This window comes from Qaidamihabitans albus, from assembly GCF_016464705.1.
Lineage (GTDB): Bacteria > Actinomycetota > Actinomycetes > Mycobacteriales > Pseudonocardiaceae > Qaidamihabitans > Qaidamihabitans albus.
In genome coordinates this window covers 55,899-100,561 of the sequence record NZ_JAEHOB010000019.1, presented here as the reverse complement: position 1 = coordinate 100,561, position 44,663 = coordinate 55,899, and the positions used below count along the sequence as shown (strand labels likewise).

At 67.0% G+C, this 44,663-nt stretch carries 43 protein-coding genes (1 of these 43 only partly in view); 18 read left to right on the top strand and 25 right to left on the bottom strand.

Annotated elements, in window-relative coordinates; translation table 11 throughout:
- The first annotated feature begins 599 nt into the window (after nucleotides 1–599).
- Complete coding sequence (locus tag JAP66_RS27805; protein WP_199434815.1) at nucleotides 600–935, top strand: hypothetical protein; 336 nt, start codon at nucleotides 600–602, stop codon at nucleotides 933–935.
- A 43-nt stretch (nucleotides 936–978) separates the two neighbouring features.
- Complete coding sequence (locus tag JAP66_RS27800; RefSeq protein WP_199434814.1) at nucleotides 979–1,458, top strand: TIGR02391 family protein; 480 nt, start codon at nucleotides 979–981, stop codon at nucleotides 1,456–1,458.
- A 792-nt stretch (nucleotides 1,459–2,250) separates the two neighbouring features.
- On the opposite strand, the gene JAP66_RS27795 is transcribed toward JAP66_RS27800, so the two are convergent.
- From JAP66_RS27795 to JAP66_RS27785, 3 genes are all read right to left on the bottom strand, one after another.
- Nucleotides 2,251–2,439, bottom strand: coding sequence for a hypothetical protein (locus JAP66_RS27795; protein WP_199434813.1), 189 nt, complete (start codon nucleotides 2,437–2,439; stop codon nucleotides 2,251–2,253).
- Between the two features lie 116 nt (nucleotides 2,440–2,555).
- Nucleotides 2,556–3,137 (bottom strand): DUF4245 family protein, encoded by a 582-nt coding sequence (locus JAP66_RS27790; protein WP_199434812.1) that lies wholly within the window; start codon nucleotides 3,135–3,137, stop codon nucleotides 2,556–2,558.
- 15 nt (nucleotides 3,138–3,152) lie between these two features.
- The gene (locus JAP66_RS27785) at nucleotides 3,153–3,701 is read right to left on the bottom strand and encodes a hypothetical protein (RefSeq protein ID WP_199434811.1); all 549 of its coding nucleotides are present in this window, start codon (nucleotides 3,699–3,701) and stop codon (nucleotides 3,153–3,155) included.
- Between the two features lie 935 nt (nucleotides 3,702–4,636).
- Here JAP66_RS27785 and JAP66_RS27780 point away from each other — a divergent pair.
- The gene (locus JAP66_RS27780; protein ID WP_199434810.1) at nucleotides 4,637–5,341 is read left to right on the top strand and encodes a FadR/GntR family transcriptional regulator; all 705 of its coding nucleotides are present in this window, start codon (nucleotides 4,637–4,639) and stop codon (nucleotides 5,339–5,341) included.
- Between the two features lie 6 nt (nucleotides 5,342–5,347).
- Here the strand turns inward: JAP66_RS27780 and JAP66_RS27775 are convergent, their stop codons facing one another.
- The 14 genes from JAP66_RS27775 to JAP66_RS27710 form a co-directional block, all read right to left on the bottom strand.
- Nucleotides 5,348–6,190 (bottom strand): SDR family NAD(P)-dependent oxidoreductase, encoded by an 843-nt coding sequence (locus tag JAP66_RS27775; protein WP_199434809.1) that lies wholly within the window; start codon nucleotides 6,188–6,190, stop codon nucleotides 5,348–5,350.
- Nucleotides 6,187–6,384, bottom strand: coding sequence for a 2-hydroxymuconate tautomerase family protein (locus JAP66_RS27770; protein WP_199434808.1), 198 nt, complete (start codon nucleotides 6,382–6,384; stop codon nucleotides 6,187–6,189). Before JAP66_RS27770 ends, JAP66_RS27775 begins: the two co-directional genes overlap by 4 nt.
- A gap of 24 nt (nucleotides 6,385–6,408) precedes the next feature.
- A complete protein-coding gene (locus JAP66_RS27765) occupies nucleotides 6,409–7,620 on the bottom strand; it encodes an LLM class flavin-dependent oxidoreductase (protein WP_199434807.1) in 1,212 nt (403 codons plus the stop codon).
- A complete protein-coding gene (locus tag JAP66_RS27760; RefSeq protein ID WP_199434806.1) occupies nucleotides 7,617–8,375 on the bottom strand; it encodes an alpha/beta fold hydrolase in 759 nt (252 codons plus the stop codon). The genes JAP66_RS27765 and JAP66_RS27760 overlap by 4 nt, the downstream gene beginning before the upstream one ends.
- A 114-nt stretch (nucleotides 8,376–8,489) precedes the next feature.
- Nucleotides 8,490–9,332, bottom strand: coding sequence for an SDR family NAD(P)-dependent oxidoreductase (locus JAP66_RS27755; protein ID WP_199434805.1), 843 nt, complete (start codon nucleotides 9,330–9,332; stop codon nucleotides 8,490–8,492).
- Nucleotides 9,333–9,344: 12 nt separating this feature from the next.
- Nucleotides 9,345–9,932, bottom strand: a complete 588-nt coding sequence (locus JAP66_RS27750) for a carboxymuconolactone decarboxylase family protein (RefSeq protein ID WP_199434804.1) — start codon at nucleotides 9,930–9,932, stop codon at nucleotides 9,345–9,347.
- A 4-nt stretch (nucleotides 9,933–9,936) separates the two neighbouring features.
- Nucleotides 9,937–10,806: an alpha/beta fold hydrolase gene (locus JAP66_RS27745; protein ID WP_199434803.1), complete on the bottom strand. Its 870-nt coding sequence runs from the start codon at nucleotides 10,804–10,806 to the stop codon at nucleotides 9,937–9,939.
- A 34-nt stretch (nucleotides 10,807–10,840) separates the two neighbouring features.
- Complete coding sequence (locus JAP66_RS27740) at nucleotides 10,841–11,698, bottom strand: ABC transporter permease (RefSeq protein WP_199434802.1); 858 nt, start codon at nucleotides 11,696–11,698, stop codon at nucleotides 10,841–10,843.
- Complete coding sequence (locus tag JAP66_RS27735) at nucleotides 11,695–12,549, bottom strand: ABC transporter ATP-binding protein (RefSeq protein WP_199434801.1); 855 nt, start codon at nucleotides 12,547–12,549, stop codon at nucleotides 11,695–11,697. Before JAP66_RS27735 ends, JAP66_RS27740 begins: the two co-directional genes overlap by 4 nt.
- A 25-nt stretch (nucleotides 12,550–12,574) precedes the next feature.
- Nucleotides 12,575–13,627, bottom strand: coding sequence for an ABC transporter substrate-binding protein (locus tag JAP66_RS27730; protein ID WP_199434800.1), 1,053 nt, complete (start codon nucleotides 13,625–13,627; stop codon nucleotides 12,575–12,577).
- Entirely contained in the window at nucleotides 13,624–14,202 is a 579-nt protein-coding gene (locus JAP66_RS27725; RefSeq protein WP_199434799.1) for a flavin reductase family protein, read from the bottom strand. The genes JAP66_RS27730 and JAP66_RS27725 overlap by 4 nt, the downstream gene beginning before the upstream one ends.
- Nucleotides 14,199–15,092 carry an FAD:protein FMN transferase gene (locus JAP66_RS27720; protein WP_199434798.1) on the bottom strand — a complete coding sequence of 298 codons (894 nt, stop codon included), beginning with the start codon at nucleotides 15,090–15,092 and terminating at the stop codon, nucleotides 14,199–14,201. Before JAP66_RS27720 ends, JAP66_RS27725 begins: the two co-directional genes overlap by 4 nt.
- Nucleotides 15,093–15,154: 62 nt before the next feature.
- On the bottom strand, nucleotides 15,155–16,576 hold the full coding sequence (gene tcuA / locus JAP66_RS27715; protein WP_199434797.1) for an FAD-dependent tricarballylate dehydrogenase TcuA: 1,422 nt from the start codon (nucleotides 16,574–16,576) through the stop codon (nucleotides 15,155–15,157).
- A 46-nt stretch (nucleotides 16,577–16,622) separates the two neighbouring features.
- Nucleotides 16,623–18,119: an aldehyde dehydrogenase gene (locus JAP66_RS27710; RefSeq protein ID WP_235999614.1), complete on the bottom strand. Its 1,497-nt coding sequence runs from the start codon at nucleotides 18,117–18,119 to the stop codon at nucleotides 16,623–16,625.
- 139 nt (nucleotides 18,120–18,258) lie between these two features.
- Between JAP66_RS27710 and JAP66_RS27705 the strand changes: the two genes are divergently transcribed.
- Nucleotides 18,259–18,918 carry a GntR family transcriptional regulator gene (locus JAP66_RS27705; RefSeq protein ID WP_199434795.1) on the top strand — a complete coding sequence of 220 codons (660 nt, stop codon included), beginning with the start codon at nucleotides 18,259–18,261 and terminating at the stop codon, nucleotides 18,916–18,918.
- A 91-nt stretch (nucleotides 18,919–19,009) separates the two neighbouring features.
- Here the strand turns inward: JAP66_RS27705 and JAP66_RS27700 are convergent, their stop codons facing one another.
- Complete coding sequence (locus JAP66_RS27700) at nucleotides 19,010–19,714, bottom strand: IS5 family transposase (RefSeq protein ID WP_372449016.1); 705 nt, start codon at nucleotides 19,712–19,714, stop codon at nucleotides 19,010–19,012.
- A gap of 1,485 nt (nucleotides 19,715–21,199) precedes the next feature.
- Here JAP66_RS27700 and JAP66_RS27695 point away from each other — a divergent pair.
- Entirely contained in the window at nucleotides 21,200–21,505 is a 306-nt protein-coding gene (locus JAP66_RS27695) for an isocitrate/isopropylmalate family dehydrogenase (protein WP_199434794.1), read from the top strand.
- A gap of 6 nt (nucleotides 21,506–21,511) precedes the next feature.
- Here the strand turns inward: JAP66_RS27695 and JAP66_RS27690 are convergent, their stop codons facing one another.
- Genes JAP66_RS27690 through JAP66_RS27665 form a run of 6 tightly spaced genes read right to left on the bottom strand, consistent with a single transcriptional unit; the run spans nucleotide 21,512 to nucleotide 28,577 of the window.
- Nucleotides 21,512–22,867, bottom strand: coding sequence for an MmgE/PrpD family protein (locus JAP66_RS27690; RefSeq protein WP_199434793.1), 1,356 nt, complete (start codon nucleotides 22,865–22,867; stop codon nucleotides 21,512–21,514).
- A 31-nt stretch (nucleotides 22,868–22,898) separates the two neighbouring features.
- Nucleotides 22,899–23,639, bottom strand: coding sequence for an SDR family oxidoreductase (locus JAP66_RS27685; RefSeq protein ID WP_199434792.1), 741 nt, complete (start codon nucleotides 23,637–23,639; stop codon nucleotides 22,899–22,901).
- Nucleotides 23,636–25,180 carry a tripartite tricarboxylate transporter permease gene (locus tag JAP66_RS27680; RefSeq protein ID WP_199434791.1) on the bottom strand — a complete coding sequence of 515 codons (1,545 nt, stop codon included), beginning with the start codon at nucleotides 25,178–25,180 and terminating at the stop codon, nucleotides 23,636–23,638. Before JAP66_RS27680 ends, JAP66_RS27685 begins: the two co-directional genes overlap by 4 nt.
- A 15-nt stretch (nucleotides 25,181–25,195) precedes the next feature.
- Nucleotides 25,196–25,756 carry a tripartite tricarboxylate transporter TctB family protein gene (locus tag JAP66_RS27675; protein WP_199434790.1) on the bottom strand — a complete coding sequence of 187 codons (561 nt, stop codon included), beginning with the start codon at nucleotides 25,754–25,756 and terminating at the stop codon, nucleotides 25,196–25,198.
- 8 nt (nucleotides 25,757–25,764) lie between these two features.
- Nucleotides 25,765–26,781 (bottom strand): Bug family tripartite tricarboxylate transporter substrate binding protein, encoded by a 1,017-nt coding sequence (locus tag JAP66_RS27670; RefSeq protein WP_199434789.1) that lies wholly within the window; start codon nucleotides 26,779–26,781, stop codon nucleotides 25,765–25,767.
- 20 nt (nucleotides 26,782–26,801) lie between these two features.
- Nucleotides 26,802–28,577 (bottom strand): MmgE/PrpD family protein, encoded by a 1,776-nt coding sequence (locus tag JAP66_RS27665; protein ID WP_199434788.1) that lies wholly within the window; start codon nucleotides 28,575–28,577, stop codon nucleotides 26,802–26,804.
- A 650-nt stretch (nucleotides 28,578–29,227) separates the two neighbouring features.
- Between JAP66_RS27665 and JAP66_RS27660 the strand changes: the two genes are divergently transcribed.
- From JAP66_RS27660 to JAP66_RS27600, 13 genes are all read left to right on the top strand, one after another.
- Nucleotides 29,228–30,580, top strand: a complete 1,353-nt coding sequence (locus JAP66_RS27660) for a CaiB/BaiF CoA transferase family protein (protein WP_372449018.1) — start codon at nucleotides 29,228–29,230, stop codon at nucleotides 30,578–30,580.
- Nucleotides 30,581–30,652: 72 nt separating this feature from the next.
- Nucleotides 30,653–31,144, top strand: coding sequence for a MaoC family dehydratase (locus JAP66_RS27655; protein ID WP_199434787.1), 492 nt, complete (start codon nucleotides 30,653–30,655; stop codon nucleotides 31,142–31,144).
- The gene (locus JAP66_RS27650) at nucleotides 31,141–32,340 is read left to right on the top strand and encodes an acyl-CoA dehydrogenase family protein (RefSeq protein ID WP_199434786.1); all 1,200 of its coding nucleotides are present in this window, start codon (nucleotides 31,141–31,143) and stop codon (nucleotides 32,338–32,340) included. Before JAP66_RS27655 ends, JAP66_RS27650 begins: the two co-directional genes overlap by 4 nt.
- Nucleotides 32,337–32,861 (top strand): MaoC family dehydratase, encoded by a 525-nt coding sequence (locus JAP66_RS27645; RefSeq protein ID WP_199434785.1) that lies wholly within the window; start codon nucleotides 32,337–32,339, stop codon nucleotides 32,859–32,861. The genes JAP66_RS27650 and JAP66_RS27645 overlap by 4 nt, the downstream gene beginning before the upstream one ends.
- Nucleotides 32,858–33,847, top strand: coding sequence for an HpcH/HpaI aldolase/citrate lyase family protein (locus tag JAP66_RS27640; protein ID WP_199434784.1), 990 nt, complete (start codon nucleotides 32,858–32,860; stop codon nucleotides 33,845–33,847). Before JAP66_RS27645 ends, JAP66_RS27640 begins: the two co-directional genes overlap by 4 nt.
- 246 nt (nucleotides 33,848–34,093) lie before the next feature.
- The gene (locus JAP66_RS33365; protein ID WP_199434783.1) at nucleotides 34,094–34,324 is read left to right on the top strand and encodes a PaaI family thioesterase; all 231 of its coding nucleotides are present in this window, start codon (nucleotides 34,094–34,096) and stop codon (nucleotides 34,322–34,324) included.
- Nucleotides 34,325–35,167: 843 nt separating this feature from the next.
- Nucleotides 35,168–36,559, top strand: coding sequence for an MmgE/PrpD family protein (locus JAP66_RS27630; protein WP_199434782.1), 1,392 nt, complete (start codon nucleotides 35,168–35,170; stop codon nucleotides 36,557–36,559).
- A gap of 46 nt (nucleotides 36,560–36,605) precedes the next feature.
- The gene (locus JAP66_RS27625) at nucleotides 36,606–37,709 is read left to right on the top strand and encodes an ABC transporter ATP-binding protein (RefSeq protein ID WP_235999612.1); all 1,104 of its coding nucleotides are present in this window, start codon (nucleotides 36,606–36,608) and stop codon (nucleotides 37,707–37,709) included.
- A gap of 1 nt (nucleotide 37,710) precedes the next feature.
- A complete protein-coding gene (locus tag JAP66_RS27620; protein WP_199434781.1) occupies nucleotides 37,711–39,477 on the top strand; it encodes an ABC transporter permease in 1,767 nt (588 codons plus the stop codon).
- Nucleotides 39,478–39,559: 82 nt separating this feature from the next.
- Complete coding sequence (locus JAP66_RS27615; protein WP_199434780.1) at nucleotides 39,560–40,603, top strand: ABC transporter substrate-binding protein; 1,044 nt, start codon at nucleotides 39,560–39,562, stop codon at nucleotides 40,601–40,603.
- A gap of 1 nt (nucleotide 40,604) precedes the next feature.
- Nucleotides 40,605–42,287, top strand: coding sequence for a thiamine pyrophosphate-binding protein (locus tag JAP66_RS27610; protein WP_199434779.1), 1,683 nt, complete (start codon nucleotides 40,605–40,607; stop codon nucleotides 42,285–42,287).
- On the top strand, nucleotides 42,284–43,438 hold the full coding sequence (locus JAP66_RS27605) for an MFS transporter (RefSeq protein ID WP_199434778.1): 1,155 nt from the start codon (nucleotides 42,284–42,286) through the stop codon (nucleotides 43,436–43,438). Before JAP66_RS27610 ends, JAP66_RS27605 begins: the two co-directional genes overlap by 4 nt.
- A gap of 2 nt (nucleotides 43,439–43,440) precedes the next feature.
- Nucleotides 43,441–43,827: a DUF3870 domain-containing protein gene (locus JAP66_RS27600; RefSeq protein WP_199434777.1), complete on the top strand. Its 387-nt coding sequence runs from the start codon at nucleotides 43,441–43,443 to the stop codon at nucleotides 43,825–43,827.
- Between the two features lie 281 nt (nucleotides 43,828–44,108).
- On the opposite strand, the gene JAP66_RS27595 is transcribed toward JAP66_RS27600, so the two are convergent.
- Nucleotides 44,109–44,663 carry the 3' portion of an isocitrate lyase/PEP mutase family protein gene (locus JAP66_RS27595; protein WP_199434776.1) on the bottom strand. The gene runs 303 nt beyond the window's last position, so 555 of the gene's 858 nt are visible here — the last part of the coding sequence; its start codon lies off the right edge, out of view; its stop codon occupies nucleotides 44,109–44,111.

Below are 44,663 nucleotides of genomic sequence, written 5' to 3'. Positions count from 1 at the left end.
GCGCGGTTCAGCAGACATAGCCTGAGTGTACTACTCGTACACTATGTACGTTTGCGCGAAGGTGGAGTACTTGTCGGTGTCAGGTTGAGGACGCATCATGGGAGGTCGAGAAGAAGCTGGTGGAGGCGGATGCACCCGACCGCACAGCCGTGTCTTGTTTCGTTTCAACTGACGCCTGAGCTGCAACGATGCTGTATCACACCACTCCGGCGGGGCTGGGAATGCTCCTTTTGGAAGGTTGGTGTTCCCGGCGTTCGGCAAGCGGTCCCTGGTGCGGCGCTGCGCCGAACATGCGACGGCTCGCGTGGAGGGGCACACTCTCGGGCGACGATGCCATCTACGCAATTGCCGCGCGGCCGGGCGCGATGGGCCATGGCGGCGTGGCCGGGTGATGCCTTATCCGGCGATGCGGTGCACGTTGGCACCGTGTGCCGTTGATGATTGCCTTGGCATGTACTGGCCCAGTTCGCATGCAACGCGGTGTCAACGACCAGGAGCCGCACTCCGTACACACCGTGCCGCTCGGATCCAACGGTCACGAATTCGGGCACATGGCGCGGCATGGGCGCTGTCCTGCACCGTCGTGGAACGATTCGGCTATGGAAGCGCGGAAGAATCCTGATTACGTGAGGTCAGTTGCGGCGGCGGTGGCGGACTTTCGCGCAGCGCTGGTCGAGTTTCTCGAGCTGCATGTGGTCAATGCGGGCTTGGGGAGCTTGGCGCCGGGGGTTGCGCCAGCGGTGCTTCCGCGCGATGACGCGAATCCGGAGGAGCTCGCGCGGCGGCAGGCCAAGGTGTCTCGGCTGGCGGGCATGGCGGCGACCGCGGTTCCATTGACCGGCATCGCGATGGGTGTGCAGGGCGCCGGTATCGTGGACCCGATCACGAACTGGCAGACGATCACTCGGCCGAAGCCACTGCTGGGAGGCTTCTGATGTCCTTGGTGCGTGCGACCAGGCTCTCGGCCGGCTGGACGGCTTGATCCTGCAGGCCGAGGCGGAACGCCCGCCCAGCGTGGGCGCGGAGGCTATGCATCCGGCGGTCTGGGGCGCAGCCTCGCGCCTGTGGCGCGACGGTCACTTCCGCGAGGCCGTGGCCGGGGCTGCTGAAGCCGTGGTGCTGATGGTCAAGATTCGCACCAAACGCAACGACGTCTCCGAGACTTCCTTATGGCAGCAAACCTTCTCTGACAAGGAGCCCCAGCCGGGTCAACCTCGGCTGCGGTGGCCTGGCGATCCGCATGACCGGGACGTCAGCACCATGAACTCCGGTTTGCGGTCCTTCGCTCCCGGGGTGCAGATGACTATCCGCAACAGCGCGGCTCACGGTGTCGGGGAACTCGACGATCAATCCGCGCTCGAGCGGCTAGCGACACTGAGTCTGCTGGCCCGCTGGGTGGACGAGTGCGATCTTGTCGAAGCGCCTGAGCTGCCCAGCGCCGGCGGTCCCGGCGCGTAACTCGGAGCTCGTACTCGCTGCGGCGAGAGCCTGCGCGCACCTTTATGTAGGCGTCGGAAGCTCTCCGACCGAGTGACAATTCATCGTTCGGTGCCTATAGGTTCTCTAATTGGCATCAGTTGGACGGCTCGCGATCCGCCGGGTGGGCAGGCATTCACGGGAGGTAGACGACAGTTGATTGATGCTTCACTGTCCGTTCTGGACGACAACGCGCTCACGTACGAACCGGCTGACCCGGCCGCGCCGGACTGGTGGGACGAGTTGATCGACATCAGTGTCCGCTGGCTCGTCGGGGCGTATCGCTCGGACAACAAAGTCTTCGGCCGGCGTGGCGTGCAGGGCGTACTCGGCGGGAGCGCGCCACATCGGCGCGGCGGCGTGAGTCCACCGCCGATCACCGCGGCGGCCACCTCGTGTGGCTCGGCGAGCCGCCCGACCGCTAGGGCCTCGGCGTAGTCGCCCAGTGCGCTCTGACCGGCCGCCGGGCCGGTTGGTCGGAGTTGCCGTAGAGGGCGCGGTAGGCGGCGGTGTAGGACTCGCCGTTTCGGCCATGCGTGCCCGCACGGCCTTCTTCCTCGCGTGATCGGTGCCGGACATGATCAGTCTTTTTCGCGGCAGAGACCCCACGCATTCCCGCCGACGCTGATCAATAGGGCAAGACGGGGAAGTGCCGCACGAGTCGGTGACCCTTGTCCTCGGCGCACCCGCCGACGTGGTCGACAGAATGCTCAGAGAGCGGCCAGCGCGATGGCCAAGCACGAGCCCATCGCCGCCCACCGACAACTCGCGGGGCTACGCGCGCGTGTCGCCGAGCCCGGCCCGGATGCGTTGAGCGTCGGAGTCGGCGTTGCCGCGCCGAGTGAGCACCCAGCGCAGGTACTTCTCGGCACCCTGTGCGGCGCCGGCGGCCGGATGGGCCAGCACGATGCCGATCGTGGGCGTGTCCTCTCGGTGCGCGGGGCGGTCAGTCCTGGTCGCCATCGGACGAGTTGCATGAGCCAGGGCGGCGAGGTCGCCACCGAGGGTGGGCCTGTTGTTAGGACGGTGTCATGAGCCGCTATTCGGTCTGAGTGGGGCAGTTCAGGCCGTACGAGCCGTCACGCGATGTCAGTGGGGGACTTGGAGGGAGGGAGCGGAACCAAGCGGGACGCGATCTCGAAGAGGAGTTCAAGGGGTACGGCTCCGCCCAGGTGGACACCGGTACTGGGGTACTGAACGGCGATCTGATAGTGGGCCCGCGATGGCGCGGCAGGGGCTTCTTGCACCGTCTGTGTGGGCGTCCGTACATATAGCTGGCGGTCTCGATAGGTGGTTGCTTCCCATCGAGCGCCCGAGCCGATCCGGATCTTCGCAGTCTCTCGGAGCATGATCATTTGCTTCTCGGGGTACGACCACCCGATGTTGAGCGATGGTATGTGCTCGTTGAGCGAGATCCGCGTTGAGGCGGCCGTGAAGGCAGGCATGTCCGGCACCAGTATCGGGAAAGGGACGTGCCGCTCGGCGGCGGTCAGATCGGCGATCACGGTAGGTGTGACCGCGGCAGGGAGGAGCGCGGTGGGCTGATCGGGCGAGGTGTTGCCTGGGCGATGTGCCCAGGCAACACCGGCCGCTCCGCTGCCCGCCGAGACGGTTACGTGGATAGTCTCGGAACCTGCAGATTCAGAGCTGTCGGTCGGCATGGTCGCTATTGTTCATCACACGGTCGTCGGTGGGAAGCTGTCGACACCGGAGTACGGGTCGCAGAACAACCACCGTGGCGTTTCCGGTTGAAAGGTGCAGAAATCTGACCAGGTGCCCCACGTGTAACCGGCAGGTAGCTCCATGTTCTGCCTGCCGAGCGCCTGGTAACTTCCCGCGCACGCCACCCCAGCGGCGCATGAATACTCTCCGGGAGACTCCGACGAAGTGCAGACCCCTTCGCAGTCGTCGGGCACGCCGTATGCCACGGCCGGCCCGGCGTCGCTGTGGAGCGTGCTGGAATCTTCGAGGGTGGTCAGCGTGAACCCGGTGCAGGTAACATTCGACTGGAAGAAGATGTAAAGCGAGGACAACGTTTTGACGCCACCCGCTGGGCCAACGTAGGTACCCGTCCCGTTCCACTGTGCGGTGTTGATGCACCCTTCTTGTTGTGCCGCCAATGCGGCCCGCTCGTCACCCTTCACGGCTGTCACATCAACGGTCTTGCCGTGAACCGTCAGCAGAAGTGATACCTTACCCTTGGTGGGCGCCTGCTTCTTAACCACCTTGGTTTCATCGCTTGATTCTTTACCGATCTGATCAGCAGACGCCTGCGATGTACCGAACGCTAATATGAGCAATATCGCCGAGGCGAAACCGATAATTGCAGCACGAAATCTGTTCGATGGGAGCGAAGGACTCCGTACGCGGGCTCAGCTCCGGGCGCCCGGCGCGGGTTTGTTCCACCGGCTCGAGGAGGCCGGGCGAACCGCAGGCGTAGATGGCGGTCCCGCGTCCGCCCGCACGAGGGCTGTCGAGATCGAAACGCCGGCGGACGCGGAGTCGTGGACGGTCACCGCCCCGGCGATGAACAGGTACCGCTTGGCGTCCTGTAACGGAAAAGCCGCGTGCGGACCGGCAGCGGGCAGCACGTCACCGACGCGGAGACATTCGTGTGGATAACGTGACCCACCACGTCCGTCCGGCTCGAGACGAACCGCGAGCCGTCTGAAACTCGCTGCCGGATCGCCGGACAGGAGCACTGCCGAACAGACAGCAACGACGCCTCGGCCTCGTCGAACGCCCGCAGGCTCGCCGTCCGCTGCCCGGCCGCAGCGAGTGCTTCTCACCGCGACAACTACTGGTGAGAATGGGTGGGCCGGGCGGGGCTCGAACCCGCGGCCAACGGATTATGAGTCGACCAACTAGTAACCATTGGGGCTTCTACCAGCTCAAACGTCGCACACCGTTGGGTGGGAAACCACTCCAGCGGCATCAATTGCCTGCAGTTCGCACCCAAACTCGCACCCACGGACACGGGCACATGTGCTCGGTAGATGGCTCGCCTGACGGACGCCCGGCATACCGTCTGATATCCTAAAATATGCTAAAGATACTAAGGCTCAGCAAACCTTCGTCTCACTTGCCTGCCGTTGGGGGATAGATGTCGGAGTCCGGCTCGTCGGTACGGAGGCCGCGGTTTCGGCAGCGTTCGGCCAAGATGGCGGAGCTGGTGGCGCGGCAGATTGTGGAGGACATCGTCGAGCAGGGGCTGACGCCGGGGGCGGCCTTGCCGACCGAGGTGCCGATGCTGGAGATGTACGGTGTTGCGCGGGGGACGTTGCGGGAGGCGTTGCGGATCCTGGAGAACAACGGGCTCGTGCGGGTTCGGCCGGGCCGTGGTGGGGGCGCGACGGTCGGGTCGGCGGATCCGTACAACTTTGGCCGTACGATGTCGCTGTTCCTACAGATGGGTCGTACCCGATTCTGGGAGCTCGTCGAGGCGCGCGTGATCATGGAGCCGATGATGGCTCGCCTGGCCGCGGAGCGGGGTGACGATCGTCGGCTAGAGGAACTTGCGGCGTCGATGCGGGAGCACAAGGATCTCGGCACGCAGGACCAGGTGGCGTACCTGTCGGTGGTACAGGATTTTCACGGAGTGATCGCCGGAATGTCGGGCAACGGTGTTCTCGATCTGTTTGGACGCTCCCTCAAGGAGATGTACACGGAACGGGTGATCGCGGCCGAGCGGCCACCGGCACGCTGGGCCGAGGTCCAGAGTGAGCACGAAGCCGTGGCGCAGGCGATCTTCGACGGAGACGGCGCACGCGCGGAGGACCTCATGCGCACGCACATGGTGGAACTCAAGGCCGGTTTCGAACGTCGCTACGCCGCCCTGAACGACGAGATCATCGGCTGGGCCTGAGAAAGCTCAGTTGCCTGCGGGCAGGCAGTACTTCACGCTCGCTCCGCCGTCGATGACGAGGGTTTCGCCGGTGATGTAGCTGGCGAGGTCGGAGGCGAGGAACATTGCCGCTCGGGCCACTTCCTGTGGCTCCGCCAGCCGGCCGAGAGGGATCGAGTCGCGGTAGACGGCGGCCAGATCGCCTTCGGCGAGATGCTGCCTGCGTGGGGTTCGGGTGGCGCCCGGTGCGACGGTGTTCACCCGGATGCCGTGCTCCGCCGCCTCGATCGCGAGTGACTTCGCGAGGGAGATCAGCCCGGCTTTGGCGATCCCATAGACGGCCCGCTGTGGCGAGGATCCGAGTGCGTTGACCGAGGAGATCAGCACGATGCTCCCCCGTCGCTGCGCGATCATCGACCGCATCGCCGCGCGGGTGACGTAGAAGTGATGGTCGAGATTGATGCGCAGTACGTCGGTCCATACGTCGTCGGGCATGTCGGCAACTGGCACGGCGGGCCCGCCGTGCCCGACGACGTTGATGACGACGTCCAGGCCGCCGAGTGCGTCGGTCGCGTCGGCGACGACCCGTTCGGCGTCGTCGCGGTCGCAGACGTCGGCCGCCAACGCGAAGCCCTCTCCCGGCCACCGGTCGAACTCGGCGGCCGCGGCGTCGGCACGGTCTGGATCGAGGTCCACGCAGGCGACGTGTGCGCCCAGCGCACCCAGTACCCGGACGCACTCGAGTCCGATGCCGGGGCCGACTCCGAAGATGGCCGCACGCGCCCCGCTGAGTCCCGGATCGACGCTCCCCGGCAGCGGCGCGGTGGCCGCCGTGTCCGGACGCGTCTGTCCGGTCGGTGCCGCGGTCACGTCGACGCCTTGCGGTCGGCGGCGAGGATGCCGGCTTTGGCTATGTGATCGCGGCGGATCTCCTCGATCACGATCGTGATGGTCTCGGGTGCGACGTCGAAGGCCTCGACGACGCCCTCGGTGACGGCGCGCACGAGGTGGCGCTTCTGTTCGAGCGTCCGGCCTTCGACTGCTTGGACGATGATGCGGGGCATGATGCGTTCCCTTTCGGTGCGGAATCAAGACAGGGCACTCGCGAGCACGGTTTCCACGGGTTGCGTGTCGTTGTCCACGCGCCAGCTGGTGTCGTCGTCGCGCCAATCCCTGCCGATGGGAGCGACGGCGGGCATGACCTCGCGGGAGAACAGGCACAGGCTGTCCCGCACTTCGTTGCTGGTCATCTCGCCCGCGTGGTTCATCAGGATGAGGTTGCCCACCCCGGTCTCGTCGTAGAGACGCTGGATCTGCTTGGTCACGGTGTCCGGGGTGCCAACGAGCATGATTCCTTCGTCGATCAGGCGCTCGAAGCTGTACTTGCGGACTTCACCGAGCTTGCCGCGCAAGGCCGCGACGGCCGCGGCCGTGGAGGAGTAGCCGGGCGGGCTCGCCGCACCCAGCCGCTGGCGACCTTGCTTCAGGTAGTACATGAGCTTTTCGCCTACGCGTCGCGCCTGCTCCTCGGTGGGTGCCACGTGGCAGAAGGCGAGATAGGCGAACTTGTCCGGCGCCGGCTCGCCCAGCCCGGCCTCGATCGCGGCCTTGCGATACAGGCGGAAGGACCTGGCGGTGTCGTCGTAGGCGCCGAGCAGGTTGCACAGCGTGTAGCCCTGGCGCGCGGTCCACTCGACCAGTTTGCTCGTGGTGCCACTCACCCAGATCGGCGGGTGCGGTTGCTGGTACGGCCTCGGCCACACGCTGACGTAGCGGTAATGGTAGAAGCGCCCTTCCCAGGAGAACAGATCCTGGCGGGTCCATGCCTCCTTGATGAGGTCGTGCGCCTCGAAGAACATGTCCATGTTGTGCACGGGATTCTGATTGGACGGGTACGTCTCTCCCTGGACACCACGGACGAAGCCGCAGTTGATGCGGCCCGCGCTGATCGCGTCGAGGTAGGCGACCTCCTCCGCCACCCGGACCGGGCTCTCGCGATGGGGCAACGGCGTGCCGAGCACGAGCACCCGGCCCTTCCGGGTTCTGGCCAGCACCGAGGCCGCGCTGAGCGTGGCCGAGACGTGCAGGGTCGACGCGGACTGATGGTGCTCGTTGACCATGAGGTCGAAGCCGAGTTCGTCGGCGAGCTCGTACTCGTCCAGGTAGCGCTGGTACAACTCGTAGCCGCGCACCGGGTCGTAGTAGCGATTGGGCATGAAGTACTTCAGCCCGCGGTGCTCGTCCTCGACCTCCTGCGAGATGTAGGGATAGGGCATCTCGGTGAAGTGGTAACACTTCATAGGCCTGCTCCTGTCATCGAATTGGCGGCGACGAACGGGGCGACAGCGGACACGAACGCCTCGGGTGTCTCCAGGTACGGGTAGTGGCCCGCTCCAGGGATCTCGACGTAGTCGGCTCGCGGCAGGAGCCCGGCGAGCGTCCTGCTGTGCTCCGGGGTCACCATGCGGTCGCGATCGCCCACGACGACGAGGGTGGGCACGTCGACGACGTGCAGCCACCGGCGAAGGCGGGGGTCGTGGAGAAACGGTTTCCAGGCGTACCGGGCCAGCGCGGCACGGTCGGCGAAGGCCTGCTCGTACTCGGCGTCCTCCAGTCCCCGCGGGAACCCGGGCATCCGCAAACCATAGACGGCGGCCGGATCGGCCCAGCCCAGCTCGACCACCTCGCTCGGGTCGAGCAGCAGGACGTCGGCGAACTCGCGATCCGTCGGGCCGAACAGCTTCACCCCGTACGGCGAGACCAGCACGAGCGAGGCGAACCGGCGAGGAGCGCGGACCGCCATCTCCAGGGCGATCCAGCCACCGAACCCCGCGCCCGCCAGGTGGACCTGTTCGCCGTCGAGGTCGTGGAGGTAGTGCTGTGCGAGATCGGCGACGCTGTCCCACTCCTCTGTCGCGTCGTCCAGCGGGCTTCCGAAGCCGGGATGGCGCGGCACCTCGATGTCGACGAGGTCGTCGAGCTGCCCGAGGGCGCCGATGGGCCCCGGTAGCACATCGGCGTCGTGCAAGAACAACATCCGCTCCGCGCTTCCCACGTCGTCACTCCCTTCAGTCTAAAAGACATGATAAACATGATGCTATTTAAATGACAAGGGTTACCCGCCAGGCTCGTGAGTGTTCCGGGTGGTTAGAACACTTTCCAACTTTCCTCACTCACGAGCGGGGACCGTGCGGTGGTCGGCGTAGCCGATCGGTTCCAGCGGCGTAAGCGACTCGTGGAAGGCACGATCGATGTCGTCGAGTTCCCATGCGTCGGCGTCGATCATCTCGCCGATGCGCGGATGGGCGAGCAGTCCCAGGCCGCGGCGTGCGCGGCGCACGACCTGCCCGGTGATGCCCGCCGAGGCATCGCTCAGCAGGTAGGTCACCACGGCCGCCACGTCGTCGGGATCGACATGGCCGTCGTAAGGGGGGAGCTTCATGTCGGTCACCGCGAGCGGTGAGAGGGCGTTGACGCGAATGCCGACCGGAAGCAGGTCGAGGGCCCAACCGTAGGTCAGGGAGGCAACGGCTCCTTTGGTCGCGCCGTACACCGCCGTTTCGGGGTGACCGAGATGTGTTCCGGAGGTGACGTTGACGATCGAACCCGTCGTGTCCTGTTTCCGCATCCGCTCGATCGCGGCAACCCCACAGTAGACGGTGCCGAGCAGGTTCACGTCGACCAGTGTCCGGATGCGGTCCAGGTCCTCCGCCCAAGGCTTGGCCTGGTGGAAGACTCCCGCGTTGCTCACCAGGCCGTCGATCGAACCGTATCGGGACACACACAGCTCGACGATGTTCCGCGCCGCGGCCGGGTCGGCCACCGAACCACCGCAGGCCACGGCCGCGCCGGACGACGCGACGATCTCCTCGACCACCTTCTCCGCGGCGACCGCGTCGGCATCGTTGACGACGACCGCGGCACCCGCACCGGCGGCATGGACCGCGTACGCTCGCCCGAGGCCGCGGCCGGCGCCGGTGACGACCACAGCCTTTCCTTCGAGATGTCTCATCGGCCCGCTCCCTTACGTCGAGGCTACGAACGTGTGGTTGATACCGGCGATGATCTGGTAGTAGCCGACGGTGGCGACAAGTTCGAACACGCCCGCCTTCGACCACAGTTCCTCCGCCTCACCGAAGACGTCGTCAGGGACATGGTGCTCGAGTAGCGCGCGGACGAACGCGTGGGTGACCCCGGCGTCGTCGCCGACCAGGGTTGGCGACCCCGTCGGCAGGGACTCGATAGTCACGTCCGGCACCCCGGAGGCCCGGGCGAGTTCCTCGTGTGCCCTCCACTCCACCGGGCACCGGCAATGGCAGGCGACCGTCAGGATCGCCAGCTCCCGCGCCCAGGCGGGCAGGTGGGAGTGGTACCGGACCGAGACACCGAGCCGCTCCAACGCTGCGCCCACGGTGGGACTGAGCAGCATCGCCCGGTAGGGCCCGCTGAGCACGCCGTCCTGGTCGGCGACCGGGAAGAACGACGCCTGTTGCTGTCTCGGTCCCTCGGTGAAGGCCCGGTACAGCCTCGTCTGGTCGGCCGTCAGCTCATCGGGCGTCAGGCGGGGCAGCCTCGGCGATGTCGTTGGCTCGTTGGCCATGCCTTCACTCACGTCGTCACCGCGCTCCCGCGGTTGCGGGTCGTTCCACGGTGGCGAAAAAGTCACGCAACAAGTCGGCGACGAGTTTCGGCTGGTCTACGTTCGGCGCGTGCTTGGTGTCGACTCGCTGGGTCGTGACCTTCGGTGCCAGCTCGGCGAAGTGGTCGGTCCAGCCCGGTTCGAGCAGATCGTCCCGGTCACCGCCCACGACAAGTAGGGGTACCGGGCTGGCCGACAGCGGCGCGGGCCAGTCGTCACCACCTGCGGGCGGCGGCGGCGCGGGATGGCGCACGCGACCGGCGAGGCATGCTTCGACGTGACCACGCTTCCTCGTGTTCTCGTAACGCTGCCGGACCAGGTCATCGATGCCCGGGAAGCCGTCGACCATGAGGTCGACCACCCGCCGGACGTCGCCTTCGCTTCCGTCGAAGCGACCCAGTTCCTCGATGCCCCGCGCGGACCGCCACGGGCCGCCACTGCCGGAGATACTGGCTCCGCTGCGCGCGGGCAGCACCGACGTCGCCGAGGCCAGCGCGCGCAAGACGAGCGAACCACCCAGGGAGTGCCCGACGAAGTGGGCACTGCCCGGTTCGACGTCGACCGCCTCGCACCATGCGGCGAGGTGTGCGCCCCGGAACGCGTGCGGCGAGCGGTCGAAGTAGATCGCCTTGTCCGTGTCGCCGAAGCCGAGAAGGTCCGGCGCCAGCACCCGGTAGTCGTCACCGAGGAGCGGGAACAGTGCCGCCCAGCTCGTCCAAGCGTCCGCACCGATCGATCCCTCGTGCACGAGGACGACCGTTCCCCTCGATTCGCCTTGTGGCCGCATTTCCCAGTAGTGCGTCCGGAAACCGCCGGCATCGATGATGCGCTCGACAGGTTGGTTCATTCGTTGCCCTCCGTCCGTGCTGGACACCAGATAGTCAGTCGGCCTGCCATGGAGCGAGGATCTTGCCGAGCCAGCTGATACACGCCGAAGCCAGCCACCCGGTCAGGCCGACGATCGTCAGCCCGAGGAACATCACCGGGACGTCGAGGATCTGCCAGGAGTTCCAGATCAGGTACCCGACCCCGCCGTCACCCGCCACGAACTCCGTGGCCACCACGATGATCAGCGCCTGCCCGAAACCCAGCCGGAGACCGCTGATGACCGAAGGGATGGCCGCGGGAACGGTGATCGTGCGCAGCCGGACCAGCCTGGGTAACTCGAACGCGGATGCGACGTCCTTGTACACGGGATCGCTGTACATCACGCCGGAGGCCGTGTTGATGGCTACCATGAAGAACACGCCCAGCGCGATCAGAGCGATCATGCTCGTGTTGCCGATCCCGAAAAAGATGATCATCAGTGGGTACAGGGTCAGCTTCGGTAGCGGGTAGATGCCGTTGATCACCGCGCTCAACGCGTATCTCGTCACCGGATGCAGGCCGATCGCGAGGCCGACGAGGAGGCCGGCCACGGCGCCGAGCAGAAAGCCGAGACCTAGCCTTGTGCCTGACTGCGCGAGATGCACCAGCAGGTCGGCACGCAGATCCGGCTCGGCGAAGTACCGCAGCGCGTCGGAGACGATGTTCAGCGGCGACGGGAAGAACCGTTCGTCCAGCAGCCCGAACCGGCTCGCGAGTTCCCACCCGAGCAACAGCGCCAACGGTGTGAAGATCGCCCACGCGCGCCGCTTGCGCCGCTCGTGTGCGCGGTCCCGGCGGAGCCGCTCGACCGCGCCGGAGAGATCACCTTTCAGGTCAGGTGTCGCCACGGCGCTCACCACGTTTCCGGTCATGCCACACCTACTTTGGTCGAACCCGGTTCGCCGTTCGGGGCAGCGGCCAAGGACCCACCGACCTCGCCCGCGATCGTGTTCCACAACTCCACGGTGAGATCGCCGAACGCGGGGTCCCGGCGCAGTTCCGTGACGCTCGCGCCCGTCGTCTCGACGTCGCGGACCATCCGCACCCTTCCCGGCCTGGCCGACAGCACGACGACCCGATCGGCGACTGTGACGGCCTCTTCGATGTCGTGAGTCACGTAGAACACCGTCGAATGCGTCTGCCGCCAGATGTCGATGAGTTCCTGCTGCATGACCAGCCGCGTCTGGGCGTCCAGCGCCGCGAGTGGCTCGTCCATGAGCAACAGGTGCGGGCGCGTGGCCAGCGCCCGGGCGATCGCCACTCGCTGCCGCATGCCGCCGGAGAGCTCGTGGGGATACGCCTTGGGGAATTCGCTGAGTCCGACCAGTTGCAGCACGTCCGCTACCCGTGCGGCGGCGTCCGCGCGGTCGAGTCGCAGCTTCGCGAAGCCGATCCGCACGTTCTTCTCCACCGTCATCCACGGCAGGGTGGAATCCGACTGGAATACGGTGGCGCTCGTCAGCCGCCCTCGCCGGGACTTGTCGTTCCCTTCGGCGGCGGCGAGGTTCCACCGCACCCGGCCTTCATAGACCTGGTCCAACCCGGCGAGAATGCGCAACAGGGAGCTCTTGCCGCAGCCACTCGGTCCGATGATCGCCACGACTTCGCCACTCCGGACATCGAGGTCGATGTTCTGTAGTGCGTGCACTCCCCTGCCGTCGCGGCTGAGGAAGACCTTGGTAAGGTCATCGATGTGGACAGCTGACGTGTCTGAGGATTTCATGGTGGGGCACTCCTTCGGCCGCGGGTCAGGGCGCGCGGTACTTGCCGAGTTGCTCGACGGCGGCTTCGGCGAACGACGTGTCGATCAGTTTGCGCACGTCTACGGGATGGTCGAGGATTCCCTGGTGGACGTAGAAGTCCTGCAACCGGCCGAGGTAGTCGGCGTCGAGACGCTGGTCCGGGTCGAGCCCGACGGGTTTGGTCTTCTCGATGAGCTCCGCCGGCATGTCGGCTTCCTCCGCGATGATCCCGACCACCTGGTCGTGGTTCTTCCCGTGGAAGATCGCGTTGTTGTACGCCCGCACGCCACGCATGTACGCACGCATGAACGCGTCACCGAGCTTTCGGTTCTCCAGCATCGTCTTGCCGTAGAGGAGGCCGGTCAACGTCTCACCATCCTCGGGCGCGCCCTCGGTGAGGTCGGCCGCGAGCTTGGCGATGCCCGCCTCGGTACCCTGGGTCATGTACGGCTCCAACATGACCGCGGCGTCGATCGATCCGCCGCGGAAGGCGCTGACCTGATCCGGCGCATGAACCGGTGTGATCTGGAAGTCGTCGAGCGACATACCATGCCGCTCGAGCAGGTTGCTCAGCATGAAGACCTGAATGGACAGGTTGCTGTGGACCGCGACCTTCTTGCCGCGCAGCCCCTCGAGTGTCTGCTCGATGCTGCCCTTGTCGTATTCCGGCTTGACCGCGAAGCGGGTCGCCGAGACTCCCGGCCGGATGCTCTGCTTGTCTCCGACCACCCTGATCTTGATGTCGCGGTTGAGCGCGGAGAAGACGCCCGGTGCGAGCGAGGCACCGGCCACCTCCAGGTTGCCCGTCGCCAAAGCGTTGGTGATCGCGGGAGCGTCCTTCAGCCGCACGTACTCGACCTTGATGCCTTCCTTCTCGAAGTACCCGAGGTGGTCGGCCAGGAAGATGCCCGCGTCGGATGTGACCTTCTCGGAACCGATGCGGACGGTGGTCAACCCATCGGCGCTCTCGCCGGTCGAGCCGCCACCCGCGCCGCCGCAGCCCGCCAACAGCGCGACCGCCGCGAGCAGCGCCAACCCTGCCGTGATTGCCTTTTTCATGGGGAATTCCCTTCAGCGGGCGAAACTTCGTTGTTCGCCTCTCCCTGTCCGGCCCGGTCGAAGGCGACCGTGCCGTAGCGTCCCCCGAGGTAGACCAGCGGTTCCACGTCGGATTGGAACCGGGCGTGCAGTACTGTTCCGCAGACGATCCAGTGGTCACCGCCGCGTTGGAGGTCCGCGGTACGGCATTCGAGCACCGCGGTGGTGCCGGTCGCGAACGTGGACACCGGAGTTCGCCCGGGGACGAGCACGCTCGCCAACGCGGAGAGTTCGGAACCACGTGAGGAGAACGCCCGCGCCCAGCGCTCCCGATCGGCTGCCAGGAAGTTGAGACTGAACCGGCCCGCGCCTTCGACGAGGCCGGCGACACCGGTCTTGTCATCCACGGCGACCATCACCATCGGGGGCTCACCAGAGAGCGAGCTCGCGGACGTGCAGGTGATGCCGGTGACCCCACCCTGTTCCGTCGCGACCAGTAAGACCGCCACCGGCGCCGGAATCTGGCGGAAGACCTGGCGGAAACGCATGCCATCCACCAGCCGTTCGGAAGCCACAGCTCCGAAGTTCGATGTCATGACTCCCCCGTGGTATTCAGCCGCACGTCCAGCACATCCGCCCGGGCCCTCAGTCGGCCCGCGACCGCGGTGCCACCCACGACGAGCGCCGAACTCACCCACTCAGCGGACCGGCCCGCATTGGCGACGACCGTCGCCTCCACGACGTCCGAATCGGACGGCCGACCCGTGCGCGGATCGATGAGGTGATGCATTCCGTGTCCCCATCGCCGTTTCGCCGTCCCGCTCGTGGCGACTGCTCCGTCGACGACGGTGAGTACCACTCCACCGGGCACCGCCACCGGCCAGCCAGCCCCAGTCGGTCCTTCCCCGCGGCAGGAGACATCGCCACCGAGACTGGCTGCCGAGTTCGGGCCCAGCCAGGACACGACCTCGTCGGCCCACCAACCCTTCGCCAACGCGCCCAAGTCGACCGCGTGGCCCGGACGCAGACGCGCCTGGCCGCGCCGGAGCTCGAGCACGGACGTCAACGGCTCGACCGGAGTACCGAATGCCGCCTCCGCCACGGCGGGCTGCTCCGGTGACGACGACACGTAGCCCGCCGCGACCAACTGGGGCAGCACCGCGATGTTCACCAGACCCTCGCTCGCAACCGCGACGTTCAACCCATGCTCGAGCAGCGCGTACATCTCCGGCGAGACGGGACACCACTTGCCCGCGCTCACGTTGAGCCGCGAGAGCTCGCTGTCCTGGATGAACCGGGAGAAGCGTTGCTCGAGCAGCCGAAGTCGCGCCTCGACCTCGCCGAACTCGACCGCGGGCCTGCCCCGACAGGCAAGGCTGACCTGACACGTGAACACGTAGCAGACGTGGCTGGTGGCGCCCAGCGGGTTGTCTCCCCATGCACCCGCTGCACCACTCGGGGGCCGGTGAAGAGCCGTTGGTCGCATCGGCACCAGCTCCTTTCCTGCCGCGCCCCGTCGGGTCGTTAATATCCCATTCATGATACGGTTTAGCAACCCGCCGTACTCGCCGTGCTGACCTCTCGTGCGGCCTCCAGGCCCGCCAACCTGCCGAAGATCATTCCTCGTAGGACGGAGGTGCCGCCGGGATACTTCTCGTGGTAAATGCCGGTGCATTCACCGGCCGCGTAGAGACCCGTCAGCGGATCACCGTCGTGCCCGACTACTTGTGCGCGTGCGTCGGTGGCGAGCCCCCCGAAGGTGAACACCACGGCGCAGGCCACCGGGTAGGCCAGCAGGGGTGGCCGGTCCAGGCGCAAGGCCCAGTTGCTCTTCGGTGGTTCGAGACCGTCGGTGTGCTTGCCATCGGGGCGTCGCCACTCGAACTCGCGGTCGTCGACCACCGCGGCGTTGTACTCCTCGATCGTCCGAGCCAGCCGATCGGCAGGCAGGCCGAGCGCGGTGGCAAGTTCGCCCGCGGTGTCGGCGACGACCGGTTTGACGCTCGTCAGGACTCCGCGTTTCCATTCGGTCACTGCCGAGGATTGTTGGTCGGTGATGAAGTATGCGACCCCACCGTCTTGGGACCAGACCGCGCGGGCAGTGGACTCGTAGGTCTCGTCGACGGTTCCCCCGCCCTCGTCGAGGAACCGTTTCCCGTGTGCGTTGACGAGAATTCCGTACGGGAAGACCATCACGAGCGCCTCAGGATCGCTGGACCGAGGGTCGACGGGCTCGGCGTGGAAGGTGTCCCACTGACCGGCCCGCGCCGCTCCGGAGTCCAGCGCCATCCGGATCCCTTCGCCCCGGTTGAAGCCGACTCCCGGCGCGATCGGGATGAGCTGGTCCGCGTTGCCGCCGAGTTCCTTCGTGAGCGTCGCCGGGTCACCCTCGAACCCGCCCGAGGCGATGACGACCGCGTCGGCTCGAATGATCTCCTCGCCGTCGTCGCCGGTCACGACGACGCCGGTGACCCTGCCGTCGTCGTCATGGACGAGCCGCTGCGCGGTACGCCCATAGCGGAACCGCACGCCGAGTCGTTCCGCCGATGGGCGGAGCGCGTTCAACAGCGCCTCGCCCCCTCCGACCGGCTGGAGCCGGGGCCGGTTGCTGTTGATGAAATACGTGGGAAACCGGCGGAATCGCGCGCCGTGGCCCTGTATCCACTCCATGGTCTCCGGCAACCGGTCGACCAGCGTCTCGACATACCAGGACGGCGTTCGGCCGCCCGAGAAGCCGACCACGTCGTCGACGAAAGAATCCGCGACCTCATAGACATCGTCGAGCCGCAGGTAGGCAGAGGTCCACTTACTGTTGCCACCCGCCTGGTTGCGCTCCGCACGGTCCACGACCGTGACCGTGCAACCGCTTCTGCCGCCGAGCTCCTCTGCGGCGCTCACCGCCGCGGACAGGCCGGCTATCCCGGAACCGATGACGACGATGTCGCCGCTTCTCGCTGCCGATTCTGCCATGACAGACATCGCGATCCTTCCCAACGACTTCGACGGGGACGGGCGGTCACGCACGTGGATTGAACGGGTCCTTTACCCCTTGGCCGGTGTCGACCCAGACGCTCTTCTCCTCGGTGTACTCGCGCAGTGCGTCCGGACCGTTCTCGCGTGCGAGCCCGCTCTGCTTGTAGCCGCCGAACGGCGTGGCATACGAGGTCTTGCGGTAGTTGTTGATCCACACGGTGCCCGCGCGCAGCCGAGCAGCCACGCGATGCGCACGCTGGACCTCGCCGGTCCAGACACCCGCGGCGAGCCCGAACTCGGTATCGTTCGCGATCTCGATCGCCTCGGCCTCGTCGCGGAACGGAATCACCGCCGCGATCGGGCCGAACACCTCTTCCCTAGCGATCCGCATCTCGTTGCCGACGTCAGCGAACACCGTCGGTCGCATGAACAGCCCGTCGGGAAACCCGTCCACGACGGCCGGTTCACCCCCCGCGACGAGGCGAGCGCCGTCAGCGGTAGCGACCTCGACATAGTGCCGGACCTTGTCGAACTGCGGACGGCACGCGACCGTGCCCATCTCGCTGCCGGGGTCACGCGGATCGCCGACCTTGATCGACTCTGCCCGCTGCGCGAGCTGCTCGACGACCTTGTCGTAGACGTCTTCCTGCACGAGAATCCGGGAACCCGCCATACAAGTCTGCCCACTCGCCCCGAAGATCCCGGCGACGAGCCCGTTCACGGCGCTGTCCAGGTCCGCGTCGGAGAACACGATGTTCGGCGACTTACCACCCAGCTCGAGCGAAACACGCTTCAACGTGTGCCCCGCCTGGGCTGCGATCGCCCGGCCGGTCGCCGTCGAACCCGTGAACGCGATCTTGTCCACCCCTGGGTGCCCGGTCAACGCCGTGCCCGTCGGATCACCCAGACCCGTGACCACGTTGAAGACACCCGCTGGCAGTCCGGCCTCCGCGGCGAGCTCCGCGAACCGGATCAACGAGACCGGAGTCACCTCGGACGGCTTGGCGACGACCGTGTTGCCCGCCGCGAGCGCCGGACCGAGCTTCCATGCCAGCAGCAACAGCGGGGAGTTCCACGGCGTGATCGCGGCCACCACGCCCAGCGGCTCCCGCACCGTGTAATTCACCATGTCCCGCACGTGCAACGGGTTCGTCGTCCCGGTCGGCATCTGCGCCAGAGCCGCGTAGTAGTTGAAATACTCCCGCAACAGCTTCGTCTGCCCGAGCATTTCCCGGATGAGCTTGCCGTTCTCGTCTACCTGGAGCTCCGCGAGCTCCTCGGCGTGTTCCTCGACCAGCTCGCCGACACGGATCAGGAGCATGGCCCGATCCGCCGCACGCATCGCCGGCCACTCGCCGCTGTCGAATGCACGCCGCGCGCTCGTGACCGCCCGATCCACGTCGGCGATCGACGCGTTGGGTATCTGTGCCCACACGACTCCCGTCGCGGGATTGACCACGTCGAGGTATGCCCCGTCAGCGGGCTGCACCACCGTGTTGTCGACGAACAACCCGTACCGCCGGACGGCATCTTCAGCCATGGCGGCCCTGGACAGTGTCTGCGACATCGCGCCTCCAGTACGAACTTTGATCGGCCAGACGCTAACGGATCGTCCCATAATCGGTCAATGGGATAGAGGATAATGGGACAGTGAGGCGTTGACCTGCTAAGCTGAGCTGGTGAAGGTCACCAGAGTCGTCGCCCCGGTACGTGCACAAGCGGTCGAGGCCATCCGCGCCGAGATCGTCAGCGGCGCGCTCGCCCCAGGTCAACGCCTGGTCGAACGCGAACTCTGCGCGCAGCTCGACGTCTCCCGCAACACCGTTCGCGAAGCCTGCCGGCAGCTCGAAGCCGAAGGCTTCCTCGTGATCCCCCCACACAAAGGGCCCACGGTCGCGCAGCTGAGCGACCAGGAAGCCCGCGCGATCTACGAGATACGGGAAGCCCTGGAATGCTTCGCCGTGCGCCTCTTTGTCGAACGCGCCACCGACGACCATGCAGCGCAGCTCACCGAAGCCACCGACAAGGTCGAAGCCGCCCACAACGCCGGCGACGTCTCCCAGATGCTCGAAGCGAAGAACGACTTCTACGATGTGCTCTACTCCGGCGCGGGCAACGACGTCCTCCACAACCAGGCACGCCTGCTCCACGGCAGGCTTGCCCAACTCCGGTCCCGCTCCCTTGCCCACGAAGGCAGGCCGCACGCGAGTATCCAGGAGATCAGGCAGGTCGTCACCAAGATCATCGAACGTGACGCCGACGCCGCGAGCGTCCTCTGGCGCGAACACATCCACAATGCCGCCGCCACCGCGCTTGAAGAGCCGACAGCTCGTGAATGAAGACCGTTGTTCTTAGAGGCTGTCTTTGATCTTGGTTAGGGGTTTGTGGTGCGCCTTGGGTCGTGGGTGAGGCGCCGGGTCATCATAGTGATCATGGCCCAGTTGATGAAGGCCTCGGAGTGGGTGGGGAGGCGTTCGTAGTCGCGGACGTTGCGGCGGGCCTGGCTGATCCAGGAGAAGGTGCGTTCCACGACCCAGCGTCGGGGGAGCACGATGAAAGTTTTTGCCCGGTGAGCTTTTTGACGATTTCCACGGTCATGTTCACGGTGGTTTTGGCCCAGTCGGCGAGGGTGCCGTTGTAGCCGCCGTCGGCCCAGATGTGGCGGACGCGGCGCTGGGTCTGGCGCAGCCGCGAGAGCAGCAGGCGGCCGGTGGGGCGGTCTTGGCTGTTGGCGGCAGTGACCATGACCACCAGCAGCAGGCCCAGGGTGTCCACGGCGATGTGGCGTTTGCGCCCGTCGACTTTCTTGCCGCCGTCATAGCCGCGGGTGGGTTTGCCGACCGTTTCGGCGGCCCGTACCGACTGGGAGTCGATCGCCGCCGCGCTGGGATAGCGGTCCCGGCCGGCGCGCAGGCGGAGCTGTTCGCGCAGCGCATCCCGGATGCGCTCGATCACGCCGGCGGCGCGCCAGCGGGTGAAGAACCCGTGCACGGTTTTCCAGGGTGGGAAATCGGCGGGCAGCGCCCGCCATTTGCTGCCGTTGTCGGTGATGTAGCGGATCGCGTCCACGATCGCCCGGCGCGAGTGTTTCTCCGGGCGACCACCACCCGGGCTCTGGCAGGCCGGTACCGGCAACAGCGGCTCGAGCAGGGCCCACTCGGCATCGGTGGTATCGGGGGGGGTAGCGGCTAGTCCGGCCCGCTGCGCTGGGCCGATCGGTGCTGGGGTACAAAGTGAATCGGGCCTCTGCTCTGGTGATCCTGATGTGGCGTCAAAATCATTTAGCAGAGGCCCTCCCCATACCCACCACCGGGATCAAAACAGGCTCTAACGCCCGCAAACGAACTCGACAGCTTCAGCCGGAAAGTCGAACGGAAACTTGACAACACCCTAGGTCTCTTCGTGTCAGTCAACGGTTTCCAACCATCAGCTGTCCAAATCGCCAGCCAGGGCGGCAGGCCGATTATTTTGCTAATGGACGGCTTCGATCTAACCATGACGCTTGAAAATAGGATCTCGTTCCCAGAACTCCTGACTAGGAAGAGACAACACGCTGCTAGGACCGGGGATATCTATCTTCGCACCTCGGATGCGCTCGCTGAGATGTGACCGCAAATACTTACCCTTTGAGGTTTCGCCGAGGCATCCTAGAGCCAAGAACTTCAGCAGCCTTTCGGTCGGCTGCCGCAACCCAAGCAGCATAGAGCGTCAGCTGTTCGTTGTCGGGCCTCAGCGGACAGGCCAGATCAAGCCAGTCATGCCGGGTAAGGACGCTGGTCGCGAACTGCCGGCCGCACGGGATCTCGGACAGCAACAGGCAGGACGCTACGGCAGCGCACCCGGCCAGAGGCGCAAACACGACGCGTTCCGACGACAGCTATGAGAGGTCTCACCAATGAAGCACGCTGTGGAACCTCGTGGCAGGAGGACGACTGCCCGGGTGCTGGGTCAATCAGATTCCCTCGACTCCCGGCAGCACTGTTGCGTATTGCTCGGGCGGTAGACCGCGAAACGGAGGCACTCTACCGGCGCAAGGACACCGGTAACACTGATGCTACGGCGCTCTTGCGCCAGATCGGATTCCGGCTTCTGGAACTAGGCTTGTCGGTGGCCAGGGAAGGTGGGATCGACTGCAGCCAGATCAAGCCCGCCATCTCCCAGGCATACAACATTCCGGACGAAGCCAAGCCTTCAAGCGGGACAGCGCGATGAGCCATCCCTTCGAGCCCGAAAGCAGGTACGCCGCCCTCAGCATCACGGACTGGTGGGTGATCTGGGTGGCGCTACAGAGTCAGGACGACGCTCGCAACCAGAACGCGCACAACGTACTCGGCTCCCTGGTCATGGCCGACTGGCTTGACGACAACCCCGTGGAGCCAGATCACGCCGGCCGGTCCCCGAACCGAATCGAGGCCATGCGGACGGCGCGCGATCATTACCAGGACAGGTGGATAGACGAGCGATGCGAATTGGGAATCCGCAGCCTAGGGCAGCTCCGCCAAGCGGAACACCCATATCGTCACCGAGAGCTGGACCGCACCGCCCGGTCTTGCTGCTCATCGCGAATGACTGCTTCCAGCTAGCAGAACACCGCCATGACGAAACTGACCTGACGCAACGATGAAACAGTGGCAACTGGCCTCGGCAACCGGTAATTACGGCTACCATCGCGTCGCTGTCAGTCCCGACAGCGGGGTTGTCACCAGCCGACCCGACGATGAATCCTGCCGTGTCATCGTGGCGGAGAACCTGTTCGGGGACATCCTCAGCGACGAGGTGGCCGGTATCCTCGGCTCCCTCGGCCTGCTTCCCCCGGGAAGCCTGCGCGAAGAGAACTGGGACCTGCACGAGCCCGTCCACGGCGCCGCGCCCGACATCGTCGGCATGGATCGGGCCAATCCAACGTTGCCTGACGGACGGGATTAATTTCCGTCATGGGTGGAGCGCGTCCAGGAGACTTGCGGCGTCGGCGCCATCACCCAACGAGAGCACGATGTCGACGATGCGGTCGGTCCGGGGCGTCCCGACGACCGGCTTGATGAGGTCGGACGCCTTCTCCACGACCTCGCCTGCCGACATCGGGTTGTCCGCACTGCCGCGAACGGTGGCGACGAAGGCATACAGGGTCTCACCGCTTCGCAAAATGATGTCCACGGAGGCCTGGCGCACGCCGGTCACAGAGCGGTCGTAACGCAACTCGGCGCGGCCCATGAGATCGCGGACGGTGTGGTCAGTGAACCGGGTGGAGTCGTGCGCCATCGCGAAGCTGAAACGGCCGTCGATGATCGTGCCGCACACGAGGTATTGGACGTTGATGTTCGGTGACTCGCGCCCGTCGACGACCTTCGCCAGGTCGTACGGGATCTCGATGACGATCCGCTCGATCTCCCCCGGGTCGACGGGTCGATCCGCGAGAATATCGAGCACGGCCTGCAAGGCGGCCTGCGATGGCGAGCCTACGGCGAACTTCTTGATGTTCGTGCGCTCGATCTCGTACACCTCGCCGAGCCCGGCGCCGAGTCGGGACGGATCAGGGGCGGGCGAGTACGCGTCGAGCACGTTGGGTGCGCCAGCGAACACGTCGGCTACCCCAAGGCAACCGCTCTCGACCAGCTGCGCGGCTCGGACGCCGTTCGACGCTGGCATTCCACCGAACACGAACGCCTTCTCGACATGGTACGGGTCCCGCGCCCAGCTCGTTGTGCCGGCCGCGCTCTGGGCCGCGAAGGACAGGACCGCACGCATCTGCTCGGCATCGAGGGACATGAACACTGCCGCGGCGGCCGCTGCCGCGTAGACGCCGACATGGGCATGCGTGCTGATGGAGCTGCCCTCGAGCGGCGAGTCGGGATGCCCGATCGCCATGCCCACCCGGGTGCCGGCGTCGTAGCCCGCGGCGACCGCGCGGAGGAGGACCTGGCCGGGCACGTTTCTGGCGGACGCCACCGCCAGCACGGCCGGCACGACGGCGCAGCCCGGGTGGCTCAGGGACGGGGCGTGCGAATCGTCCGTCTCATCGGCATGCGCCGACATCCCATTGGCCAGGGCTGCGTCAGCCGGCGCGGCCATCGCGGGTGTGCCGAAAATGGGTGCGGGGCCATCGCAGGCGTACCGCCGGGCGTACGCGAGCCCGGCCCTTCCGGCCGGCATCGCAGAGCCGGAAAGGATGGCGGCAATCGTGTCGAGTACGTGCAGCCGGGTCTTCGCGATGACCGGCTCCGGCAGCGGGGTGCCGGCCGCGCGGGCAAGGTACTCCGACAGGCGATGCGTGGGCGTGCTGATATCCATCGTGTCCTTTCGTTGTCGTTCGGGGCCGTCATCACATGTAAGTGCCGCCGTTGACGCCGAGCGTCTGCCCCGTCACGTATCCGGCGGCGTCGGAACACAGATAGCCGCAGAGCTCCGCGACATCCTCGGGGACCCCGGCTCGCCCGACGGGAACCTGCCTGCCTCGCGCGTAATGGGCGGCTGCCGCGTGGTTGTCGCCGAGGCTCTGCGAGCGGTCGGTGTCGATGAACCCCGGCGAGATGGCGTTTACAGTCACACCGTGCGGCGCCGCCTCGAGGGCAGTCGCCTTCGTCAGGCCGATCATGCCGCTCTTCGCCGTCACGACGGCGACCCGACCAGGGGCACCACTCTGGCCGCTCACGCCTGCGACATTCACGATTCGACCCCAGCCGGCTTCGATCATGCCGGGCAATGCCCGCCGCGTGGCGAGAAAGGCGCCGGTGAGTACGACGTCGAGCACACGAGACCAGTCCTCGAGCTGCGTGTCGATCAGCGGGCCGTGGCAGCGCAGACCGGCGTTGTTCACGAGGATGACGACCGGACCGAGGGCCGACTCGATGCGGTCGAACATGGCGGCCATCGCCCTCTCGTCGGCGACATCGGCGGGAAAGCCCTCCGCCCGCGCGCCGAACCCACGCAGCCTTGCCACGGCTCGGGCCACGGCGTCCGGGTCACGACCGTTGACAGCGACAACGTGGCCGTCACGCGCGAGGCGTTCGGCCGCGGCGAACCCGATGTTCTTGGTTGCTCCCGTGACAAGCGCGACCTTCATTGCACCGGCGCCTTCGACCCACGATCCGTGCTCGGCCGCGCGGCTCGCTCGCGGCGGCGTCCGCGGGCGCCGGAGATCACGAGGTAGGCGACCAAGGCCACCAGCCCGCTCCACAGCACGAGCGCTGTCGGTGAGGCGAAGAAGTAGTCGAGATCGCCGTTGGAAAGCGCAAGCGCCCGCGAGAGATGCTCCTCGAGCATCGGCCCGAGGATGAGGCCGAGGATGAGCGGAACCACGGGATATCCGTTGACCAGCATGAAGAATCCGATGATGCCGAACATGGTCGCGATCCCCATGTCGAACAGCGAGCCGCGGTAGGCGACGCTCCCCGTCAGGCCGAGTACCAACACGACCGGTACGAGGATCTTCACCGGCACTTTCGTGATCTGCACGAGGGGCGCCGTGATGAGCATGCCGATCGGGAGGATGAGGATGCTCGCCGCGACGACCGCGATCACCGCCGCTCCCGCCTCCGGACCGTGGGTCGCGAGCACCTTCGGCCCCGGCTGGATGCCCTGGATGTAGAACTGGGCAAGTACGACGGCCATCGTGGCGCTTCCGGGGACGCCGAGCGTCAGGGTCGGCACGAGGGTGGCGGCGCCGACGGCGTTGTCGCACGCCTCCGAGGCGATGACGCCGCGGGCCGAGCCTTTGCCGAACTCCGCCGGGTTCCTCGCCGTGCGCTTGGCAACGGCATAGCTGACGAAGTTCGACACGCCAGTGCCGACACCGGGAATGATACCGAGAAACACACCAACACCCGTCGCCCTGAGCACGCTGCCGCCGTGCTTGAGGGTGATCCGCGCACCGGCGACGGCGTCCTTGAGGTCACGTCGAACGCCGCCGTCGAGATGCGCGGCCGCGGGTTGCGATGTGCGGGACTCGGCAGCCAGCCGGAGCATCTCGCCGATCGCGAATAGGCCGATGAGTGCGGGAACGAACTGGATTCCGTCGTAGAGCTCGATCTCGCCGAAGGTGAACCGCTCCTGCCCGGACAGCGGGCTCCCGCCGATCGTGGCGAGCACGAGACCGAGGCCGCCGGCGAGGACGCCCTTGACGATGTTTTTGCCGACGAGGGTCGACACGAGCACGATGCCGAGGAGCACGACGATGAACATCTCGCGCGCGCCGAAGTTTAAGGCGAATGCACCGAGTGGGGCTATGACAAGGAGCACGACGACCCCGCTGATGACCCCGCCGAGCGTCGACGCCATCCTGGCGATGCCGATCGCGATGCCGGCCTTGCCCTGCCTCGCCATCTGGTAACCGTCGAGTGCCGTGACGGCCGACCCGGCCTCGCCGGGGACGTTCACCAGGATGGCGGGCACCGAGCCGGCGAAGGCACTACCGGCGTACACGCTCATGATGAGGATCAGCGCCTGCTCGGTCGGCAAGCTCACCGAGAACGGCAGCAGCAGCGCAGCCGTATTCGATGTGCTGAGCCCTGGCAGTACGCCGACAACGAAGCCGAGCAGCAGCCCCACGATGAGCCACAGCAACCCCAAGGGGCTGAGGACTATATCGAGTCCGTCGAGAAACATCGTGAGTGCGGTCCTTTACCAGTTGAGTAGCGTGCCGGCAGGGATGGGCGACTCGAACGCCACCGCGAATACCAGGTAGCAAGTGGCGGCCGTCGCGGCGGTGAAGACGGCGATCCAGAGCGGCTTGCGCAACCCCAGCGTCACGGCGGTCACAGCGCACAGCCACACAATCGCGATCACGTAGCCGACGAAATGCAGAATGACGAGCGCCAACACGACCGCGGCGACCACGGGGCCGACCCGCGACCACGCAACGCCGATGCCGCGCTCGCTCTCGATGTCCTCGGCCCCAGCAGCATCCTCGATGCCGTCTGAGCCGCCGGCGACGGCGGTCTCGCTGAGAGCCGCACGGATCTCCCGGATCAGGGCGATGAGGCCGACCACGGCGAGTACGGCGAGCGCCGCGACGGGGTAGATCGCGTCACGACCCTGGATGTCCGCCGCCTCGATGAGGAAGACGCCCGCGAGAGCGAGCGTGACGACCGGGACCGAAGCACGCCACAACACGCGGATCCCTCGGCTGCCAGCACCGGAAGCCGGCCAGGATCCCTCGGAATCCCGGCCGGCGCGGCTCACGTGCACGCTCATTCGCCCTTGAACAGGTCGGGGTTGTCGGTCATGATCGTGCGGATCTGGTCCTCGGCCGCCTTGGCATCGGCCTCGACGGCCTCAGGCGTCCGCGGATCGAGCTTGAGCGCCTCGCCGAGTTCCTTCAGGTCCGACTTCAAGCCGTCGGAGGTCACGACCGCGTCGAGCGCGTCGACGAGGGCCTGGTACCGCTCCGGGTGCTCCTTGGCACAGCCGGTGGAGGTCCAGATGTTGTACGTGGACTCGCTGTTCGGTACCTCGACGCCAAGGGCTTTGTTCACGGTCGGAGCGTCATCGGTGACGGGACCCCAGCGATTCTTCTCATAGTGGACCGCGAGCACCTTCGTGTCCTCGGCGATCGGGAGGCTGTTGAAGGCACCCGCGTGGGTGGCGTCGACCTCACCGGAGACAACCGCGAGCCGCGCAGGCCCGCCGCCGTCGAACGGCACGACGTTGAAGTCTGCCCCCGTTGCCTCCTCGATCTGCGTGATGGCGAAGGAGTTGCTGCTGACGGCCTCGCTCACGCTGAACGTGATCTCGCCGGGACGAGCCTTCGCGTCGTTGACGAGATCCCTGAGTGTGTCCCATGGTGCATTCTTGGCGACGCGGATCACTCCCGGTTCCGTGCTCACACCGCCGACGGCGGCGAAGGAAACCAGGTCGTAGTCGACGTCGTGGGCAAGGTAGGACAGGTTGATGTGCGGAATCGCGGTGATCAGGATTGTCGAACAGTCGCTGGACTGGAGGATCGACGCCGTGCCGATCGTCGTCGCACCACCCTCACGGTTGATGACGGCGATTGTGCTGCCAAGCTCTTCCTCCAGGTACGGCTGCAATTGCCGGGCCGCGGTGTCGACGCCCCCGCCGGCTGAAGTGGGAACGACCAACGTGATCTGGTCCGGCACGTCCGTGCCAGTCGAACCCGATCCAGTGCCGCACGCGGTGAGAGCAAACGCGCCGGCGCTCGCGAGTGCCACGGCCATGACCGCGCGAGATGCTGTGTGCTTCGCCATTGAAGTCTCCTAGCTGATGATCAGTGCCGCAGGTGGTTGGTGCGCGAGATCGATGGGCCGTGGTGGGGCCCACCGAAGGGGGTCGCCGGGCCGGACGCAAGTTCGTGAAGTTCCGCGAGCGGGCCGAGCCGGTCGGCACCGAATGCTGCGTCCACAAAGGCATCCGCCCCGGAACACGCCGCCAGAAGACGTGCGGCCTTCGCGCGCACCTGGCCAGGTGTCGGACGTTGTGGCCCGACGGCCGTGAGCTCGGTGGCTTCGCCATCGCAGGTCACTCGGAGGCGAGCCTCGTACCGCTCGCACGTATCGTCGGCCACCAAGCGAACCCGGTCGCGGATCGCGCGCACGCGCGCGTCACCGACCACGTCGGCGGAAAAACGCTGCGGGTCGGCGTCGCCGAAGAGATAGCCGACCGCGAAGGCGTGCGGCACGCTGAACTTCGACGCGAGTCCGTCGCGCGGATCGGTGCGGCCCATCGCGGCCGCCGCGAGAGTGCTCACGCGGAGCTCTGCATCGAACGGCTTCTCGGGACCCACGAGTGCTCGAAGGCGCAGGCTCAGATCGATCGCGCTGTGTCCGAGCACACCGCACGCGTACGGTTTCACGACGTTCTCCGTGATCCGCCAGCGCACGCCGAGCTCGGGCGGACCGGCGTGACCATTGAGAGTGCTGAGGAGCCGGGCGAGCCCACCGGGTCGACTGGGCGCGGCGTCGTCGAACCCCACGAGCACACCGCAGTGGGCGGCGTTGCCGACGTGCATCGGCTTGGCAAGCGTGCCGAGAGCTTCTGTCAGGCCCGAGGCGTGGCTCGCGGCTGCGTCGATCGCACGGATGAGGCGGGAGTGGTTGGCGCCGCCGAGCAGGGCACCGGCGACGGCAGCTCCGATTGGCCCCGCAATGCCCGTCATGTGCCAGCCGCGGGCGAGGGCGTCGGGCACCAGCTCCCCGACGAGTAGGGCTGCCTCGACGCCCGCGACGAGAGCCGTGAGGGCGTCGACACCGCTTGCTTTCGTCGCGTCGGCGAGAGCGAGCACCACGGCTGCGACCGGGGCGCCAGGATGTACAATTGAGGGTGGGTGCGTGTCGTCGAAGTCCTCGAGATGGCCGGCGGCCCCCTGAACGAACGCGGCCGCCGCAGCGGACAGCCGACCGGGGATTCCGAGCGCCCGGCCCGCGGCTCCGCGCTCCCCGGCGAGAGCCGTGGCAGCGGCGCGCACCGAGGACTCGCCCGAAGCAGCCAGCATGAGCGCGGCAGCGTTACCGAAGGTGACCTTCGCCGCATTCTGGACGGCCTCGTCCAGGGCATGCCAGCGGATACCGGCGGCGAGATCGGCAACGTGGGCGGCCTCGACGCCCGGCGCACTGCCGCGTGCGGTGCCTGCACCCGCGCCGAGAACGGCGAGCAGCCCCTTCCCGCCGTCGATGGAGCCGTCAGGCGCATCCCAGCCAGCGATCGCGAGGCGCGCAGCACGTAGCCCGGCCTCGGCGGCGGAGGTGACGGCCGAGGCGTCGTCCCCGGCACTCGCGCCGACCGAGCTCGCGGCAAGGCCGATGGCGTGGGTGACGACCGGCGCCCTGCAGCCACGTGCGAACGCCACTGCGACTGCGGCTGCGACCGTCGCGGCCGCGGCGGCGGTGCCAGCCCCGCCCCGGAGCTCTTCGGGCAGGAGACGGCCCAACTGCTCAGCGACCGCGAACCCGGCGGCGCGGGCCCTGGCGGTGTCACCGGACTCAGTGGATGAGAAGCCGTCGAGCTCCAGGGCGGCATCGACCGTGGAGCGGACGGCGGTCGACACGGCACCGGGTTCGGATCCGGTCATGGGCGGCGCAGCATAAACGGCAGTCGCGACGCGTGTGAGCGCATACACGGCGGGCGTCGGAACCCCGGGCCTCTGCCCTGCGAGGGCGGCGCACACATTCGATGGCACAGCCATCGTCATGGCTCCCTATCACATCGGCGTCGATGCAAGGCCACATCACGAACGCCGCGCCGAACGCCGCATAACGGATCGCGCCACCGGTCAGGAGCGCGGGCGTCATTCGCGAGTGTTCGAAGCGGACGCGCGACATCAACCGTCAGGGAGCCGCACTCCGATCTTGGTCCCGATGAGTCCACCGTGATGGATGGTGGGTACCAAGGAGCTTTGGCTGTGCACGGCAACTTTCGCCGACGTCAGGTCGGGTGTCAAGAGTCGCGCTGAAACGAGCTGCCAGGGCCGGTCCAGCGTCGCCGCTCAGGTCGTCGTCGAACCGGGCGGCGTGGCGTAGGTCAGGTCGTCCTACAGCGACAGACTGATCAGCCAGGCACTGGCGACGCGAACGGGTTGAGAGCGCCAGCCGACGAGAACATCGCCTAGCTGCGACTGATACGCGGCATCGGTCGCGCCGGTGGGCTGGTGAGTTGACAAGCGAGCGTTGCCCGCCCGATGATGACAGCGCACAGTCGATGCTCGGCTCCGACGCGCTCATACTCACTGAGGGACGAGTCCGGAGCACCGCACCGAGTACGGCTCCCTGTGGCGGACGCACGGTCGCCGCCAGCCGTCGGTCACCAACTCTGGCCCGGAACAGGGGAGCCCATATGACATCACAGGATGGACCGCTTGAAGGTCTGCGGGTGGTCGATCTCACGCACATGCTCGCCGGCCCCTACACCACCATGCTCCTCGCCGACATGGGCGCTGATGTCATCAAGGTTGAGCCTCTTCGTGGCGACTTCATCCGTACTGCCGGCCCGACGTTCGGAGAAGGGGACGAGCGCTTCGGCGGCTACTTCCACAGCGTCAACCGCAACAAGCGCAGCATAGCCATCGACCTGCGCTCGGACGAGGGTCGGCAGGTGCTCCTCGACCTCGTGAGGCGATCCGACGTACTCGTCGAGAACTTCCGCGTCGGCATCATGGAGCGACTGGAACTCGGCTACGAGACGTTGCGGCAGGTTAACCCGAAGCTCGTCTACGCGTGCATCCGCGGGTTCGGTGACCCCAAGACCGGTGAGAGCCCGTACGTCGACTGGCCCGCGTACGACGTCATCGCCCAGGCCATGGGTGGCTTCATGTCCATCACCGGTGAGCCAGACGGCGAACCGATGAAGGCCGGGCCTGGTGTTGGAGACATCTTCGCCGCAGTCCTGCTGAGTACCGGGATACTCGCGGCCGTACGGCAAGCAGACCGCAGTGGGCAGGGTCAGTTCGTCGACGTCGGCATGTACGACGCGATCCTGTCGCTGACGGAGCGCATCGTGTACCAGTACTCGATCACAGGGCAGGACCCGGAGCGGCAGGGCAACGCACACCCGTTGTTCGGCCCGTTCGGAGTCTTCCGCACCTCCGACAGCTGGGTCGCAATCGCCGCCCCGACCGACCGGGACTGGGGGCTCCTGACGGAGGCGATGGGTCGCCCCGAGCTCGCCGAGGACCCACGGTTCACGACGACCACAAATCGCGTGCGGAACGAAAAGGACACCCACGCGGTCATCACCGAGTGGACCCACGGGCTCACCAGCGCCGAGGTCGCCGGGATCATCGGGGGCCGCATCCCCGTCGGCCCCGTCCAGACGATCAGCCAGATCATAAAGGACCCGCACGTCGCCACCAGGGACATGGTCGTGGAAGTCGAGCATCCCGGCACCGACCACAAGGTCGCTATCGCGGGTACGCCCATCAAGTTCGACAGGAGCGAGGTCGGCGTTCGCCGCCGAGCGCCTCTGCTCGGCGAGCACACCGCCGACGTCATGGGCGAGCTGGGCTACGGCGCCGAGGACGTCGAGCGGCTCCGGCAGGGAGACATTATCGCCTGAGCCCAAGGCCCAGGCCATCCGGGGCGGCTCGTCGCCCCGAACCACTGCCCCACCTGAGCAAGCGAGGTCCGTATGCAATTCCGGACGAAAGACTTCCCGCTCTGGCCCAAGGCCAGCTTCTTCGAAGAGTTCGAGCCTGGCCAGACCTTCGACCACCACTGGGGTCGCACTCTCACTGAAAGCGACGCCGTGGCATTCAACTCGTTGACCCTCGGCTACAACCCGCTCTACGTCAATGACGAGTACGCCCGAGAGATAGGACACCCGCGTTCGCCCGTCAATCCGTACCTCGCCTTCCTTACAGTGCTCGGCCTGTCCGTGGAGGACACCAGCGAGAAGAACGGTGGCGCGTTCCTTAGCGTTGAGTACGTGAGCTTCCTGGAGCCTGTCTACCCGGGCGACACCATCACTGCCCACACGACCGTGCACCAGGTTCGCGAGTCCAAGTCCCGCCCGATGAACGGGATCGTCACCTGGCACACCCACGGCCGCAACCAGCACGGGACCCGAGTGCTCGAATTCTCCCGGACCAACCTCGTGCAGCGAAGGAGTGAGGCGCGATGAGCGTCATCGACGAGATCAGCCTTACTGGGGAGCTCACCGAGGAGCAGAAGGCGATCCAGCAGCTCGCGCGCACCTTCGCCCAGAAGGAGGTGCTGCCGCTGGCGAACGAGCTCGACCCGCTCGGGGAGGAGTTCCCCGAGGCTCTGCTCGCCAAGATGGGCGAGATGGGGTTCTTCGGGATCATGACCCCGACCGAGTACGGGGGCCTCGGCCTCGGAGCCCTCGAGTACGTTCTGGTGACCGAGGAGCTGTCCCGGGCTTGGATGAGTGTCGGCAGCGTCATCCGCACCGGTACTCTCCCGCCGAGCCTGCCGGAGGAACGCCGCGCGGAGCTGCTACCCCGCGCCGCCCGCGGCGAGTACCGTGGCGCCTTCTCGCTGTCCGAGCCGCAGGCTGGCTCCGACGTGGCGAACATCGGCACTCGCGCCCGCCGGGACGGTAGCGACTGGGTGCTCAACGGGGCCAAGATGTGGTGCACGTGGGCCGACAAAGCGGACTTCATCGTGCTGTACGCACGGACGGGTCCACCGGAATCGGGCAAACGCCATCGAGGGATCAGTGCATTCTTCGTCGAAAAGGAGCGCGGGCGGTTCCCGAAGGGCATGAACGGGACCCCGGTCCGCAAGATCGGCTATCACGGATGGAAGACCTGGGAACTCGGCCTCGACGATCTGCGCCTCCCCGGGGACGCACTACTCGGTGGGGAGGGGAAGGGCTTCTACGCGGGGCTGGAGAGCTTGGAGCTCGCCCGTGTCCACACCGCGGCGCGCGCCGTCGGTCTCGCACGGGGTGCGCTCGAGGACTCTATCGCGTACGTCCACCAGCGGGTCCAATTCGACCAGCCGATCGCCAACTTCCAGGCCATCCGATTCAAGATCGCCCAGATGGCAGCCGACATCGAGACCGCGCGTCAGCTGGCCCACTCCGTCGCCCGCCTCCTGGACGCAGGCCGGCCCTGTGCCCTGCAGGCGTCCATGGCGAAGCTGGTGGCCTCTGAGATGGCTGAGCGCGTCACAAGCGAGGGCATCCAGATCCATGGTGGCGCCGGTTACACGACCGACTTCCAGGTGGAAAGGTACTGGCGGGACGCGCGGCTGACCAAGATCTTCGAGGGGACGTCGGAGATCCAGCTACGGATCATCTCCGACCGCATCCTCGGCCGGCCCGACCCGGTGAGAGCGGGACCACAGACGTGAATGAGTTCCCAGGTCTGATTCCCGGCCACATAACGGGATACGACAACTACTTCGAGGACTTCGCGGTCGGACAACGCTTCCGGCACGCCAGGGGTAAGACCGTCACTGACCTCGAGAATGTCCTCATCACCAACATGGTGATGAACACCGCGGACGCTCACTTCAATGAGGACGGTATGAAGGACCACCCGATCGGGCAGCGGATCGTCTTCGGCGGCGTCACGGCCTCAATTGTCATAGGGCTTGCCAGTCAGGACAGCTCGGACAACGCCATTGCTGAGAACGGGTTCGAGAACATGAAACTGCTGACCCCGGTTGTGCACGGCGACACGCTGTACGCCTACACCGAGGTGCGGGATTTGTCCGACACAGGCCCGGACAGCGGCACCGTCGTCTTCCACCACTGGGGCGTAAACCAGCGGGGGGAGGTCGTCTTCGAGGTAGACAGGTCGGTCGAGGTCCGACGGCGCCCCGCCGACACCGCAGGCGCTTCGGCGCCCCGGGAGAGGAGCAACGCATGACCGTCACGCAGATCGGACCGATCGACACGGGGACCGCAGTGCACCGCCCCCGCAGGTCCTGCCTGGCAGTGCCAGGCTCCAGTCCCAAGATGCTCACCAAGGCCCAGAGCCTCCCGGCCGACCAGGTGTTCCTCGACCTCGAGGACTCGGTCGCCCCTGGCGCCAAGGAGTCCGCCCGGGCCAATATCGTGTCGACCCTGCTGGAGGGCGACTGGGGCGACAAGATCCGCGTCGTGCGCGTCAACGACTGGACGACACAGTGGACCTACCGGGACGTCATCCACGTCGTCGAGGGCGTCGGCACGCACCTGGACTGCATCATGCTCCCCAAGGTGCAGAGCGCCGAGCAGGTCGTCGCGCTGGATTTGCTGCTCGCCCAGATCGAGACGGCCCTCGGTCTGTCCATTGGCCAGATCGGGATCGAGGTGCAGATCGAGAACGCGGCCGGCCTCGTGCACGTCGACACCATCGCTTCGGCCTCTCTGCGGACGGAGACGATCATCTTCGGGCCAGCCGACTTCATGGCTAGCATCAATATGAAAAGCCTGGTCGTCGGAGGACAGCCCCCTGGTTACACGGCCGACGCCTACCACTACATCCTCATGCGCATCCTCATGGCTGCGCGCACGAATGGGCAACAGGCCATCGACGGGCCCTTCGGCCGCGTAAAGGACGTCGAGGGCTTCACCGAGGTCGCCCGCCGCTCGGCGTCGCTCGGCTTCGACGGCAAGTGGGTGCTGCACCCCAGCCAAATCGACGCCGCCAACGATGTCTACAGCCCGAGCCAAGAGGACTACGACCGAGCCGAGGAGATCGTCGACGCCTACGCCTGGTACACCTCGGCCGCCGGCGGCAACCGCGGTGCCGTCATGCTGGGCGATGAGATGATCGACGAAGCGTCACGGAAGATGGCGCTGGTGGTCTCCGCGAAGGGACGGGCGGCCGGGATGACGAGGACTCGCCAGTGGACTCCCCCCGCGGATTGACCGCGACCACCCGCGTGTCCGACGACCAGGCGAATCCGGACAAGCGCGTCCTGCGCCAGGTCGAGGAGCACGGCGAGCCGTTGCCCATCCGACAGAACCCCATGGCTCAGGTGCTCGCCGGCCGGGTGCTGGCCAGTTCCTCAGTCGAGGGCAGGGTGGAGTTGGAGTTCAGACCAGCGCACACCTTCGTCCAGGGGGCCGGAGTAGTCCAGGGTGGCATTGTGGCAGCCATGCTGGATTTTCCGGATGGCGTTCGCCGGCCTGGCGGCCGTGCCGTATGGACAGTCCCTGGCCACGGCGTCCCTGAACGTTTCGTACCTGCGTCCTACACCGACTGGGAGTTACCGAGTGCTTGGCCACGTGGAGCGCGCGGGCCGTTCAGTGCTGTTCGCGGCCGCCCGCCTTGTCGGGCCAGATGGCCGCGACGTCGCCGCGGGGAACTCGACCCTTGTTTCGGTACCGGCCGCACGACCGTGACCCTGCTGGCGCAGGAGTGACGTGAGGCGCAAGCCGTGTGCATTGGACCGTCACGGCCTCGTGCTGCAGTACTGCGGCCGGGGTCACGAGGGCGACCTTGTGGCGGCCGCCGAGTCCCCGCGTCGTTCCTGTCCGCTCCTCCTCCTGCCGGGGAACGGTCCAGGTGGTCAGACCGTGTCACTGCTACCTCCGCGGGCGGACCAAGGTGAACTCACGACGTGTCGCGGACGACGACAAGGCGGCCTGGAAACTCACGTTCGTCTTCCCCGGGTGGCGCAGCGCCACCAGATCCTGCAGGCGGCGGTCGACGATCCGGCCGCGCGCCCAGATCGATTCTGATCGGCTGGCCCAGCGTCGACTCTCCGCTGACCTCCTCGCTACCCCACCCGATCGTGGCCGGGCCAGCCCTCGCGTAGCTACACCCGCGCCGATGCCGGGGGCGTCCTCCCGGACTACGCCACTGTGCGGGTCCTCGCTCTGGCGGACGTCGGCATGACCGGATCTCTGGTCGGTGGCCTGGTCTCGACCCGCGCGTCACCCTTCTGAGGACTCCTGGCACGGAGTCGACCTCGGGATTCTCCCCTCTCCGTCCAGCAGCCGCAGCGGGCGCGGCTTACGCGTCGCGCACCGCTGCTACGCCGCCTGCGTGTGGATGGCCGTTGACACATCGCGAGCGAGGTATGAGGATGCAGGCGTCAGGCGAGTTTCTGCCGCAGCGCACCTCAGTAACCCGGCGCGTGCGGCGACCAAGGGAACGCGGCTCCTGGCTCGCGGATCTCCTCCACCGCGAGAGACCTCGGATTTCCCATGTCCTAGTGGGATGCGACCGGAGGCCAAGAGCCGATGTGCGAGAACGCCGCCACGACGGAACGGGCGGCGCCCCGCATTGCCGACGTGGTCGCCGCACTTGCCCCGGAAGGGATCAGCCGCTGGTTGGCCGGTTGCGCCGTTGACGCGCTGAACCACCGCGACAGCTACGAGCCGCACTGTCGTCAGGTGCTGCTTGACTGGTGCGGAGTCGTGCTCGCCGGTCGATCGGAGCTGCCTTCCGCGCCGGGGTTGGGCACCGCGTTCCGAGACGCTGCGGCGGCCCACGTCCTCGACTACGACGACGTCAACAACGACCTTCCCGGCCATGCCAGCGCGACCGTGGTCGCCGCCGCGCTGGCGGTTGCCCGCTCTACGGGCGCACCGCTCAGCGTGGTCTGGGAAGGTGTCCTCGCGGGCACCGAGGTGGCTTCTCGAGCGGGTTTGCTGTGTGGTGCCGCGCAGTACGAGCGAGGTTGGCATCCCACCGCGACGATCGGCGCGTTGGCCTCCTCCGTCGCCGCGGGTGTCGTCTACGGTTTCGACGAGGACGACCTTGCCTCGGTGATCGCCCTCGCCTCCTTGCAGTCCTCCGGCGCGCTGGTCACCTTCGGCTCGATCGGGAAGTCCTGGCAGACGGGGTGTGCGGCGCGCGATGGCGTCCATGCGGCTGAGGCGGTCGTCGCCGGCTACCGCGCCGACGTCGACTACCTCGGTCGCGACGGCGGCGTTCTCGACCTGATGGCGGACTGGCGCCGGTGCGAGGCCCCACCGGGCCTGAGCGCCCCGGCCCCGCGCATCGGGCAGACCGTCTACAAGCAGTACGCGACCTGCTTCGCCACGCACGCGGCTGCGCGCTGCGCCGAGGAGCTCGTCAGCAGCGGGATCCGAGCCGACGACGTGGAAACGATCACCGTGACGCTTGGCCCCCAGTTCTCTCGAATCGTCACGCACCGCGCCCCTTCGACGAGTTTGCAGGCCAAGTTCTCGGTCAGCACTGTCGTGGCGATGTCCTTGGCAGGTCGAGCGCCGCGAGCTGTCGAGAACCTCAGTCCCGAACGCCTGGCAGATCCCGCGCTGCGGCGGCTGGAGCGGGCCGTCGCGCTCGACGAGGACCCCTCGCTCCACGGGGCCGCCGCTCGGGTGAGTGTCCGGCTCGCCGGAGAGGAGACGTTTGTCGCTCAGCGGGAGGAACCGGCACCGATGCCGGTCGCCGAAGCCTGGCCTGTGCTTCGCGAGAAGTTCAGCGCACTCGTGGTGCCCGTCCTCGGGCCGTCAGGTGCCGAGGAGCTGGCCCGGGTAGTGGAGACCGCTCCCGGAGCCGAGGACGCGAAACGAGTCACGGAGCTGCTTGACGACCCCCGCGAGCCGCAGTCCGGACGGTCACCGAAGTTCTCCAGCACGCACATCCCGACAGGTAAGGCATGACATGCAGCACGGACCCGCCGTCACCCCCGAACCCTCGGGACAAGTCATGACGCAGCACAACCCGCCGCAGGAGTGTATGGACCAGATTGTCATCTCGGGGATGACGAAGCGTTTCGGCGACACCACCGCCGTGGACGATTTGAATCTTACGGTGGGCTTAGGAGAGTTCATGGTGCTCCTGGGTCCGTCGGGGTGTGGGAAGACCACGACGATGCGGTCGATTGCGGGGCTGGAGAGCCCGGACGAGGGGTCGATCCAGATCGGGGTGCGAACGGTGTTCGACCGTGCGCGGAAGGTGGACCTGTCACCGCATCAGCGCAACATCGGGATGGTGTTCCAGTCGTATGCGATCTGGCCGCATCGCAACGTGTTCGACAACGTAGCGTTCCCGCTGCGCATGCAGCGGCTGGATCGTAAGCAGGTCCAGCAGCGGGTAGAGGAGATTCTCGAACTCGTCGGGTTGGCGGGGTTGGGCAAACGGCCGGCGAGCATGCTCAGCGGTGGTCAGATGCAGCGGGTCGCGTTGGCCCGAAGCGTGGTGATGCAACCGGCGGTGCTGCTGCTGGATGAGCCGTTGTCGAATCTGGACGCCAAGCTGCGTGAGCACCTGCGGGTGGAGCTGAGGCAGACGCAGCAGCGGTTGGGTACCACCGCGGTCTACGTCACCCACGATCAGGCTGAGGCGCTGGCGCTGGCAGATCGGATCGTGCTGATGCGCGATGGCCGTATCGAGCAGATCTCCACTCCGCTGGAGATGTACCGCAATCCGCAGACCAGGTTCGCCGCGGAGTTCATCGGCACCAACAACGTCGTGGCCGGTAAGGCCACCGAGGACACCGGCGGGTTGCACGTGGCCGTCGACGGTGGTCTGTCCCTGGTGTCCAGCTCCACGAGCGTGCCCGGGGATTTAGTCGTCTGCCTGCGCGCCGAGGACCTCATCATCGACCCTCCGTCGTCTTTCGACGGCAACATAATCGAGGGCACGGTCGAGGTGGTGAACCTGCTCGGCAGCCAGGTCCTGTACGCCGTCCGGGTCGCCGGCGCGACGCTGGAGGTCCTGGCTCCCCTCGGCGCCACACTGCTCCGACGCGGCGATCACGTCGCCCTCGGGATCACTCCCGACAACGTCCGCTGCTTCCCGGAGGACTGAGATGAGCACCGGAACCGGGACGGGCATCGACCGTACCTCGGTCGCCGACCCACCGTTGCCGCAGCAGGAGAAGCCACCCGGCCGCATGGTGTCGTCGCTGTGGCGGCGAGGCCCCTTCTGGGCCCTGCTGGCGATCATGATCGTGCTGGTGGTGCTGCCGATCGGCATGTTGCTACTGGCATCCCTCACCGACTCGACTCCGCGTCCGGGTGACCCAGTAGGCAACTTCACGCTGGACAACTTTCAGGCGCTGTTCAGCGACCGCGGCATCGAAGCCATGGTCAACTCGGTGCTCATGGCGCTCGGGGCCGGGGTGGTCGCCATGTCGATCGGTGCCGCGCTCGCCTGGCTGGCGGCTCGATCCGATGTGCCGGCGCGACCACTGGTGCAGCTCGCGGGCATCATCCCGTTGTTCATCTCCGGCTTCGTCGGCGCGATGGCCTGGAGCCTCGTCGCCTCGCCACAGTCCGGGTACGTCAACATGCTGCTGCGCGAGCTCGGAATCGACGTCACCCTGAACATCTACTCGTTGCCCGGCATCATCTTCGTCGCTGGGTTGTACTACTCCCCGTACGCGTTCATCTTCGTGTACGGCGCGCTGACACTGATGAACCCGGAGCTGGAGGAGGCAGCCAGCGTCCACGGCGCCACCCAGCCACGGGTCGCCATGCGGGTGACCCTGCCGATGGTGCGTCCAGCCCTGCTCGCCGCGGGCATCCTCACCTTCGCGCTGATCATCGAGGACTTCCCGATCCCGGTGATCCTCGGCGCAGGCAACGGCATCCCAACCCTGCCTGCGTACGTTTACGAGTTGATGACGGTTGCGCCGTCGGACGTCAACGGCGCGAGCGCGGTGGGCATGGCGATGATCGTCATCCTGATCGCCCTCATCGCCGGCCAGCGGATGCTGCTGAGGGGCCGGTCGTACACGACGGTGAGCGGCAAGGGCTTCCGACCCGGCCAGGTGCGGCTCCGCAGGTGGCGCTGGGTCGCGTTCGCCGGCGTGCTCGCGTACCTGAGCCTGGCGATCCTCGTGCCGATGCTGGCGTTGCTGCACACCGCCGTGTCCGGCGCCGTCTACTACGCCGGCTTCGGCGACCTGTTCCAGACCGACCGGTGGTCCACCGAGCCCCTGGTCGACGCGCTCACGACGCAGGCGTTCACGGAAGGGCTCATCAATAGCCTCACCGCGGGTGCGCTCGCGGCTCTGTTCGGTGTCGCACTGTACTTCGCGCTCGCATGGTTCGTGAACCGCAGCAACATCAAGGGACGTCGTGTCCTGGAGCACCTGGCCACGGCTCCGGTCGCGATCCCCGCGCTGGTCATGGGTATCGCACTGATGTGGACCTGGATCGTGATCCCGCTGCCGGTGTACGGGACGCTCGCGGTCCTGGTCATCGCGTACGTCATCCGCTTCACCCCGCAGGGCTTCGGCGGGATCTCAGGGGCGTTCCAGCAGATCCACTCGGATCTCGAGGCCGCGGCACGGGTCTCCGGCGCCAGCGCCCTTCGGGCTACGACGTACGTCACCCTGCCGCTGCTGCGCACGAGCATCCTGTCGGCGGCGCTGCTTGTGGTCGTGCTGTCGATCCGGGAACTCGCCTCCTCCATTTTCCTGTTCACATCGGACACCCGCGTGCTATCGGTCGTGGTGTTCGGGCAGTGGGAGAACGGCAACTGGAGCCGGGTCGCGTCCATGAGCCTGGGCTACAGCGCCGTCCTGCTACTCATCACGGTCGTCGGCCGGAGGTGGCTCAGGCCAGCCTGACCGCGTCCCCTTCCCGTTTCCCGATCAGCACCGAAGGAGCTAACGAGACATGAGACGACGCAAACTCATTGGAGCAGTTGTCTTGTCGCTGGCGGTGTCCTCCTGCGGAGGCGGCAATGACAACGGTGGTGACGGCACCGGCAAGCCCCTTGTGATCGACGACGAGAAGATCGCATCCGCTGAGCTCTACGCTGCCGCGCAGGAGCAGGGCGAGTTCACCCTGTACGACAACTACCCCGAGGAGCAGTGGCGTGCCCTGCTCGACGTCTTCGAGGAAGACACCGGTATCGCGGTCGAGCACGTCCGTCTCGTGACGTCGCAGCTGTACGAGCGCGTTGTGTCCGAGGCCGCCGCAGGGCGGCCGGTCGCGGACGCCGTCGGCTTCGGTGACGTGACCCTCATGGCCGACCTGGCCGAGCGGGACATCATCGCCGCCTACGAGTCCCCCGTCGGCACCTCGGCGCTCAAAGAGGACCAGTACGACACGGAAGCAGGCTGGTACACCAGCGCCAACCTCGGCATGGTCCTGGCGTACAACACCGCCTGCGCCGAGCGGCCAGTCGAGACCTACGAGGACCTGCTTGACCCCGCCTACCGGGGGAAGATCGGCCTCACACCGATCACCGTCGGCGGCAGCGCCTTCAGCGTGTACCACTTCCTCCGGAAAACCTACGGCATCGAGTTCTGGGAGAAGCTGGCCGCTCAGCAGCCCCGGATCTACGAGTCCGTTGTCCCGCTGACGCAGGACCTGGTCCGGTGCGAGGTGCCAGTCTCCATCACCTCGCTCGGTGTGGTCGCCGACCAGGCGGCCGACGGCGCACCGGTCGCTCCCGTGTTCCCCGAGGATGGATTTCCGGTGTTCCCCAACCTCGTCGCCACGACCGCGGACTCCGAGAACCCGGAAGCCGCCCGGGTTTACCTGAACTGGCTGCTCTCCGAGCGCGGCCAGGAGGCCCTCGTCGAGATCACCCGCGAGTATCCGTCCCGGGGTGACGTCGACCCGCCTCAGGTCGAGGGCGTCAAGGTGCCACCGGCCGACAGCGAGCAGGTCGTCTCGCCAGGTTTCCAGGCCTGGGTCGAGCTCCGTAACCGCTGGACCAAGGAATGGAATGCCACCTTCCGCTGAAGTGACCGCAGCCACGGAGACGTTGCAAGGGCTCGACCTCGTCGCCCAAAGCCTGCTGGACAACGGTGTGCGCACCATCTTCGGGGTGATGGGCGACGGGAACCTCGCCTGGCTGTCCCGTTGGGCGAGCCTACCCGGCGTCCGCTACGTCGGCGCTCGACACGAGGCAGGGGCGGTTGTCATGGCCGACGGCTACGCCGCCGACACGGGACATGTCGGGGTCTCCACCGTCACCTACGGACCGGGGTTGCTCAACGCCATGAACGCGCTGTGCACCGCAGTCCGTGACCGCTGGCCTCAACTGCTTGTCACGGGCACCACGCCGGCGAGCAAGCCGCACCATGTCCAGCGGTACGACCACGCGGCACTCGTCGCTGCCACCGGCGCCGAATACTGGCCGCTGGCCGACCCGGCCAGCGTCGAGGCCACGATCACCGCCGCCGTCGAGCGGTGCCTCAGCGGAAACCGCGTGGTTGTGCTGGACATCGCGACCGAGGTCCTGGAGGGTTCGGCCGCAGAGCAGGTCCCAAGCTGCGCGGCCGGGCACCCCGGCCCCGTCGTCGGCCCGGCAGCGGACGGCGACCAGATTCGCGCGGCTGTCGACCTGCTGCGCGCTGCTGCACGTCCGCTCGTGCTCTCCGGCATCGGCGTCGAGCGCTCTGGCGCGGCAAGCCACGTGACCCGACTTGCCGAGGCGCTCGACGCGGTCATCACGACGACGCTGCCGACCCGGGGCCTGTACGCCGGCAACCCGCGATACGCGGGCGTCTTCGGAGGCTTCTCCACCCCGGCGACGATGCGGGTGATCGAGGCCTGCGACGTCCTCCTCGTGCTCGGTGCCGGGTTGAACGAGTACACGACTCACGGCGGATCACTGCTCGCCGGCAAGGCTGTCGTCCAGGTGGACACCGACCCTGACGCGCTCGGCCGCCAGCACCCCGTCGACCTGGGGGTCGCGGAGGACGTGCGCGACGTGCTGGAGGCCCTGCTGCGGCAACTCGGGGGCGAGACAGCTGCCCGTCCGCCGGCACCGTGCTCGTGGGCCCCCGAGGACGTCGCGGAGCAGGGTGCGGTGCTGCGGCCACATACCGACGAGTCCGACGAGCGGGGCATCGACCCCCGCACCGCGATGGAGTGGCTGGATCGGACCCTGTCGGAGGACCGCGTCATCGTCGTCGACGGCGGGCACTTCGTCGAGTGGCCCTCGCGCTACCTGCGAGCAACCGGACCGGGCACGTTCCGGACCGGGCTGGCCGGTGGGTCCATCGCGATGGCGCAAGGGATAGCCGCAGGTATGGCCACGAACGGTCGCCGAGAGGCGTACGTGGCCATCGTCGGTGACGGGGGCTACTTCATGTCGATGACCGAGATCGAGACGATCTGCCGGGAAAGGCTCCCGGTCCTGGTCGTGGTCGTCAATGACGGTGCCTACGCGGCCGAGATCCACAAGCTGCGCGCTGCGGGCCTGCCCGAGGAGCTTGCTTGGTTCCACGCGTCCTCGGACCCGGCCGCGGTGGCCACCGCGATGGGGGCGCGGGGCCTGTGCGTCTCGACTGCCACCGACCTGGCAGAGGCGAGTGAGCAGTTGACCGGCGGCCGGCTGGACGGGCCGGTCGTTCTCGATCTGCACGTCACCCCGCGCGTCGTATCAGCGCGGTTGGCCAACGTCGGCAACGAGCCTTGAGAGGCACGCTCACGTCGACCGCGGTCACAGTCGGCACGCTGGTCCCACTTCTGCTGTTGGTGGCCCTGCAGCCTTTCATCGTGAATCAGTCACCGGGCCTGCGTAGCTTCGTCAGCGCTGTCATCGCTGTGCACTACCTCACGGTCGGGTTGCTGAGCCGGCCCTTCGGGCATGCCGTCGACCGGCTCGGCTTCCTGCGCCCGGCGTTGGTCGGTGTGCTCGCCGCGGCGCTGACGGCGGTCGTGCTGTCCTGGCACGGGGCCTGGCCTGCCGGGCTGCTCGTGGGGTGCGTGCTCGCCGGGGCGGCGGTCGCGTTGGGGCACACCGCATCCGCGGTGTGGGTCGTGCACACGGTGAATCCGGCCCGTCACGGCGTCGCGATGGGTGTGCGGCAGGCCTCCGTCCCAATTTCGGCGCTGCTGGCCGGAGTAGTCGCGCCGGTAGGAGCCGTCGCGCTCGGGACTGGCGCGGTCTTCCTTGTGCTCGTGCCGCCGCTGCTGGTAATCGCCGTCCTCGTGCTGACTATGCGTCACGACACCGTCACGGCCAACGTCGCGGCGGTGGCTGTATCGCGGGGGCGCGCGCCGACCAGCAACGGTCTGCGCATGCTCACGCTCGCCTCCGCCCTGGGCGCCGGTGGCGCCAACTCTGCACTGATCCTGGTCCCCGTCTCAGCTGTGGACCGTGGTCTGGGTCCGGCTGATGGTGCCCTGGCGCTGGCCATCGGCGGCGCCGTCAGCGCCTTCGGACGCGTGCTGATCGGGTCGTGGATCGACCGGCGGGGGGTCGATCCCTCCCGGGTTGCGGCGGTTATCATGCTGGCGGGCGCCGCGACGCTTGCCGTCTCCGTGCTGGCGCGGTCCTCCGTGCCTTTCCTCGTCGTCACGGGTCTGGCGTTGATGGGAACGGGCAGCTGGCAGGGGCTCCTGATGCTCGGCGCCGTCCAGCGGCGGATCGACCGGCCGGGAGCGGCCAGCGGCGCGATGGCATCCTCGGCACAGCTGGCAACCGGTATCACCCTGCTCGGCCTCAGCGCGGTGACCGCGCACCGGAGCGCCATCGAGGCGTTCTGGGTCCCGGTGATCTTGCTTAGTTGTGCCGCACTTATGGTGCTCGCATCCACAGTCGTCCGACCACGTGCAGGGAAGTGATCATGGGACGAGAGATCATTGTCACCGGATACGCCAAAATGCCGACCGGCACGATGGTGCGCGCACTGTACGGCACGCTCGCCATGGGAGCCCGGGTCGACATCGAGACCCACACCATCATCGAGGGGTGGGCCTCGTTGTTCGCGCCGCAGACGCAGAAGTGGGTTTCCGAGCTGCTGACCGGTCGCAACCTCATGTCCGACGACACCGAATTCGTCGACCGGATCCAGCGAGATTACTGGGGAAGCGCGCAGGGTGCCATCTGCCAGTGCTACCGGGACATGGTGCGCCGATACCGCGAGACCTACGCCCGGCAAGAAGCCGGCAGCACCAGCCAGCACGGGTCGACGCCGGCGACGCAGACGGGCGACGAATCGCCGATGCCGTAGCGCGGGCTCGGCTGCTGGAAACAGAGGGTCCACCAGGGACAAGCACGCCGCCCTACGCCCGACACGCCGACCGCGACCGATCTGACCACCGCGACTTCGCCCGCCCCCTCTCGCGATTACTGTAGTTGTGGGTTACCGACATCAAGCGCCCCGAGGGGCTGACAAGCCGTGTGGAGGTGAGAGACCGCCACCTCCCCGTTGTCGCAGCAACGCGGCGGTGGCAGCCTGACACATACCCACCCACTCCGAGTCCGGCATCGAATCGGAACTCGGCTCCGCACTCACGGGTCCTGAGCAGCGTCCTGGAAGCGCTCGCCCACTGTCGTCCAGGCGTCCATGCCGACGATGCCGAGGAGCGCGGCGGGAGAGTCGATCGTCTCCGACCGCTGGCCGGTCAGATCGGCGATCGCCTTCAGCATCGCCGTCGCGGCCGGCATGAGCAGGGCGCCGGGATAGATTGCCGCGGCGAACCCGAGGTGTTCCAGTTCCTTGTCGGGGATCGGCGGGGTGAGCCCGCCCGGTGCGACGTTGAACAGCAGCGATGCCCGCACCTCGGCGATCCGTTCGATCTCCTCCCGGCTGCGCGGCGCTTCGACGAAGATCATGTCTGCGCCTTCGGCGGCGTAGCGGTGGGCGCGAGCGAGAGCCTCGTCCAGTCCCGCAGGGCCCCGCGCGTCCGTGCGCGCGATGATCAGGGTGCCGGCCCGCCTGGCGTCGAGCGCGGCGTGCAGGGTCCTGAGGTAGTCGTCCGTGGTGACGATCTCCTTGTCCGGTAGGTGGCCACACCGCTTCGGGAACGCTTGGTCCTCGAGTTGGATGGCCGCGACGCCCGCCCG

Excerpts from the sequence above, each read along its gene's own strand:
- JAP66_RS27790 (WP_199434812.1), bottom strand. The coding sequence starts at position 3,137 with ATGCCGACCGACAGCTCTGAATCTGCAGGTTCCGAGACTATCCACGTA.
- JAP66_RS27740 (WP_199434802.1), bottom strand. The coding sequence starts at position 11,698 with ATGACCGGAAACGTGGTGAGCGCCGTGGCGACACCTGACCTGAAAGGT.
- JAP66_RS27650 (WP_199434786.1), top strand. The coding sequence starts at position 31,141 with ATGAGCGTCATCGACGAGATCAGCCTTACTGGGGAGCTCACCGAGGAG.
- JAP66_RS27725 (WP_199434799.1), bottom strand. The coding sequence starts at position 14,202 with ATGACATCGAACTTCGGAGCTGTGGCTTCCGAACGGCTGGTGGATGGC.
- JAP66_RS27655 (WP_199434787.1), top strand. The coding sequence starts at position 30,653 with ATGCAATTCCGGACGAAAGACTTCCCGCTCTGGCCCAAGGCCAGCTTC.
- JAP66_RS27640 (WP_199434784.1), top strand. The coding sequence starts at position 32,858 with ATGACCGTCACGCAGATCGGACCGATCGACACGGGGACCGCAGTGCAC.
- JAP66_RS27755 (WP_199434805.1), bottom strand. The coding sequence starts at position 9,332 with ATGAGACATCTCGAAGGAAAGGCTGTGGTCGTCACCGGCGCCGGCCGC.
- JAP66_RS27720 (WP_199434798.1), bottom strand. The coding sequence starts at position 15,092 with ATGCGACCAACGGCTCTTCACCGGCCCCCGAGTGGTGCAGCGGGTGCA.
- JAP66_RS27735 (WP_199434801.1), bottom strand. The coding sequence starts at position 12,549 with ATGAAATCCTCAGACACGTCAGCTGTCCACATCGATGACCTTACCAAG.
- JAP66_RS27630 (WP_199434782.1), top strand. The coding sequence starts at position 35,168 with ATGTGCGAGAACGCCGCCACGACGGAACGGGCGGCGCCCCGCATTGCC.
- JAP66_RS27765 (WP_199434807.1), bottom strand. The coding sequence starts at position 7,620 with ATGAAGTGTTACCACTTCACCGAGATGCCCTATCCCTACATCTCGCAG.
- JAP66_RS27685 (WP_199434792.1), bottom strand. The coding sequence starts at position 23,639 with ATGAAGGTCGCGCTTGTCACGGGAGCAACCAAGAACATCGGGTTCGCC.
- JAP66_RS33365 (WP_199434783.1), top strand. The coding sequence starts at position 34,094 with ATGGCGTTCGCCGGCCTGGCGGCCGTGCCGTATGGACAGTCCCTGGCC.
- JAP66_RS27670 (WP_199434789.1), bottom strand. The coding sequence starts at position 26,781 with ATGGCGAAGCACACAGCATCTCGCGCGGTCATGGCCGTGGCACTCGCG.
- JAP66_RS27745 (WP_199434803.1), bottom strand. The coding sequence starts at position 10,806 with ATGAACCAACCTGTCGAGCGCATCATCGATGCCGGCGGTTTCCGGACG.
- JAP66_RS27805 (WP_199434815.1), top strand. The coding sequence starts at position 600 with ATGGAAGCGCGGAAGAATCCTGATTACGTGAGGTCAGTTGCGGCGGCG.
- tcuA (WP_199434797.1), bottom strand. The coding sequence starts at position 16,576 with ATGGCAGAATCGGCAGCGAGAAGCGGCGACATCGTCGTCATCGGTTCC.
- JAP66_RS27625 (WP_235999612.1), top strand. The coding sequence starts at position 36,606 with ATGACGCAGCACAACCCGCCGCAGGAGTGTATGGACCAGATTGTCATC.
- JAP66_RS27690 (WP_199434793.1), bottom strand. The coding sequence starts at position 22,867 with ATGGATATCAGCACGCCCACGCATCGCCTGTCGGAGTACCTTGCCCGC.
- JAP66_RS27770 (WP_199434808.1), bottom strand. The coding sequence starts at position 6,384 with ATGCCCCGCATCATCGTCCAAGCAGTCGAAGGCCGGACGCTCGAACAG.
- JAP66_RS27620 (WP_199434781.1), top strand. The coding sequence starts at position 37,711 with ATGAGCACCGGAACCGGGACGGGCATCGACCGTACCTCGGTCGCCGAC.
- JAP66_RS27680 (WP_199434791.1), bottom strand. The coding sequence starts at position 25,180 with ATGTTTCTCGACGGACTCGATATAGTCCTCAGCCCCTTGGGGTTGCTG.
- JAP66_RS27695 (WP_199434794.1), top strand. The coding sequence starts at position 21,200 with ATGAAACAGTGGCAACTGGCCTCGGCAACCGGTAATTACGGCTACCAT.
- JAP66_RS27710 (WP_235999614.1), bottom strand. The coding sequence starts at position 18,119 with ATGGCTGAAGATGCCGTCCGGCGGTACGGGTTGTTCGTCGACAACACG.
- JAP66_RS27780 (WP_199434810.1), top strand. The coding sequence starts at position 4,637 with ATGGCGGAGCTGGTGGCGCGGCAGATTGTGGAGGACATCGTCGAGCAG.
- JAP66_RS27660 (WP_372449018.1), top strand. The coding sequence starts at position 29,228 with ATGCTCGGCTCCGACGCGCTCATACTCACTGAGGGACGAGTCCGGAGC.
- JAP66_RS27600 (WP_199434777.1), top strand. The coding sequence starts at position 43,441 with ATGGGACGAGAGATCATTGTCACCGGATACGCCAAAATGCCGACCGGC.
- JAP66_RS27795 (WP_199434813.1), bottom strand. The coding sequence starts at position 2,439 with ATGGCGACCAGGACTGACCGCCCCGCGCACCGAGAGGACACGCCCACG.
- JAP66_RS27730 (WP_199434800.1), bottom strand. The coding sequence starts at position 13,627 with ATGAAAAAGGCAATCACGGCAGGGTTGGCGCTGCTCGCGGCGGTCGCG.